Below are 56,391 nucleotides of genomic sequence, written 5' to 3' on the forward strand. Positions count from 1 at the left end.
ATCAAAGACCTGGACCGGGCCGCCGAGATCCAACAGGTTCACCTCGGGCAGCACCAGCACGACCACCCGTCCCGTACGCCCGCTCGTCACGTCACTCACACGGACACAGTAGGCAAGCTCCACCGGCACCCACGAGGGCAACCAGCGCCGCAGACCGGACGGATCAGGCACTGCGAGGTCCGGGACCCTTGATCAATTCTCGGTGACGCAGGAACCGACCGAGTGGGGTGCCTACCGAGTCCTGATCAATCTGTGGGATTCGCTCTCGGGGCGGGGCGGTGAGCCGGCCAGCTGTGAGGCGTCCTCGTACCGGACCTCGTAGACCCGCTCGGTGAACTTCCAGCCGTCGCAGGTGCGCTGGTAACGGTCGTGGTAAATGGCGTAGTTCATCCCTCCGCGGCCGTCGCGGCCACGCCCCACCTCCGAGATGTACGCGCGGCCGGACGCGGTGTCGCCGTCGAGCCGGATCACGCCCGGGTGCGTGTTCTGCACAAGAAATTCCACAACGTCCGGCACCCGCCTGCCCCAGGCACGGATCGCCTCCCGCCCTTCGAGTTCGACGGGGATGTTGGGCATCCGCAAGGCGCCGTCCGGTGTGAACAGCGAAGCGATGCGGTCGTAGTCGCGCATCATCACCCCGTCGGTGAACTCACCGCGCAGCGCCTCGATCTCGACGCGATCCGCGACAGCCTGAAAGTCACTCATCGTTCTCTTCCTCATCGCCTTGGAACCGGTGCACGAACGACACCCGCTGGATGGCGCGTTCGTCTCAGCGTTACGACGGCACGGCTCTCCGGAATGTGACACGGCCCGCCCGGAGCGCACCGCGAGGAGGATCCGCCCGGCAGGAACGAGGGCCGAGGCGGAACGGGCGACGACTGCGCGGATGCGGGCGTCCTGCCCGGTCGCGGACGGGGTTGACGGGGCTAGGCTGCGCAACGGTGTCGGAGACGGGCGCCGAAGGGCGGTCGGCGGAAAGCTGAACCGACCCCGGAATCAGTGGGAAACGACGGAGGACCGGGATGGGGGCCATGGCAGATCCGGGCAAGGGGAGCGACGAGCGGCGACGGAAGGCCGATCCGGCCGAGCTGGGGTCTGTCCTCGCGCGCTACCGGGAACGCCCGACGATGGGCAAACTCGGTCTGACCGTCGTCCCGGTGGTCGCCTTCCTGGCGTTCGGCGGCATACCCGACTCCATGCCGGGCACCGGGCACCTCATATTCGACGTCATCTGCCTCCTGCTGTTCGTCTGGGGTGTGTACGAGCTGACCCACTCCCTCGCCTCCTGGCTGATCCTGCACGAGGACGGCATCGTCTACCGGGGCCGCCGCAAGGTGCGGTGGGCGCACCGCTGGGAGGATTTCAAGGACGTCGTCCTCTCTCACGAGGTCACTTACCTGGGCGGGTCCTCGCGGCCCATCTCGGACAAGATCGTCGCGCGCCTGTGGACGGCCACCGGCCAGGGCGCCCGCCAACTGTCCGGCAACTACTTCCTGACCGACGTCGGCGCGGGCCTGCTGCGCACGTTCCTGCGCTCCCCGGGGAACCTGACACCGATGTTCGCAGGCATCATCGACCGCGTCGTCGAGGCACGCGTGCGGCACGACCTGCGCGAACTGGCCACCGAGGGCGGCAAGGTGCAGTACGGCCACATCGAGCTCGGCGGTACGTACCTGTACGTCAAGGGCGCCGCCGACGAGATCCCGTGGGACGAGGTCACCCGACTGACTGTGGACGACCATTACGTCGGCATCACCGTTCCCCACCTGCGGCGCCGCATGGAGGGCCTCAAGCTCAAGGCGGACGGCCGCCGGGAGAACTACCGGGTCGGCGGGGACAACACCCTGTACATCGAGGACAAGGATCTGAGCAACTGCCGCAAGGCGATCATCTGGTCCGTCATGTCCGACATCGCGGGGTCCATCGACGCGCAGCCGCAGTGACCGCGGCCACGGGCAGGACCCGCACGGGGCGCGCGGACCAGTCGACGACACGTCCGCCCGCGCGAACGGTGTAGGCGTACGGCTCACCGGCCCTGAGCCGTATGACCGCTTCCCACTGACCGTGGTCGAGCCACCGGAAGGTGCGGTCGCGGTCCTCCGCGTCGAACGCGGAGAGCAGGGTCCGTACGGAGACCCGCATCCAGATCAGCGCCTGCGTGGGGGTGGTGGCGTGCTCGGCCCGTGCGAGCAGCCCATCGGCGGTGACCTCGCACCGCCAGGCGGTCTGGACAGGCCGCCTCACGTCAACTCCGCTTGACTGATGGCCAGATGGATCCAGACGGTCTTGCCGGGGTCGCGCGGCCGTACGCCCCACTTCGCCGCGATCGCGTCCACGATGACCAGGCCCCGGCCGGAGAGGTCGTCGAGCGTGGGCGTACGGAGTTCGGGCATCCGCCACTGGTAGGAGTCGGACACCTCCAGGACGAGCGTGCCGTTGCGACGGCGTAAGCCGAGTTCGAAGTAGTCGCCGGTCCCCTTGGCGTGGTTGACCACATTGGTGCTCAACTCGCTTGCGATGAGGGTGGTTTCGTCGATGAGACCGCCGAGCCTCCACTCGGTCAGGATGCTCTCGACGTGGCGTCGGGCGGCGGGGACGGAGTCCCTGTGGGCCCGGAATCTCTTGATGTGCGTGCGCCCGGACATGGGTGCCCCAAGGTCGGTGGGTGGGCAGACGAAATCACGGTCACGGAGTGCGCCCGAGGGGACACTGTTCGTGACGCATCTCACGCTAGAGCGAAACTCTACTGTTGTGCAATCGAACTCCATCGAGAATTTGCATATTGCTCACGGTCTCAAGCGCCTGGCGCGTAGCCTCCGTTGACGTGCAGACTGGTCACACGGAGTAAGAGGAGGGGACATGCCCGCAGGCGGACGCCCTACTGTGCGCAGCAGGCGGCTCGGCGCGGCGCTCAGGAGGTATCGCGAGGCGGTGAAGCTCGACCAGCACCATGCTGCCGAGCACATCGTGGGATCGAAGGCCAAGATCAGTCGTATCGAGGCCGGTCAGGTCTCGGCGCGGCCCGGCGATGTCCGACTGCTCCTTGAGCTGTACGGGGTGGAGGACGCCGCCGTGTACCAGCAGTTGGAGCAGCTGGCGCGGGCTTCCAACAAGCGTGGATGGTGGCTCGACTACGAGTGGGCCGCCAAGCCGGAGTATGCGGACTTCATCACGCTCGAATCCGACGCGACGTACATCCGTACTTGGCAGCCGTTGTTCCTGCCGGGACTTCTGCAGACGGACGACTACCTGAGGGTTCTGCTCGGCGCCGGCCTGAAGGTCCATACGCCCGAGGCGGTTGACGAGATGGTTGCCATTCGGCAGAAGCGCAGGAAGGTGATCGAGGAGCATGGTGCCCGGTTCGCGGCAGTCATTTGGGAGCCGGCGCTCACGGCCCCGATGCCTTCCGCGAAAGCGCATCGCGACCAGCTCCTGCACATCCTGAATGTGGCACAACGGCAGAACGTCAGTGTTCAAGTGCTCCCTGCCGCGGAGTGGGAGGCTGCGCACATGGCGTCGCACTTCGTCATGTTCAACTTCGGTCCCGAACCTGCCCCGGAGGCGGTCGCCTTCGACAGCACGACGAGCACCGTCATCATCGAGGACCTTGAGGAGATGGCCACGCATGCGCAGATCTTCGAAGCCCTCAGATCGGCGGCGCTGACGCCCGCACAAACGCTCACCTTCCTGCGTGAGCACATCGCAACAATCCCTGAGAGCGAGAAAGAGCAGTAATGAGGAACCCTCAGATCGTCACCGAGTTCAAGAAGTCCAGCGCCTCGCAGGGAGGGCAGCAGGACTGCGTCGAGGTCGCCCACACCGCCGACGGCGGCCGGGCTGTCCGGGACAGCAAGAACCGGGACGGCGGGCTCCAGTTCTACGCCCCCGAGGAGTGGGCCGCGTTCCTCGACGGGGTGAAGGGCGGGGCCTTCGGAGGCTGAGCGCCCCGGGGAGAGCCGGACGGGCGGGCTGCGCTAGACCTGCGTGAGCAGCCGCTCCAGCGGCCGGGGCACGCGCGCGAGGTCCAGGTGTGCGATCAGCGCCTGCGCGTACAGCGCCTTGCGCCCGCTGTGCGTGCCCATGAACCGTCGCAGCTGGTGCTCCACGGGGCGTTCCCGCTGCGCCGGCTGGCCCTGGAACGTACGGAAGGGGCGCATCTCGCCCTGGGCCTCGATCACCTGCTGTACGCCCTCGGCGCCGAGGGCGCGGATCAGCTCGTCCTCCAGGTCGGCCACGCACACCTGGAACCCGAGGGTCTCCAGTCCGGCACGGGTGAGGCCGGAGCCGAGCCCGACCCGCTCCAGATGGCGCCGGAAGTGCCGCTCCTCGCCGATGTCGCAGAGCCCCGCCAGCGGGAGGCCGAGCCCCGGCGGGCCGCACACGTCGAGGAAGCGCCCGATGCTCATCGCGCCTCCGAGCGGCACCACCGCGACGCCCTCCGCGCCGAGGTCGCGGCCGTGGCGCGTGGCCAGCGCTTCGATCGCGACCCGGTCGCTGCTCCCCTCGACGAGCACGACCGTACGCACACCACCGGCCAGCTCCCGCGCCTGCGCGGCTGCCGCGTCCGACTCCGCTCCGCCGGCCGCCCATGTGACCGCCGCTCGGTTGAATCGCCCCAACTCGTCCACGAGACCTCGCTTCCCGGCACCATCCTGCACGGCCGTGATCCCGCACGCACTCACGTTTTCCCGGCCCGCGTCGTCCGGTCGGCCGCGGAGCGTCTCGTCGAACTGCCGTCGGCCGCACGGTGGGTGTGGTGGCGGACAGGTTCGAAGCTGCTGCCTGCCGCCAGTGCCTGAGCGAAGAAATAACCTCCCCGGCGTTGTCGGTGACCTCTGTTAGCTTCATGCGGCTCGTGCGTTTCACGAGTTCAAACGTTCACAGGGGAGGGCCAGTTGATCAGATCCAGGAGAACGGGCAGACGCAGACGGATGGTGGTGGCCGGCTGCGCGGCGGCGTTGCTGGCCACGGCTGTCGGTCCGGCGCACGCGATGGACAACCTGCCGCCGAAGCAGCCGCTGGTCCAGGACCTCCAATCGGAGGGCAAGGCCTGCGCGACCGGCGACGACACGCCATATGTCCCGGAGCCGCCCAGGCTCAGTGCCATGCTGTACGACCCGGAGGAGGACAACCAGCCCTCCGAATCGAGCCCGGTCAAGGGAGAGTTCGAAGTCTGGTGGACGGACTCGGCAGGGGTGGAGCAGCGCCGTACCTACACCACCATCACGTTGTCGTCGGGGTCGCGCTACTACTGGACGGTGCCGGACGACATCCCGGCGAACACGGTCGTCTCCTGGCACGTTCGCGCGAACGACGGCGAGGCGGCCTCCGCCTGGAGCGATGAGGGCGACGGCTCGGTCTGCTCGTTCGTGTACGACGACGTGAACCCTGAGAAGGCAACGCTCAGCTCCCCCGATTACCCCAAGCCCGAGGACGTGTTCTGGGTGGACGGGGTCGGTGTCTACGGACACTTCACCATGGACTCGCCGTCCGACGACGTTGTGTCGTACAAATACGGCTTCCTGGGTGGCCCCTACGGGACTGTCTCCGCCGAGCAGCCCGGCGCGGCTGTGACCATTCCGTACCTGCCGCTCACTTCAGGGCCCAAGTCGCTGACGGTCCGTGCGATCGACCGGTCGGGCCGGAGCAGCGGGGAGTCGCGGTACGACTTCAACGTGAAGTCCGGGCGTGCCCCTGTCGCCCGCTGGAAGCTGGACGACCCGGCGGGCTCCCGGCCGGCGTCGGCCGAGACGGGCACCGCCGCCCGTGCCGGTACCGGCGTGACTTTCGGCGGCCCGGCGCCCTCGGGCACCGGAACCACCGCCGCGGTCAGCCTCGACGGCAGCGGCCACGGCTTCCTCACCACGGACGCCCCGGCCACCGACATCCGCAAGACCTTCGCTGTCAGCGGCTGGGCGCGGCCTGCCGAAACCGGCCGGAACATGACTGTCGCCAGCCAGGACGCGGACGGGCGACCCGGCTTCACCCTTGGGTTGCGCAACCAGGAAACCGGCCCTGCCTGGTCGTTCGCGATCGGGGACGCGACGGTGTCCGGTGGCGCGCCGGAGGCCGGCGAGTGGGCTCATCTGCTGGGGCTGTACGACGCGGAGACAGGCCGCGCCCAGCTGTACATCAATGGCCATGAGGTCGGCACTGCGGCAGAGGCGACTCCCGCCGAGGCGGCCGGCGCGTTCCAGATCGGCCGCGCCCGTGGTGCTGCCGGCTACCGTGACCGGTGGCACGGTGATGTCGGTGACGTGCGGGTCCACGACCGGGTCGTGGTACCGGATGAGGTAGCCGAACTGGCACTGCGCAAGCCGAAGCCGCTCGGCCGCTGGTCCGTGGAGAACGCGGCGGACGGCACGAGCCCCGAGCAGGCGGGCGGCGCACCGCTGCGGCTCGGCACGGGAGCTTCGATCTACCGGGGCTCCGACGGTTCCTGTCTCCCGGAAGTGGACCCCGACTGCCCCTACGTGCCGCAGGCACTCGTCGGCGACGGGCATCTCCGCCTGGACGGTGAGACCGGGTACGCCGCTGTCGACGGGCCCGTCGTGGACACCAGGGACAGTTTCACCCTCGGCGTCGTGGTACGCCTCGCGGACTCCGAGCCGGCCCACCCGATGACCGTGCTCTCGCAGGCCGGCGAGCACACCGACGTGTTCAAGGTGCGCTACGAGCCGTCCACGTACACCTGGCAACTGGTGATGCCGGAGAAGGACGAGGCCGGAGCCCCCGAGAAGGTGGTGGCCCAGATCAAGAGCATGGCAGGCGGCCAGGTGCGTCGTCTCGCCGTGATCTACGACGACGGGACCGACACGGTCACGCTCTATCTCGACAGCTCCATCAAGGCGACCGCGAGTCTCCCGCACGGTCGGCACAGCACCGGTGGTCTCCAGATCGGCCGGGCCAAAGCCGGTGACGGCTGGGGCGAGTACCTCCACGGCGATGTGGACGAGGTGCAGGCCTACTCCGGTGCACTGCGGGACAAGTACGTGCCCTTCCTGGGCAAGGGGACGGATTTCTGCCCGTGCTGATCCGTCCGTACTGAGACAAGAGGTCCGACCTCCCGGCGGCCGGCAGAACCGAGGATTCTGCGGGCCGTCGGGCTCCGGTCAGCCGCCGGGTATCACCACCAGAACCCGACGAAGCACTACTGGCAGCAGCCCGGCCATCGCCGGGGCGGTGAAGGCCGGGGCCGTCACGCGCCGAGCCACTCCGCGACCCCGACCACGTCCCCGACGCGCACCGTGCCCTCGCTGACCACCGCGTTCTTCGCGCCGAAGCTGACCTTGTTCCCGTACTCCGGCTCGCGCCGGTACGTCGACAGCGTGCGGATCGGTTCCGGGCCCGCGCGGCGGCCGGTGGTCTGGTCGACCATGGGGACGGCGCAGCGCATCGCCCGTACGGAGTGGGCGAGTTCGACGGACCCGATGGTCATCCGGCGCACCCGGTCCTCGAAATGGGGTTCGTCGTTGCCGGTCAGGACGATGTTGGGGCGGAAGCGGTTCATCGGGACAGGATTCGCGTCGCCCCGGGCGGTGATGCGGGCGTTGAGGTCGTCCAGGGAGGCCGTCGAGGCGACCAGCACCGCGTGCGCGTCCGCGAAGTTGACCTTGCCGGGGGTCTCGCCCCAGCCGTCCCGGTCGAAGCCCGGAACCACGCGTACCAGGCGGGACTTCACGCCGAGCGCGTCGGAGAACCACTCCGCGACCGCGTCCCCCTGGTCGACGGCCGCGCCGAGCGGGCGGTCGAACATGCTGACGTCGATGCGCGGGCCGTGTGGGTCGATGTCGAGGTGGAGCGGTTCGACGTCGGCGGTGGTCAGGGCCAACGCCGCGCCCGCGTCCCGGACTTCGACTCCGATCGCGGCCATCGCGGGGTGGGTGCGCTGACTGCGGAAGGCGCCGTCCGTGGCGTCCACCACCATGAACGTACGGTCGTGTTCGAGGCCGGTGCCGAAGACCTGCGCGGAGTCGACCGTGGTCCCGGCGCAGCCCTTGACCGGGTAGTAGGCCAGTTCGCGGACGGTGATCGTCATGGTGTCCCCTCCGGGGCGGCCGCTTCGAGGGCGTCGACGCTGCCGGACATGATGGTGCGGATGTGACGGGTGAGGTGCTCGGTGGGCCAGTCCCACCAGGCGGCGGCGAGGAGCCGGACGATGGTCTCCTCGTCGTACCGGGTGCGGATCAGCCGGGCCGGGTTGCCGCCGACGATGCCGTAGTCGGGTACGTCGGAGGTGACGACGGAGCCGGCGCCGATGATCGCGCCGTGCCCGATCCGTACGCCCGGCATCACCATGGAGTTGTAGCCGAACCAGACGTCGTTGCCCACGACCGTGTCGCCCCGGCCGGGCAGCCCGGTCAGCAGGTCGAAATGGTCGGCCCAGGAACCGCCCATGGAGGGGAAGGGGAAGGTGGACGGGCCGTCCATCCGGTGGTTGGCGCCGTTCATGATGAACCGCACTCCGGTCCCGAGCGCGCAGAACTTCCCGATGACCAGCTTCTCCGGGCCGTAGTGGTACAGCACGTTGCGGGTCTCGAACGCGGTCGCGTCGTCCGGGTCGTCGTAGTAGGAGAACTCCCCGACCTCGATCAAATCGGACTTCACCAGGGGCTTCAGGAGCACGACGCGGGGCTGGCCGGGCATCGGGTGCAGGACGGTGGGATCGGCGGGCACTGGGCTCATGGCGCTCATCATCGCATCCACCTCGCATGATGTAAGTTCCTTTTGGGAACTTGCAGATCGAGACGGAGGGGCGCCGTGACGCTCGCACAATGGACCGCGGTCGACGACTACTTCGACGGCCTGCTGGTGGGCCCGGACGAAGCCCTGGACGCGGCCGTGGAGGCCAGTGAAGCGGCAGGGCTCCCGGCGATCCAGGTCGCCGCCAACCAGGGCAAGCTGCTGAATCTGCTGGCCAGGCTCCAGGGGGCGCGCACCGTGCTGGAGATCGGCACCCTGGGCGGCTACAGCACCATCTGGCTGGCCCGCGCGCTGCCGGAGGGCGGCAGGGTCGTGACGCTGGAGGCCGATCCGGCGTACGCGGAGGTCGCGCGGGCCAACATCGAGCGGGCCGGGCTCGCGGACGTCGTCGAGATCCGGGTCGGCCGCGCCCTCGACACATTGCCGGAACTGGCGGCGGAGGGGCACGGCCCGTTCGACGTCGTGTTCATCGACGCCGACAAGCCCAGCAACCCCGACTACCTGGCCTGGTCCCTGAAGCTGACCCGGCCCGGCAGCCTGATCGTCGCCGACAACGTCGTACGCGACGGAGAGGTGGTGGACGGCGGGAGCGGCGACCCGAAGGTGCAGGGCGTGCGCCGGTTCACCGAACTCGTCGCCGCCGAGCCGACGTTGACCGCGACCGCGTTGCAGACCGTCGGGAGCAAGGGGTACGACGGGCTGATGATGGCGCTGGTCACCGGGTAGGCCCCGGAGTCGCCCGCGTTGATACGATCGCGCGTTCGACGCGCGTCGGTGGTGCCTCGGCACCCGGCCATCACCTTGTGGAGAGACCATGCAGCGCCCTCTAGTCCCGTTTGTTGTCGCCGCGGTGCTGTTGTGCGCTGGATGCTCCGGGCGATCGGGATCGGGATCGGCGCGAGAGGCGGAGAAGACCGCGAAAGCCTCCCCGTCCCGCTCGGCGGCGGACCACGGGGCAGCGGTACGGGCCGCGGTGGCCGCGACGGAGAGGAGCAGCGCCCGGATCGACGAGCAGATCGAGATAGGGGACGGCGCCACCGAGTACGTCGTCTCGGTCAAGGGCGACTTCGACTGGGCGGGCGCCAAGGGGCGCCTCGCGGTTGCCCTCCGGAACGCGGCGGTTCCTGGGAAGACGTCGCCCCGCATGGACGAGATCTTCGACGGCGACACCGTCTACATGGGCGGCTTCGCCGAGATGGAAGGCTCCTGGGGATCGATTCGCCGGGACAAGGCCGAGGCTCATTACGTGCTGCGGGCACCGGTGAACGACCCCGAACACGTGTTGCGCCAGGTGGCGCAGATGCGCCGGATCTCGAAGGTCGGCGAGGAGACGGTGAACGGCACGCCCGCGGTCCACTACCGCGGGGTTCTCCCCGATGAGACGGTCACGCTGCGGATGGCGAAGGAGATGCGGGCCAAGATCGACTCCGCGCGGGAACAGGTCGGTGGGATCACCGTGTACGCGGATGCCTGGATCGACCGGAACGGGCGGATCGTGCGTACCCGGCTCGACTGGCCCATGGGGGCGGCGGGCGCCAAGGCGACGATGAACCTGACGGACCACGGGAAACCGGTGCGGGCGAAGGCCCCGGACCCCGGCAAGGTCGTCCCCATGCCGGACCTCGGCGGCCCGCTGCCCGGCTGACCTGCCCCTTGGCGCGCACCATGGCAGAAGGGCCCTCGCCTGTATCGCTCCCCCCAGTGGTCGTCGCAACACCCCAGTTCAAGGGCGCGATGGACCTCAAGGTCCGGTAGAACCGGGGAGAGCCTCAGGGCCGCAAAGCCCTGGTCCGTGGCTGACACCTGCATGGGATGCTTGCGGCGATCACGGCAAGCAGCCAAAGGGGTGGGGAGTGTCCAGGGTGGGGATCGGGAGAAGAACATCGGCGGCGCTGTTCGCCGTCGCGATGATGGGCGGGATGGCCGGATGCGACGGGAGCGGCGGCGAGGCCGGGGAAAAGGGGCCGTCCGCCCCGGCCCCCGTGAGCGATGCCCGGAGGATGAGTGAATCGCTCACCCTGCTCAAGGGCTACCGCTCCCTCGGGCTGAAGGGCGAATTCAGGGGCGCAGTGCCGACAGCGGTCGACCTGCACGCCGATCGGCACGGAAACTGCATCGGTACGTACGTGGAGTTGGGCACGACCAACGAGGTGGTCGTCATCGGTGACCGCGGCTGGGTGCGCTACGACGACAAAAAGCTGGAGAACATGCGCTCCTTTGCGAAGACCTACGTGCCGGACAAGCTCGCCGCCGTCGAGGAAGCGGTCGAGAAAGCCCGTGGAAAGTATGTCGAGTACCCGGCCCGCGAGGTGTTGCAGTACCCGGGCCTGATCCTGTGCGATCCCGACCGGGCGTTCGCGAAGGTGCCCAGATCAGTGAGCAACGCGGGGGAGAAGGGCAATCCGCGCACCAAGGGCGGTGAGCGAACCGTACAGCTCACGCATGGTTCCGGCGGCGATGAAGTGTCGGTGCACGTACCGGAGAGGGGAGGGTCCGTGCCCCGGGGTATCGACTTCACTCTCGGTGACGCACCGGTGCTGCTCGAACTCGGCGACTACGACGAGCCGGTGCGGGTGAAGCCGCCCAGCCGTGCGGACACCGTGAGTGCCGAAGAGGTGAAGGGCCTGGACGCGATCGTCGAGTGACCGAGGGACGACCACGGCGCTCCGGATGTGCTTGCCCGGCCTGGATCCTGGACGGCGTTCGGCTGCCGACGGGAAATACCTTGGACGCGGGCAATGGATCCGGCCATGATCGGGTGCATGGATTTGCATGTGAGCGACCCGGTTCGTCTCGGTACCGAACAGCTCCCGGGAGGGCGGTTGCTGGGCTGGGCCGAGTGGGGGCCGGGGGACGGGGTGCCGGTGCTGTTCTCGCCGGGTGCGGCCACCAGCAGGCACCTCGGGTTCGGTGTCGATGTGCTGGACGGGCTCGGGGTGCGGCTGATCTCCGTGGACCGTCCCGGTCTGGGGGTCTCCTCGCCCGCGCCGGGGCGTACGTTCGGTGACTTCGTCGACGACGTCCGCGCGTTCGCCGGTCTGCGCGGCCTGGGGCGGCCCCTGATGGTCGGCAATTCGCAGGGGGCGCCCTTCGCGCTGGCATGCGCCGCCGCCGGAGCGATCGGGGCGCTCGCGGTGGTCTCCGGTGCGGACGAGGTCGCGGAGCCGGGCTTCGCCGATGTGCTTCCGGAGGAGTTGCGGCGCCTGGTCGGCCTGGCCGTGGCCGATCCGGACGCCGCCGAGCAGGTCTTCGCCGGGTTCACCCCGCAGGGGATGTGGGACATGGTGATGTCCGGCAGCCCGGAGTGCGACCTCGCCGTGTACCAGCAGCCCGCGTTCGCCGCCGCCTACCGGCAGGCCCTCGACGAGGCCTTCGCTCAAGGGGCGGCCGGGTACGCCCGGGACACCGTCCTGGCCATGGGGCACTGGGGGATCGGGCTGTCGGACATCGTCGTACCCGTCGACCTCTGGTACGGGGAGAAGGACACCGGCCACTCGCCCGACCAGGGGGCCCGGCTGGCCTCGCGCATCCCGGGTGCGGTCCGGCACCTGGTGCCGGAGGAGGGCGGGGCGGTGCTCTGGACCCATGCCGAGCAGGTGCTGAGCACGCTGCTGGTGCGCGTCGCGGCCCCCTGAGTCCTCGGACATGACAGAAGGGCCCTCGCCTGTCACGTCCAGGCGAGGGCCCTCCCTTCATCCGCCTGCCCGGTGAAGGTTGAGAAGACGATCACGAGGCAGGGCGTATGTGCGCCTCCCGGTCAGGGGGCGAGCAGCAGCACGTCGGCGCGCTCCTTGGCGGCCGCGTAACGCTTCGCCACGTCCTGCCAGTTGACGACGGCCCACATCGCGTCGATGAAGTCGACCTTCTGGTTCTTGTACTGGAGGTAGAAGGCGTGCTCCCAGGCGTCGAAGACCAGGATCGGGACGGAGCCCTGGCCCACGTTGCCCTGGTGGTCGTAGACCTGCTCGACGATCAGCTTGCCGCTGACCGGCTCGTACGCCAGGACGCCCCAGCCGGAGCCCTGCGTGGTGGCCGCGGCCTTCGTCAGCTGGGCCTTGAAACCGGCGAAGGAGCCGAAAGAATCGGCGATCGCGTCCGCCAGGTCGCCGACACCGTCCGCCGCGAGCGGCTCGCCGCCGCCGTCACCGGTCATGTTGTGCCAGTAGATCGAGTGGAGGATGTGGCCGGAGAGGTGGAACGCGAGGCTCTTCTGGAGCCCGTTGATCGCTCCCCACGCTTCCTTGTCGCGTGCCTCCGCCAGCTGCTCCAGGGTGTCGTTCGCACCCTTCACATAGGCGGCGTGGTGCTTGTCGTGGTGGAGCTCGATGATCTGCGGATTGATGACCGGTTCGAGCGCCGCGTAGTCGTACGGGAGTTCCGGAAGCGTGTACGTGGCCATGTGGTCGAACCCTCCAGCTGCTTTCCTGTTGTTATTGCAATCAATGTGCAAAAGCAGGCTAACAGCAGGAAGGTGTCTGTAGTGATCAGCCCTTCGACCTAGGACGTGTCTTCGGGGCGGCGGCGTGCCTGCCGGGGCAGGGCCCCGTCGAGGGCCTCGGCGAGTTCGGGGACCGTGGGCCTGGCGGTCGGGTCGGGTCTTAGGCAGGCGTCCACGGCCGCGGCCAGACCGTGGGGGAGGCGTCGGCGCGACCCGATCGGCGGAGCGGTCTCCTCCAGCTGCGGGTACCGGTCCATCGTGTCGGCGGTGCCGTCCGTGCCGTCCATGGGCTCGTCGCCGGCGAACGGTGCGTCGCCGGTGGCGACTTCGTAGAGTGTGACGCCGATGCCCCACACATCGGCCGCGGCCGACAGCGGACCGCCCCGCGCCTGTTCGGGAGCCTGGTAGCAGAAGGTGCCGCCGCCCGCGGGGGCGATGCCGGGCGGCCGGGCCACACTCAGGTCGAGCACCTTGGCGTGCCGACAGTCGACCACCACATTGGACGGCTTGAGGTCCAGGTGCAGCAGGCCGCGACCGTGGAGGTAGTGGGCCGCGGAACACAACTGCACGCCGAGCAGGGCCACGTCCTGGGCGGACACCCGGCGGGGCAGCCGGCCGACGAGGTGCGACAGCGTCTCGCCGGTCAGCGTCTCCAGCACGACGACCGGCTCGGGCACGTCGAAGGTCTCGTACGCGCGGACCAGATGCGGATGGGTGAAGGCCAGCAGCCAGTGGCCCTCCCGCCGCAACCGCTCGCGCAGCCGCCGCTCGTCCCGGCGGTCGGGGCGCAGCACCTTCACCACGCACCGGCAGTCCCGCTCCTGGCTCCACGCGTCGTACAGGTCGAGCCATCCCGTCCGGGCCAGGTGCGCCAGGACCTCGTACCCCGGCGCGGGACTCGTTCCGGGGGCGAGCGGCGGAACCGCTCGTGGGGTGGGGCCGTGGGTCATGACAGGACCTCCCGCAGGTCAAGGGCTGTCCGCTCCCGGCCGGTCTTCGCGTTCAGGCGGTGCAGCCGGGCGTAGGTGCCGCCCCGCAGCAGCAGCTCCTCGTGCGTGCCGCGCTCGACGACCCGGCCGTGGTCCAGGACCACCGTGGACGTGGCGTCGCGGACGGTGAGCAGATTGTGCGAGATGACGACGGTGGTGCGCCCGGCCATCAGCCGGCGCAGCGGTGCCATGACCCGGCGGCCCGACCCGGCGTCCAGCCCGGTGGTCGGCTCGTCCAGGAGCAGCACGGGCGCGTCCCTGATCATCGCGCGGGCGATCGCGAGGCGCTGGGCCTGCCCGCCGGACAGCGTCCGGCCGCGCTGGCCCACCACGGTGTCGTAGCCCTCGGGGAGCAGCCGGATGAAGTCGTCGGCGTCGGCGGCGCGGGCCGCCGCGACGATGTCCGCCTCCGACGCGTCCGGGCGGCCGTAGGCGATGTTCTCCCGCACGGTGCCGTGCAGGACGAGCGTCTCCTGGAGCACCACCGCGACGTTCTCCCGCAACTCGGCCAGGAGCAGCTCCCTGAGGTCGGTGCCGTCGAGCAGGATCGCGCCCCGGTCCGGGTCGTAGAAGCGCAGTTGCAGCTTTCCGACCGTGGACTTGCCGGCGCCGCTCGCGCCGACCAGTGCCAGCGTCGTACCGGGTGCCACATGGAACGACACGTCCGACAGCGCCCACCGGGACGTACCCGGATAGCGGAAGGAGACGCCGCGGAACTCCACGTCGCCCCGGGCACGCCCGGTCCGCCGGGCCGTGGCGGCCTCGACGACCTGGGGGCGCTGGTCGAGCAACTCGATGATCCGCTCGGCGGAGGCGGAAGCCGCGTAGAACGTGGTGGTGAGACGGGACAGATCACGGATCGGGCCGTAGAGGTTGCCCAGCAGCGCGAGGAAGACCAGCAGCCCGCCCAGCGTGAGCTGCCCCTGCGCCAGCTTCCAGGTGCCCAGGCCCATGACGGTCAGCGCACCGGCCAGCTCGATGGCTTCGACGACTGGTCCGTACACGGCACGGACGCGTGCCGAGGCCATCGCCGCATGGAACTTGCCCACGCTCTCGCGCTCGAACCGGCGCTCCTCCGTCTCCTGCCGGTTGTACGCCTGCACCAGCGCGACATTGCCGAGCGACTCCTCGGCGATCGCGCTGATCGAGCCGCTGCGCCGCCGCCGCTCCCGCGACGCGGCCTTGACCAGCCGGGAGAAGCGCCGGGCCGCGTACCAGAAGAGCGGCACGATGACGAGCGCGAGGAGCGTCAGGTCCCATTGCAGGTAGAACAGCAGACCGAGGAAGACGCCCAGCCGGATGACGAAGTACAGGCCGTCCGCCACCCCCGAGAGGAGGAACGTCTCGACCGCGTCGACATCGCCCGTGATGCGCGACAGCAGGTCCCCCAGCCGGCGCCGCTCGAAGAAGCCGAGCGAGAGGCCCTGGACGTGCCGGAACACATCCGACCGGAGGGCCAGCAGGAAGCGCTCGCTCACCCAGGTGGACAGCACGTCGTCGGCGTACCCCAGGACGCCGGAGCAGACGATGAGCCCCGTGTACGCCGGCGCGATCCAGGCGAAGGGGCGCAGATCGCGCGGGACGAGGACATCGTCCACCACGATCTTGAAGAGCCAGATCTCGGCCGCGTCGACGACGGGGCCGATCATGCTGAGGGCGAGCACCGGAACGAGCCGGTGCCGGCCGCCGCGCGTATAGGGCCAGAAACGCCGGAACACCTCGCGCGGGGCGACCGCGGGCGCGGCGGCGACGACCGCGTCGGGATCGTCCGCCACCGACAGCAGCCGCCGTACGAGATGCCGCGAGACACGCCCCATCGACGTGTTCCTCATGAACCGCCGACCGAGCGGACCAGGAGCAGCGGCCCGCCCGGCCGTGCTGGGTGGTGGTCACCAGTGGTGACCGTGGTGGGTGTTGCGGCGGCTACGGCGACGGTCCCGTTCGGAGTGGTCGTCGTGCCCCGATGTCATGTCCCTCTTTCCGTCACGGTGTTCGGCGGGGATCAGATGCTTGAAGATCGCCATGGGCTTCCCTCCTGAGAGGCTTCTGGACGGAATACGTGTCAGGGCGCTTGTTGGATTGCCGTTCCCGGGAAATTCCCGTTCCTTCATCGGTGCCGTCCGCCCTCAGCCACGCCAGGAAGGCGAGCACGAAGACGACTTCCGCGATCAGGCACAGGACGCCGTACGGCGGTTCCCAGCTCGTTTCGCGGTAGTCCGGCAGACCGACGGTCCGCGACAGCAGAAATCCGGCGATCATGCCGATGCTGGTGACAGCCCCGATCAGCCAGGCGCCGAACGGCCGTTGATGCAGGAGGAGACCTGCGGCGACGGCGAGCAGCACCACGCTGCCGATCAGGAACAGGACGCCGATGTACGGCATCTCCGTCAGGTGCGAGGGGACCAGCATCAGATGGAGCACCGCGCTCGCCAGGGCGCAGACCGCTCCGGTCCCGCGCAATGCCATGTGTGTCGTGCGAGACGTCATCACGAATCCAAGGTTCCGAGGCGGTCCGGGCCGCCGTGTTCGGTGGGGCGCGCCTTCCATACCTACGGCGTCGCGCGGCTGAGGGTTCATGATCGGCCCGGTCGGGCGGGCCCGTCCGAACGAGAGGTCCCGGGGGCGCCCGCAGCAGGCAATCCCCGCGGGCGCGTGTTACGTAAGGAGTATGCGCAGGATTGGCATCCCCCTGGAGCGGGTGCCCGACGAAGCGCTGCTGGCCGGGCTCATGACCGGCGATCCCGAGATCGCCGTGGCCTTCGTACGGCGGTTCCAGCGTCGGGTCTTCGGCGTGGCCGTCGCCGTGGTCGGCGACGTCCAGCTCGCCGAGGACATCGCCCAGCAGACCTTCGAGCGCGCCTGCCGGCATGCCCAGGTCTACGACCCGCGCCGGGGATCGGTGCCCACCTGGCTGTCCGCCATCGCACACAACCTCGCGATCGACGCGGTACGCGCCCGTAGGGCCACCCCGGTCGACCCCGCGGACCTGGAGAACATGATGGAGACCGTCGCCGACACCCCGGAGCGGCACGCGCTCTCCGCCGATGCCGCGGCGGACCTGCGCCGCGCGGTCGGCGAGCTGCCGCGGGAACAGGCACGTGCCCTGGTGATGGCCGGGATCTACGGGATGACGGCCCAGCAGGTCGCCGACTTCGAGCAGATACCGCTCGGAACCGCCAAGACCCGGATCAGGGCGGCCATGGGCAAGGTCCGGGCGTACCTCGCGAGCAGGCAGGTGGACCATGACTGACAACGGCGGGCTGAGCTGCGAGCAGCTCCGGGAGATCGGTGCGGAGCTGGCGCTCGGCGTGCTGCCCGCCAGGGAGCGCGCCGGGGCGATGGACCACCTGGAGGGCTGCCCCGCCTGCCGCGAACACGTCCACGAGCTGGCCGCCGCCTCGGACGCGCTGCTGGACCTCGTCCCGGGCCGTGAACCGCCCGCCGGGTTCGAGGACCGGGTGATCGAGCGGCTCGGGCTCTCCCCGGCGCGGCGCCCGGCCGTCCGGCACACACGGTGGCGGCGGTTCGCCGTCGCCGCCGGATCGGCGGCAGCGGGCCTGGCTCTCGGCATCGGCGGCTGGGTGCTCGGCGCGTCCACCGGTGGTCCGGCCCCGGTCGCCCCCATCGCCTCCTCGGTGCAGCCCCATCTGCTCACCGCCCGGCTCACCCACGGGAACCAGTCGTTCGGGCAGGTCTACCTCTACGCCGGGGCCCCGCCCTGGCTGTACATGGTGGTGGACGCCGACGGGCACTCCGGTACCGTCCACTGCCTGGTCCAGCGGGCCGACGGCACCACCGCCGACGCCGGGTCCTTCACCCTCTCCGGCGGCTACGGCGCCTGGGGCGGGCCCTTCCCGCCCGGCACGGCACCGGTCACCGGCGTACGCCTGACCGACGCGCACGGCACCGTGCTCGCGACCGCCGACTTCGGCCGGCCCTACCCCTGAGGGCCCGGCCGGGGGCGCGATCACGCTCGGGCGTGTGCACGGGCCCGGGCGAGCCGGTCCAGATGGTCCTCGTACGCCTTCGCGTAGTACGCCGCCCGCGCCGGGTCCGGTTCGACGACCGCGGTCGGGGCGGTCCACGTGGCCGTGTCCAGTCCCGCGCCCAGCCGCTGCGCCGCCGCGAGCACCGCACCGCGCGCGCCCACCTCGCCCTCCACGATCCGGACCGGCCGCCCCAGAACGTCGGCGAACAGCCGCATCCAGGCCGGGGAGCGGGTGCCGCCGCCGCACAGGGCGAGGGTGCCGGTGAGGCCCGCGGCCTCCAGGCAGTGCCGGGCGGCGAAGCCGATGCCCTCGCAGACGGCGCGGATCAGATCGGCGGAGCTGGTCTCCAGGGACACGCCGGTCAGCTCTGCGCGCAGTCTCGGCTCGACGAACGGGGCGCGTTCGCCGGACGGGGCGAAGTAGGGGAGCACCCGGACGCCGTTCGCGCCGGGCGCAGTGGTGGCGAGCAGCGCGTCGACCTCGGTGTGACGTACGCCGGTGGTGCTCAGGACCCAGTCCAGGGCCGCGGTGCCGACCATCGCGGGCATGGCGCGCAGCCAGTGGCCGGGACGGTCGGTGGAGATGTGCAGCCCGGCCGGTTCGCCGTCCAGGTCGAGCCGTTCGGTGGCCACCAGCGCGGCCAGACAGGTGCCGACGATCAGTAACCCGTCGCCGGGACGGGTGACGCCCGCGCCGAGCGCGCAGGCCGGCAGGTCGTACGGGCCGTTGGACAGCCGTACCCCGGAAGGGAGTTCGGCAATGGCCACCGGGTCGCTGACCGGGGCGAGGAGCGGGGCCCGGTGGGCGAGGCCGAGCGCGGCCACGACATCGGGGGCGTACGCCCGGGTCAGCGGGTCCAGGAACGGCATCGAGGCGTCCGAGACATCCGTGGCCCGGACCCCCGTCAGCCGCTGGAACACCATGTCCTTGCAGTACAGGGCGGTCGTCGCGGCGTCGAGGGACGCGGGTTCGTGCCGGTCGAGCCAGGCCAGCACCGGGCCCGGACAGCCCGGGAACATCGCGCTGCCGGTGCGCCGGTAGACGGTCTCGAAGACGCCGGACGCAAGCCAGGCGTCGACCAGTTCATGGGCCCGGCCGTCCATCCAGGAGATCGCCTTGCGGACCGGCCGCCCCGCCGCGTCGACCAGCCAGACGCCGTCGCCCTGACCGGTGAGTCCGGCGAACGCGACCCCGTCGGAGCCGAGCGCGTCCAGCACCTCGCGGACCGCCCCGTACACCTCGTCCATGTCCTGCTCCACGGAGCCGTCGTGGATCGCCAGCCCGACCGGGCGGGACTCGACGGCCAGGGTGCGGCCGAGCGGGTCGAAGGCGGCGGCCTTCACCACGGACGTGCCGACGTCGATGCCGATGTATCTCGTCGTGCTTCCGGTCATGGTCACGGCTCCCCTCACAGCGCGTGGGCGAGCGGCTCGCCCCGTACGTAGCGCGCCACTTCGGCCGCCGCGATCCGGGCCGCCTTCTCCGCGACGGCCCGGCTGGCCCCCGCCACATGCGGGGTCATCAGCAGATGCGGGGTACGGAAGAGCCGCGAGGCGGGCGGGGGCGGCTCCTGCTCGTACGTGTCGAGCGCCGCCGCCCGCAACTGCCCCGAGTCCAGGGCGTCGCACAGCGCGTCGGTGTCCAGCAGCCCGCCCCGGGCCGCGTTCACCAGCACCGCACCGTGCGGCAGCAGCGCCAGCTCACGGGCGCCGATGAGGTGCCGGGTCTCCGGGGTGAGCCGGGCGTGCAGGGTGAGGACGCGCGAGCGGGCCAGCAGCGCCTCCAGCGAGCCGGCCCGCATGCCGTGGACGTCGCCGCGCACATACGGGTCGTACACCTCGACCTCGGCACCGAACGCGGAAAGCACCCGGGCCACCCGGCTGCCCACCGCTCCGTAGCCGATCAGCCCGACCGGGGTGTCCTCCAGCTCCAGGCCGCAGTTCTCGTACGTGTAGTGGGAGGCGTCCCAGCGGCCGTCGGCGGCGAGGGAGTGGTGCGCGTCGGGGATGCGGCGCAGGGCACAGAGGATCAGCCCGACGGTGAACTCGGCGGTCGCCGCCGCGTTGCGTCCCGGCGCGAAACACACGCGCACGCCCCGGGCGCGTGCCGCGGCCGCGTTCACATTGACCGGGCCGCCCCGGCAGACCACGATCAGCCGCAGGTCGGGCGCGGCGGCCAGCACCCGCTCGGTGAACGGGCCCATCTGCGTCACGCACACCTCCACCCCGTCCAGGGCGGCGATCAGCGCGTCCTCGACATCGCTCGCCTCGTCGACCTCGGCCACCTTGCCGAAGGGCTCCAGCGGCCAGGGCAGGGCGATCTCGCCGAGCTGCGGCTGAGTGCCGAGCGGGCCGAGCGCCCGGTGCAGGGCATCGGAGAGCAGGGAGTTGCGGACGAAGTGGTCACCGGCGAGCAGAATCCTCGTCGCGGGGCGGACCGTCTCGGGGCGGTTCATCGCAGAGCGTCTCCTGTCTGGGCGTCGAAGACATGGATGTGCTGTGGATCGGCGGTGATGCGTACGGTGTCGCCCCGGTCGAGCCGTACCTCCGGACCGGTCACGACGACCAGTGGCTTCGCCACCCCGTCGAGCGACAGCGTGGCGATGCCGGATTCCAGCAGGGGTTCGTGGGCGGTGACCCGGGCCCGTGCACCAGTGTCGTCCAGGCAGAGGTCCTCCGGGCGGATGCCGAGCACCACCGCGCGTCCCGCCGGGATCCGGTGCGGTACGGGGACGCGCACGGAGTCCGAGAGGCGCACCCCGCCCGGTCCGTCGGCCGTGCCCGGCAGCAGATTGATGGCCGGCTCCCCGACGAAGTCGGCGACGAACAGGTTCGCCGGGGAGTCGTAGATCTCCTCGGGTGCGCCGAGCTGCTGGATCTCGCCGTCCCGCATCACCGCGATCCGGTCGGCGAGCGACAGCGCCTCCTCCTGGTCGTGCGTGACAAGGATGGCGGTGTGGCCGCTGTCGCGCTGGATGCGCTTCAACTCCCGGCGGGTGGTGTCCCGCTGGGCGGCGTCGAGATGGGAGAGCGGTTCGTCCAGAAGGAGGACGTCGGGGACCCGGATCAGCGCGCGGGCCAGCGCGACCCGCTGCTTCTGCCCGCTGGAGAGCCCGGCCGGGCGGGCGTCCAGGAGGCCGGTGATCCCGATGCGTTCGGCCATTTCGGCGACCCGGCGGCGGATCTCGGCCCGCCCGCAGCCGCCCCGGGCGGCAAGCCCGAAGCCGAGGTTCTCCGCGACGGTCAGCGGCGGGTAGAGCGCGTAGTTCTCGAAGGCCACCCCGATGTTGCGCTGCCGGGCCGGGAGGGCGACCACCGACGAGCCGCCGATGAGGATGTCGCCCCCGGTGACGGTCTCCAGGCCCGCGATCATCCGCAGGGTCGTGGACTTGCCGCAGCCGGACGGGCCGAGCAGCCCCAGCAGCTCGCCGGAGCTCAGCTCGACGTCGATGGACCGGACGGCCTCGACGGCGGCCCGGCCCCGCCCGGTGTAGGTCTTGCGCAGGGCGCGCAGGGCCAGTTCAGTCATCCGTCACCGCCACCTCGTGCTCACCCGTCATCGCGGTCCCCCGCTCCGCAGTCCCGTCCGGTGGCGCAGACCTCGTAGGGAACCTTGTGCTCGTCCAGCTCGCGCAGTGCCTGCGGGGACGCCCCGTCGTCGACCAGCAGCAGATCGAAGCGGGACAGCGGGGCGAGCCGGTGCAGGGCGACCCGGCCGAGCTTCGAGTGGTCGAGCAGCAGCACATTGCGGCTTGCCGAGTCGAGCATCGCCCGCTTCACGGAGACGATGTGCTGCTCCTGGTGGTAGGCGAAGCCGCCGGAGACGGCGGAGGTGGAGGTGAAGCAGATGTCGACCTGGAGCGACTGCACCGCCTCCACGCACGAGACACCGAGGAACGAGGAGTGCAGCGGGTCGAAGTCCCCGCCGAGGCCCATCAGATGGATGCCGCGCTCCTGGGACAGCAGATTGATCGCCTCCAGGAAGTTGGTGACGACGGTCAGCGGGGTGATGGAACGCAGCCTGCGTGCTATCTCCAGCGTGGACGTCGAGTCGTCGAGCATCACCGCCATGCCGGGTTCTATGAGTTTCAGGGCCCGTTCGGCGACGGCGGCCTTCTCGGCCCGCATCGTCTTCAGCCGGTAGGAGACGTTCGACTCGAAGACACCGGACGGCTGGGCGGTGACGCCGCCGCGGAACTTGCGCACGATGCCCTGCCGTTCCAGCTCGTCCAGATCGCGGTGGATGGTCATCAGGCTGACGTCGAAGCGCTCCGCCAGCTCGGCGGCGCTCACCTCGCCCTGGGCGAGGACGTACTCGGCTATGGATGCCTGACGCGGGGCGGGACCCCGCTGCGGAACGTTGCTCACGTGCTGATCCTTCGTCCTGGACGTGCCGGCCGGTCGGCCTCGAACAGCAGCAGACTCTCAGGCGCCACGGAGAGCCGGACCGGGCGGTCGGGGCTCAGGCCGGCCGCCTCGGCGCGCGGCACGACGAGGGACAGCCGCTGCCCGCCGATCCGGACGGTGACCTCGGTGGCCCGGCCCAGCAGCTCGGTGACATGGACGGCGCCGGTCAGCTCCAGGGCCGGGCCCCCGCCGGTCCCCGCAGGCGCGCCCAGCCCGATGTCCCGTGGCCGTACGCCCAGTTGGACGGCGGTGCCGGGCGGTGCGGGCACCGCCAGCGGCAGCTCGTACGCCCCGTCGGACGACCGGAAGTGCCCCTCGGGCGTCACCGTGCCGGGCAGCAGATTGATCCGCGGCCGGCCGAAGGACCGGGCGACGAAGGTGTCGCAGGGGCGGTGCCACAGCTCCTCGCGGGTCCCGGTCTGCACCATGCGGCCGTCCCTGATCACCCCGATCCGGTCGCCGAGCGCCAGCGCCTCCACCGAGTCGTGCGTGACGTACAGCGTGGTGGTGCGCCGCACCGCGCCGATCGCGCGCAGCTCCGCGCGCATCGCCTGCCGCAGCTTCGCGTCCAGGTGCGAGAGCGGCTCGTCGAGCAGGAACGCCCTGGCCGGCCGCACCAGCACCCGGCCGAGCGCCACCCGCTGCCGCTGGCCGTTGGAGAGCCGGCCCACCTGGCGGTCCAACAGGGCGCCGATGCCGAGGAGTTCGGCGATCTCCCCGATCCGCTCGCGCGCCTCGTGTGCGGGGAGGCGGTGGCGCGGTGAGCGGAGCGGGGAAGCGAGGTTGTCGTACGCGGTGCGGTGCGGGTAGAGCGCGTACGACTCGAAGCACATGGCCACGCCCCGGTCGTAGGGCTCCACGCCCGCCATGTCCGCCCCGCCCAGCTCGACCGTCCCGGCCTGCGGCTGCTCCAGGCCCGCGATCGTCTTGAGCGTGGTCGTCTTCCCGGCGCCGGACGGGCCGAGCAGACAGAAGAACTCGCCCTCGGCCACCTCCAGGTCCAGGCCGTCGAGCGCGGTGTTCTTCCCGTACCGCTTGCCGACCCCGCGCAGCGTGATCGCCGCAGGGCCGGTCATGACTTCACCGCCCCGAACGACAGACCGCGCACCAGATACCGCTGGATGGTGAGCGCCAGCAGCAGCGGCGGGACCACCGAGACCAGGGCCGCCGCGGCCGTCAGGTTGTACTTGGGCCGGTCTCCGCCGAGGAAGGACAGCGCGCCGACCGTCACCGTCTGCGCGTTCGACGAGGTGAGGATCAGCGGGAAGACGAAGTTGTTCCACGCGAAGATGAACGCCAGCAGCGAGACGGCCGCGATCCCCGGCTTCACCAGCGGCAGCGCGACCCTGAAGAAGGCCTGCTTGCGGGTGTAGCCGTCCAGCAGCGCCGCCTGCTCCAGCTCGGGGGAGAGATCGGAGAAGTACGACCGCATGATCCAGACGATCAGCGGGAGTGTCACCAGTTGCAGCACCCACACCATGCCGACGTAGCTGTCGAAGAGCCCGAGCTGCTGGTAGAGCACGAACAGCGGGATGATCACGGTGAGTTCGGGCGCGAAGCGGAACGAGAGCAGGGTGAACATCAGGTTCTCCGAGCCGCGGAACCGCCACCGTGCGGCGGCGTACGCGGCGGGCAGCCCGATCACCAGCGACAGCGCGACGGCGCCCAGCGAGACGACGAGGCTGTTCACGAAGAACCGGAGGAACGGCACGCCCTGGTCGTCCCCGGCGCCCAGCACCGTGCGGTACGAGTCGAGGGTCGGGGTGAACGAGAAGTACGTGCTGAACAGCTCGTTCGTCGGCTTCAGCGACAGGACCACCATCCAGGCGACCGGGAACAGCGCGAAGACGAAGTAGGCGATCAGCGCCAGGTCGGCGGCTGCACAGAGCAGTCTGCGCCTCATCGCTCCACCTCCGCGGCCCGGTTCTGGATCCGGCCCAGATAGCGCACCAGCACCATCGTGACCAGATAGACCACGGCCCACAGCACGATCATGTAGCTGATCCCGAAGGAGTAGCGCTGGAAGCGGATCGCCTCCAGATAGGCCCGGATCTGGAGCACCATCGTCGAGTCGCCGGGGCCGCCCTCGGTCAGCGCGTAGATGATGTCGAAGACCTTCAGCGAGTCCATGAACCGGAAGATCACGGCGACCAGGACGTACGGCCAGAGCATCGGCAGGGTCAGGCGCCGGAAGGTGAACCACCAGCCCGCCCCGTCGACCGCCGCCGCCTCGAACGGCGAGGCGGGCAGCGAGCGCAGACCGGCCAGCGCGAGGATCGCGACGAACGGGGTGTAGACCCACACGTCCACCGCGATCGACGAGAGCAGCGCGCCCGTCGGGGTGTCCGTCCACTGCACACCGCCGAGGCCGAACGGCTCCAGGAGATGGTTGACCACCCCGACCGAGGGCTGGAGCATCAGCTTCCACATGATCGCGGCGATCACCGGCGCGATCATCAGCGGCAGGATCAGGATCTTCTCCAGCACCCGCCCGACCGGGCTGGACCGGTGCAGCAGCAGCGCCACGGCCACCCCGAGCACCGTCTCGACCGCCGCCGCGCCGACCGCGTACGCCACCGTCACCCGTGCCGAGTCCCAGAACGCCGGCTGGGTGAGGATCCGCCGGTAGTTCCCGACGCCCACCAGGTCCGGCTGCGGCTTGCTCGCCGCGAAGTCGAACAGGGTGTAGTAGAGGCCGAGGCCGAACGGATAGAGGATGCCGCCGGTCAGCAGCAGGGCGGGCACGATCAGCAGATACGGCCGCAGCGAGCGGCGCCACGCGGGCACCGCCCGTTTCCCGGCGCCCGCCCCGTGACCGGCCGTCGGCACGGAGGCCGTGCGTCCCGGCACCGGTCAGCCGACCTTCGACGCCAGATCGCCCGCCAGGCCGTTCAGTACCGACGAGGCGTTCTTCCCGCCGTAGATCTCCTGGAGCGCGGCGGCCCAGGAGGTCGTCGCGTCGAAGAACTGCTCCTGCGGGGTGAACTGGATCCTCGTCTGGTCGACGACCGTCTCGAAGGTCTCGATGAAACCGGGGATGGCCCCCATCTTGTCCTTGTACGCCGCCTCCTGGCCGACCGACTTCCGTACCGGGTCGATGTGGTTGTGCTCGATCGCGCCCTTGCGCAGATGCTCCTTGCCGGTCGCCCACTGGAGGAACAGCCAGGCGGCGGACTTGTTGCGGCTCCTGGCGTTCATGCCGAGCGACCAGATCCACATGTTCGTGGCGAGCGAGCCGCCGGGGCCCTTCGGCCCGGGGTGGAAGGCGATCTTCCCGGAGGCGGGGGAGGCCCCCTTCACCGCCTGGAAGTAGGCGGCGGTGTCCGCGTCGAAGAGCATCCCCGCCTTCTTCGCCCCGAGGTCGCTGGAGCACTGGTACCAGGTGTACGAGGTCCAGGACGGCGGCCCGCCCTTCTGGACCATCTCCGCCCAGTCCCGGGTGAACGCGACCGCCTCCGGGGAGTTCATCGCGGGCTTCACCTTCCCGCCCTCGACGGTGAAGTCCTTCAGGCCGTTGCGGGCGTACATCGTCATGAAGCCGGGGTGGATCGTCGCCCAGCTGCGCGAGCCGCGCACCGCGACCCCGTACATCCCGTCGAAGCCCGCCCCCGGCGCCCGGCGGGTGATCGCACCGGCGATCTCGCGCAGCTCGTCGAAGGTCTCGGCGGGCTTCAGGCCGAGCTTCCCGAACACCTCGGTGTTGTACGCGACGACATTGGTCTCCCAGCCCCACGGCAGCGCGTACTGCCCGCCCCGCCCGAGCGGCGCGCCGGCCTCCAGCGACCACTGGTCGGCCGAGAGGAGACCGGGGAAGAAGTCCTCCTGGTCCCATTCGGCCCCGGTGGCCGAGGAATTGCGCATCCACGGGCCGAGGTCCTCCAGCCAGCCCGGCGGTCCGTACTGCCACACCATGTACGCGCCGAGCATGAACACGTCGTAGGAGGCGCGTCCGCTGGAGAGGTCGACGGTGAGCTTGTCGAAGTAGTTGTCCTCGGGGAAGACGTCGTACTCGACCCTGATCCCGGTCTTCTCGGTGAACGCCTTCAGGTCGGCGATCAGCGCGTCGGTGTACGGGTGCTTGTTGAGCAGCGCCTTGACCGTCCTGCCCTTGGCCCGCTTCCAGTCGAAGGGGCCGGTGACGTCGTCGGCCGCGGAGCCGTCACCTGCGGCCCTGCCGCCGCCGAAGCCCGCACCGCAGGCGGTGAGCAGCGGGGTGGCGGACGCGGCCGTGGCCGCGCCGATGGCGAGGAACCGTCGCCGGTCGTGCGCGTGCATGTCCATCCGTGACCTCCACGGTCCGGTCGGAGATGGGTGGGGGCCCGTTCACACGTCGAATCGACTGGTTAACAGAGCTTGGAACAACAGAAGTTGGCCGTCAATCCCTCGCGCAACGGAAATTCTCGGTGCAGAGTGAGAACTTCACAGAGGGGACCGATATGTGGATGGGCATCGATCTCGGCACGCAGAGCGTCCGGGCGGTGGTGGCAGGCGACAGCGGTGAGATCCTCGGCAGCGGCTCGGCCCCGCTCACGGGCAGACGGGACGGCGTACGGCACGAACAGCGGCCCCTCGACTGGTGGACGGCGGTGTGCGCGGCGGCCCGGCAGGCGCTGCGCGACTGCCCCGCCCCGCGGGCGCTCGCCGTCTGCGCCACCTCGGGCACCGTGCTGCTCGGCGACCGGGAGGGCCGGCCGCTGACCCCGGGGGTGATGTACGACGACGGGCGGGCCGTCGCGGAGGCGGCCAGGGCCGGGGCCCCGCCGAGCTGGGCCCTGCCCAAGGTGATGTGGCTGCTGCGGGAGTACGGGGGAGGGGCGGGCGGTGCCGTACGGGTGATGCACCAGGCCGATCTGGTGCTGGCGCGGCTCGCCGGGACGCCGCTGCCCACCGATTCCAGCCACGCCCTGAAGACCGGCTACGACCTGGAGCGGGACGAGTGGCCGCGACGGAGGTTCGGGAAGCTGGGCCTGCCCGACGGGCTGTTCCCGGACGTGGTGCGGCCGGGGACGCGGATCGGCGAGGTGGGGCGGGCGGCGGCCGAGGAGACCGGGATCCCGGCGGGCACGCCCGTCGTGGCCGGGATGACGGACGGGTGCGCGGCGCAGCTCGCCTCCGGTTCGCTCACCGTCGGCTCCTGGAACTCGGTGCTCGGCACGACCCTGGTCCTCAAGGGGGTCACCTCGTCACCGGTCGAGGACCCGGCCGGGGTCGTCTACAACCACCGCGCACCCGACGGGAGCTGGCTGCCGGGCGGGGCCTCGGGCGCCGGCGGCGGGGCGCTGACCGCAGCCTTCCGCGACGCGGACCCGGCCCGGCTGGACGCGCTGGCCCGTGACCGGGAACCGGCGCGGGTGGTGGCGTACCCCCTGGTGGCGACGGGGGAGCGCTTCCCGTTCGTGGCGCCGGAGGCCACCGGCTTCCTGCTCGGCGAGCCCGCCTCCGACGCGGAGCACTGGCTGGCCCTGCTCACCGGCGTGGGCCTGGTCGAACGGCTCTGCCTCGACTACCTCGACCTGCTCGGTGCCCAGTCGTACGGCCGGCTCACCTTCACCGGCGGCGCGGTCCGCAGCGGATACTGGAGCCGGCTGCGCGCCGACATCCTGGGCCGGCCCGTGTACATCCCGCAGTACAGCGAACCCGCCCTCGGCATGGCCGTCCTCGCCGCGTACGGGGCGGGGGAGGAGCGGAGCCTGCAACGGGCCGCGGGCCGGATGGTGCGGCTGCGGCACGTGCTGCGCCCGCACCCGGCGCGTACGGCGTGGTACACCGAGCCGTACCTCGCGCTGGTGGACGAACTGGAGCGCCGCGGCTGGCTCCCCGGCCCGGTCGCCGCGCACGCCCGCACCCGGACGGAGCAGCCGTGACCACCCTCGACCACCCGAACCCCGACGGAGGAGCCATGACCACGAGCCCGGCCACCCTGCTGCTCGCCCGCCACGGCCAGACCGTCTGGCACGCGGAGAACCGCTATGCCGGGGTCAGCGACATCGCCCTCACCGACGAGGGCCGCCGCCAGGCCCGGCAGCTGGGCGAGTGGGCCGCCCTCAACCGGGTCGACGCGGTCTGGACCTCCACCGTCAGCCGCGCGATCGAGACCGCGCGGCCCGCGTGCGAGGCGCTGGGGCTCACCCCCCGGCGCGAACACGAGCTGCGCGAATGCGACTTCGGCGAGGTGGAGGGGCGCACCCTGGCGGAGTTCGCGGCCGAGCAGCCGGAGTGGGCCCGGGAGTACCGCGCCGACCCGGTGGCCCATCCCTTTCCCGGGGCCGAGGACCCCCGGGTCGCGGCGGCCAGGGGGACGGCGGCGCTGCGCCGGATCGCGGGCGGGCACCCGGGGCAGCGGGTGCTCGTCGTCGCGCACAACACCCTGCTGCGGCTGGTGCTGTGCGAACTGCTGTCGATCCCGCTGGGCGCCTACCGCCGGGTCTTCCCGCAGCTGCGGAACGCGGCGGTGAGCGAGGTGCGGATCGGGGAGCAGTGCGGCGCGCTGCTCTCCCTCAACGTGCCCTGCGCACCGGATGCCCCCGGTGCGCAGGGCACGTCGGGCGTCATGCGTTGACGGCCGCCGCCCGCCGCTGCCGTACGAGACCGATGACGCCCAGTACGAGGGTCAGGGCGCCGGAGGCCACCAGCTGGTCGCGAGTGTCCGGCTGGCGCAGCATCAGGAAGAAGATGCCGGCCATCGCCAGGAGCGCCACCACCGTCAGGACCGGGAAGAGCCACATCCGTACGACCAGTCTCTCCGGGGCCTCGCGCTCCATCCGGTCGCGCAGGATCAGCTGGGAGACGGCGATGAAGATCCAGACGACCAGGATCACCGCGCCGATCATGTTGAGCAGCCACGGGAAGACATCGTCGGGACGCCAGTAGCTGAGCAGCACGCACAGGAAGCCGAAGACGGACGAGATCAGGACCGCGGTGCGAGGGACGCCCGAGGAGACCTTGCCGAGCCGCTTCGGGCCCTGGCCGCGGGCGACCAGCGAGCAGGCCATGCGCGAGGCGCCGTAGATGTTGGCGTTCATCGCGGAGAGCAGGGCGACCAGGATGACCACGTTCATGATCTCGGCCGCGCCGCTGATCCCGAGGTGGTCCAGGGCCGCGTAGAACGGGCCGACCTCCACGACCTTCGGGTCGTCCCACGGGACGAGAGTGACGACGACCGCCATCGAGCCGACGTAGAACAGCGCGATCCGCCACATCGCCGTCCGCACGGCCTTGGCGACACCGCCCACGGGGTCCTCGGACTCGGCCGCGGCGATGGTGACGGTCTCCAGGCCGCCGTACGCGAAGACGGAGGCGAGCAGCCCGATCACCAGGCCCTCGGTGCCGTTCGGCAGGAAGCCGCCCGCACCGCTGAGGTTGGCGGTGCCGGGCGCTTCCGTGCCGGGCAGCACCCCCAGGATCGCCAGCACGCCCAGGGCCAGGAAGAGCGTGATCGCCACGACCTTGAGGGTGGCGAACCAGAACTCGAACTCGCCGAACTTCTTCACCGAGGCCAGGTTGGTGCCCAGGAACACCACCATGAACAGCGCCACCCAGGCCCACTCCGGGGTGCCGGGCAGCCAGCCGGTGACGATCTTCGCGGCACCGATGCCCTCCAGGCCGACGGCGACACAGAGCAGTACCCAGAACCCCCAGCCCACGGTGAAGCCCGCCCACGGCCCGATCGCCCGCTCCGCGTGCACGGAGAAGGAACCGGAGGCCGGGTTCGCGGCCGACATCTCGCCGAGCATGCGCATCACGAGCATGACGAGCAGCCCGGAGACGGCGTACGCGACGATGATCGACGGCCCCGCGGCGGCGATGCCCGCGCCCGAGCCGACGAAGAGTCCGGCGCCGATGACACCGCCGAGGGCGATCATCGACAGATGGCGCTGCTTGAGCCCGTGGGTGAGAGCGGAATCGGCCCCGGCGTCGGAGACGGCGGCCGGGGATCCGGTGGGGGGAGACGCGGAATTCCGAGACATGGACAAGCTCTGTTCGGTAGGGGAGACATGAGACATGGGGGGACGTTCGCGCACAGTCTGGGCATGCACGCCGCCGACGGGGAACCACTGTCCGCTATACGGGCACGATGCTCACACAAGGTGCACACCCGGACACAGGGAGGCGGACCGTCCTGCTCGCAGCCGGACCGGCGTCCGGTCGGCGGCCGGTCGACCCGGGCCGGAGGCGGCCTGGAATTGGCGGGAACCTACAGTCCCTCGCGGGAGCGGCTTCCCGCCGGATCCGAACCGATCCGCCTCCACCTCAGTGACAAGCATCACGCCGCCGCATGATTGCGCAAGGACCTTTGTGCGAACCCCACCAAGGCCTCGGTCAACGCTTTGTGGGCCACTGATGGTGATCGGTCGTTAACCCGTGGGCTAACGTCGGGCACAGTCTGTCCCCACCTGCCCTCACCCCGCGGAGTCCCGATGAGCACTGCTGCCGCCGCCCCTGCCCGCACCGGAGCGGTCCTCGCCGACCTGCTGCCCGCCGCCAGGCACCGTTACGCCGTCGACACGGCCCTGGTCCTCGGTGGCGCCGCGCTCACCGGCATCGCCGCCCAGATCGCCGTGCCGGTCCCCGGCTCCCCGGTCCCGGTCACCGGCCAGACCTTCGCCGCGCTCCTCGTCGGCACCGCGCTCGGTGCCCGCCGCGGCTTCCTCTCCCTCGCGGTGTACGCCCTGGCGGGCATGGCGGGCATGCCGTGGTTCTCCGAGGGCACCTCCGGAATGGGCTTCCCCTCCTTCGGCTACGTTCTCGGCATGCTGCTCGCCGCCTCCGTGGTCGGCGCCCTCGCCCGCCGCGGCGGCGACCGCTCCGTGCTGCGCACGGCAGGCACGATGGTGCTGGGCTCCGCGATCATCTACGCGGTCGGCGTCCCGTACCTGGCGCTGGCCACCGGCATGTCGGCGAGCGCCGCGATCGCGGCCGGCCTGGTGCCCTTCCTGCTCGGCGACGCGCTGAAGGCGGCGCTGGCCATGGGCGCGCTGCCCGCGGCCTGGAAGCTCATCGGCCGCCGGGGCTGATGCCGTAACTTCCCCGAAGAGGCTCGCCGGGTCGTGACGCGACACCAGACCGGCGAGCCTCTGCTGTGTCCGCGCGTCGTGGAAGCCCTCGGTCCGGTCCCCGCCGCCGAAGGAGAAGTTCAGCGACCGGCCCGGGGTGACCGGTGCGAGCACCTCGGCCACCTCCGCGTACAGGGCCCGTACCGACGCCACGTCCGTACCGTCGAGCGGTGAGAGCAGCCGCACCAGGAACCCGGCCTCGCGGTACGGCACCGCGAGCGCGGGCCCGATCGCCCGCAGCGGCGCGACCGGTTGCCCGCCCTCGACCGCGCTGCCGGTGTACGCGACCCGCACCGAGACCACGTACCGACCCGGTGGTCATGGGAAAGGCTCTCCGATCGCTCGCTATGTGGGTTGCGGGGGAGAGCCTTTCCGGTAAACCTGACAGCGGCCGTCAGGTATGGGCGGGGGTTTCCGCGGCCGTGCGGTCCTTGCGGTTCCTGACCTCGCGGACCAGCGAGATGCCCACCACCAGCGCCGCGACCAGCAGCGAGAGCAGCACCTGCTCACGTCCGCCGTCGTCGGTCAGCATGTAGACCAGGACGAACGAGATCATCGCGATGGTCGCCCAGGTCAGATACGGGAAGAGCCACATCCGTACGACCAGCTTCTCCGGCGACTCGCGCAGGATCATGCCGCGCATCCGCAGCTGGGTGAAGCAGATGACCAGCCAGACGAACAGGGCGACCGCGCCGGAGGAGTTCAGCAGGAACTGGAAGACGGTGTCGGGCCACTGGTAGTTGAAGAACACCGCGACGAAGCCGAAGACGACCGAGGACAGGATCGCGGCCTGCGGCACGCCCCGCTTGTTCGTCCGGGCGAACGCCTTCGGCGCGTCCCCGCGGCCGCCGAGCGAGAAGGCCATCCGCGAGGCGGTGTAGAGGCCGGAGTTCAGACACGAGAGCACAGCGGTGAGGACGATGACGTTCATCACCTGTCCGGCGTGCGGAATGCCGATGGAGTTGAGGGCGGCGACATAGCTGCCGTCCTTCACGATCGACGGGTCGTTCCACGGCAGCAGGGTGAGCACGACGAAGATCGAGCCCAGGTAGAAGACGGCGATCCGCCAGATCACGCTGTTGGTGGCCTTCTGGACGGCGCGTTGCGGGTTCTCGGACTCACCGGCGGCGAGGGTGACGATCTCGCTGCCCATGAAGGAGAAGACGACCATCAGCACACCGGTGAGGATCGCGCCCGGCCCGTTGGGGAAGAACCCGCCGGTGTCGGTGAGATGCGCAAGACCCGCACCGGGGTTGTCCGAGCCCGGCAGCAGCCCGAAGACGGCGAGCAGCCCGACGACCACGAAGGCGCCGATCGCCACGACCTTGATCCCGGCGAACCAGAACTCGAACTCGCCGTAGGACCCGACCGAGACCAGGTTCGTCGCGGTCAGCACCACCATCACGATCAGCGCCCACGCCCACTGCGGGACACCCGGCACCCAGCCCTCCAGGATCTTGGCACCCGCCGTGGCCTCGACGGCGAGCACCACGACCCAGAAGAACCAGTAGAGCCAGCCGATCGAGAAACCGGCCCAGCGGCCCAGCGCCTGGTCGGCGTAGGCGGAGAAGGAACCCGAGCTGGGGCGGGCCGCGGACATCTCGCCGAGCATCCGCATCACGAAGACGACCATCAGGCCGACCAGGGCGTACGACAGCAGGATGGCCGGTCCCGCGGCGGCGATGCCCGCGCCGGAGCCCACGAAGAGGCCCGCGCCGATCACACCGCCGATGGCGATCATCGAGAGATGGCGGTTCTTGAGTCCCGCCTGGAGTCCGTCCGAGGAGTGGGGGGTGTCCGGGGTGTCCGGCCCGTTCGACTGGTCCGGCTTGCGAGGCTGGTGGCCCGGACCGGCCGTGGTCGTCTGCGACGTCATGGAGCGAATCCTTACGTTCTCGGGTCACGCGATACGTGCCCGGCCGCCGCAGTGGGGTGCGACAGCGGTGATGCATTGAAGCCCGGCGAACCGCAAAAACGGAACCCTTTCTTCCGAATCATTTGCCGGATCGTTGCCCAAGTGGCCTCGCTCACACCGGACCCGCGCATCGCGATCGCACGAGGTCCGCCGCGTGCACCGGGCCGGCCGGCCATGGCGTTCCGACCCCGATGGCGGCTACCCCGCGTCGCACGTGCCACACTCGTCAACATGCGCGTGTACCTCGGCTCGGACCATGCCGGCTATGAACTCAAGAACCACCTCGTCGAGTGGCTCACGGCCCAGGGCCACGAGGCCGTCGACTGCGGCCCCCACATCTACGACGCCCAGGACGACTACCCGCCGTTCTGCCTGCGTGCCGCCGAGCGGACGGCCGCGGACCCGGACAGCCTCGGCATCGTGATCGGCGGCTCCGGCAACGGTGAGCAGATCGCCGCCAACAAGGTCAAGGGCGTCCGCGCCGCACTGGCCTGGAGCGAGCAGACCGCCGCCCTGGGCCGCGAGCACAACAACGCCAACGTGGTCGCCATCGGAGGCCGGATGCACTCGGTGGAGGAGTCCACCAGGTTCGTCGAGATCTTCCTCGCCACCCCGTACTCCGACGAGGAGCGCCACACCCGCCGCATCGAGATGCTGACGGCGTACGAGACGACCGGCGAGCTCCCCCCGATCCCGGCCCACCACCCGCAGCAGGGCTGACCGCCCCTCCCTGTGCCGCCGGTGCTCCCGGCGGCACAGCCGTGTCCGCCCCCGTATCCCCCCGAGGAGAGCCGTCGCCGTGCCCGAGGGACACACCATCCACCGCCTCGCGGCGGACCACCGGGACAGGTTCGCCGGGCGGCCGGTGCGGGTGAGCAGCCCGCAGGGCAGGTTCTCCGCAGGCGCCGCGCTGCTCGACGGCCGACCCCTCACCGGGGTCGACGCCCACGGCAAGCACCTCTTCCTCGGCTTCGAGGGCGCCGGCTGGGTCCATATCCACCTGGGCCTGTTCGGCAAGCTCGGATTCGGTACGGTCCCGGCCCCGCCGCCCGCCGACACGGTCCGGCTGCGCCTGCTCAACGACGAGCACCACGCGGATCTGCGCGGCCCGACGGCCTGCGCGCTGATCACCGATCCGGAGAAGCGCGCGATACACGACCGGCTCGGACCGGACCCGCTGCGGACCGACGAGGACGGCGAGCGGGCCTGGCTGCGGATCTCGCGCAGCCGGATCACCGTCGCGGCCCTCCTGATGGACCAGAAGGTCATCGCGGGGGTCGGCAACGTCTACCGCGCGGAGGTGCTGTTCCGGCACGGGATCGACCCGTACCGCCTCGGCAGGGACCTCACGCGCGCGGAGTGGGACGCCGTCTGGGCGGACCTGGTGGTGCTGATGCGCGAGGGCGTGCGGAACAACCGGATCGACACCGTCCGCCCCGAGCACCTGCCGGAGGCGATGGGGCGCCCGCCGCGCGTCGACGACCACGGCGGCGAGGTGTACGTGTACCGCCGGGCCCGCCAGGCCTGCCACATCTGCGGCGGCGAGATCCGCACCGCCGATCTCGCCGCCCGCAATCTCTTCTGGTGCCCGGGATGCCAGAAGGCCTGAGGACAGCCCTCAGGAATTTCCTAGAACCCCCGGGGCAGCCACGGCGCCGTGTCCGACAGGAACGCCGACGACGCCTCCGCCAGCGCGCCCGCCCGCAGCTCCCGCACCCGCCCGGCCAGACCCAGCGAGCTCAGCGACTCGCCGCCCAGATACGCCGAGCCCAACTCCCGTACCGAGAGCGCCAGATCGGCCGGGTCATCGGTGCGCCGGCATGTCGCGACGCCCTTCGCGTCGGCCGTGAGCCGCCAACGCCCCTCGTTCCAGGGGCAGAACGCGTCCTCCACCTCGAACACCACGTCCAGCGGCCCGCGGTACGTCCGTGCCTCCAGCGCCGCCCCCAGCTCCACCAGACGGACATGGAGCGAATCGCGGATCCGGATGTTGCACCGCCGCACGTCCGACACCAGGTGCAGCACCGCGTCGTCGACCGGCCGGTTCCGGGCCACGATCGTCGTCATCAGGTCGATGTCGAAGACGAACCGCCACAGCGCCGCGTACGCCGCCGGGTCCAGGGCGGCCAGGTCGTTGACCACGACGGTGCCCTTGGGGCCGGCCGGCTCCCACTCCGGCTTCATGTGGAACGTCACATTGCCGACGATCTCCCCGTCCCGCTCCGCCAGCACGCACTGCTGCGCCGAGGAGCCCTGCCGGTTGGAGACCGGGTCGACCATGGGCTTGCGCTCCCAGCCGGGCGCGTGGACCGGGACGCCGGGACGGCCGGAGACCAGTTGCTCGTACACGCTCTCGCACGCCGCCATCGCCTCGTCCGGCTTCGCGTGGCGCAGCCGCACCTCGTCCGTGCCCGGCGGCACGTCCAGCCGGATCCGGTCCTTCTCGATCGTCAGCGACATCTGCCGCGAGGCGGCGCCGTAGCCGAACCGGCCGTAGATCACCGGCTCCGAGGCCGTCAGTACGGCGATCGGCTCGCCCAGCGCGCGGATGTCGTCCAGCTGCCGACGCATCATCGAGGTCAGCAGCCCGCGACGGCGGTGCGTGGCGGCGACGCTCACCATCGTGATCGCGGCGGCGGGCACCAGCGCCCCGCCCGGCACCGCCACCCGGAAGCTGAACGCCCCCGCCGTGCCGACCACGTCGTCACCGTCCCAGATGCCGAGCGACCGCTCGTGCTCCGTCAGCTGCTCGAACAGCTCGCGCTCCTCGGGAGCCTCCGCCTCCCCGCCGAACGCCAGCTCCAGGCACTCGAACCATCGGTTCCATTCGGACGGACGCAGTACGCGAAGCTCAGTAGTCATGGGCCATGCCTACCAGGAGGCAGGGTGGCGGGGCGACCCGATTTCGAACGCATTGTCACGGGGTCCCCCTGCACCTCGGGCGGCCGGGTAGATAGGGTCCCGGCAATGGCCCGTCGCGCAGGAGCAGACACGTACCCGGCCCGATTGCGGAAATCGGTGCACCGGGCACGCGTCGCGCTGCGCAAATCCGGTGTCGACTACTTCCGCGGCGACGGCTCGGACTGGATCGCCCTGGCCGGCCTGCTGCTGACCATTCCCGCCATCACCTGCGCCACGCTGCTCGATCCGATGTGGTGCTCACCCGCCGCGCTCGTCCTGCCGATCGTCGCGGGCGGCCTGCTGCTGCGCCCGGCCAGCCTCCTGGGCCTGTACGCGACCGCCGCCGCGGCCCTGATCGTGGAGTCGGTCGGGCTGGGGCCCTACGACGACGGTCCGGCCCGGGTGACCCCCGGAATCGTCCTGGTGGTCGCGGCCTGCGGCTTCTTCGGGCTGGTCCTCGCCCAGTTCCGGGCCAGGGTCGGCGTGCCGTGGCGGCGCGGCGGCACCATGCTCTTCGACCTGCGCGAACGCATCCGGGTGCAGAGCGCCCTGCCCAGGCTGCCGCAGGGCTGGCACCGCGAGATGGCGCTGCGCCCGGCCGGCGGGCAGTCCTTCTCCGGGGACTTCGTGGTCGCCGCCCGCACCAACGGCGGACGGACCCTGGAGGCCGTGCTCACCGATGTCTCCGGCAAGGGCATGGACGCGGGCTCCCGCGCCCTCCTGCTGTCCGGGGCCTTCGGCGGCCTCCTCGGCTCGCTGCCCCCGCACGGCTTCCTGCCCGCGGCCAATGGCTATCTGCTGCGCCAGGACTGGGACGAGGGATTCGCCACCTCGATCCATCTGGTCCTGGACCTCGAATCCGGTGATTATGAACTCCTGTCGGCCGGGCACCCGCCCGCCCTCCAGTTCCACTCGGGCAGCGGTCAGTGGGAGGAGAAGGCGGCCGAGGGGCCGCTGCTCGGGGTGTACGACGGGGCGCAGTTCGACGCGGTGAAGGGCTCGCTGGCCCCCGGCGACGTGCTGATGCTGTTCACGGACGGCCTCGTCGAGGCATCGGACCGCGAGATCGCGGAGGGCATCGACCGGCTGACCGGCGAGGCCGACCGCTACGTCACCACCGGTTTCGAGGGTGCGGCCTGGCACCTGATCGAGGCATGCGCCAAGGACGTCAACGACGACCGGGCGCTGCTGCTGCTCTCGCGTAAATCCTGAACCGTACGAAAACTTCTCGAACCGGGCATGCGTCAACGGCTGTCGGCCCGTCACCGGAACGTGGACACCGGACTGTCCGGGTACGGGGAGGCCCTGGGCCCTGTCGTCGGACCGGCCCCGGGGCCGGTCCCGTACCAGGGACGCCGCGGGTGCCGGTTCAGGCCGGGACCGCGAGTTTCCCGGCCCCGGCGTCGCTGTCACCGTCCCCGCCCCGTCCCCGCCCGCCCGGCAGCACGCGGGCCAGCCAGTGCGAGCGCCCGGCCGCCAGCGGAGAGAGGACCGCGAGGACGAGCACATAGCCGGCGATGAACGGCGGCAGCCGCTCGTCCAGCCCCGCGCCGGCGGCCATCGTGGCGAGGATCAGTGCGAACTCGCCGCGGGCCGTCAGGGTGGTGGAGATGTTTGCCGCGGCCTGCGGGCCGAAGCCGTAGACCCGTGCGGAGACCATGCCGGAGGCGATGTTCATGGCCGCGGTCAGTACGACGGCGGCCAGCACCGGCCACATCACGCCCGGTAGGTCGCCGGGGTTGATGGAGAGTCCGAAGGCGAAGAAGAAGATCGCACCGAAGGCGTCGCGCAGCGGATGCACCAGCTTGCGGATGCGCTCGCCCGAGGTCGTGCTTCCGAGCATCAGGCCCACCATGAAGGCGCCGATCGCGTCCGCTACCCCGAACCACTCGGAGACACCCGCCACGAACACGGCGGCGCCGAGGAAGGAGATGACGAGCAGTTCGTCGTCCGAGGTGTGGATCAGCTTGCTGATGAGCTTCGTGCCGAACCGGGCGGTGAGCGCGAGCAGCAGCAGGAAGCCGAACGCCTTGCCCCCGTCGAGCACCGCGCCGGCGAGGCTGTCCGAGCGCGACAGGATCGGTTGCAGGGCTGCGAGGTAGAGGGCGAGGAAGACGTCGTCGACGACGACGATGCCGAGGATCGTCTTGGTCTCCGGGCTCGCCAGGCGCTTTGTGTCGACCAGGATCTTGGTCACGATGGCCGACGACGAGATGCCGATGACCCCGGCCAGGACGAGGGCCTCCGAGGTGCCCCAGCCCAGAACGAAGCCGAAGGCGAGCCCGGCGCCGACGTTCAGCGCCAGATAGGCGGAGCCCGCGACGGCCATCTTGCGGCCGCCGGCCTTGAGGTCGTCGAGGTGGAATTCGAGGCCCAGGTAGAAGAGCAGCAGCACCAGGCCGAGCGCGGAGAGCATCTCCAGCTCGTGCGGGTCGGCGACGAGCACGATGCCGGGCGTGTGCGGGCCGAGCAGGATTCCGGCCAGGATGAACAAGGGGATGGTCGGCAGTCCGATGCGGCTGCCGACACGGGCGAGAACGGCGGCGGCGAGGAAGGCGCCGCCCATGGCGATGAGCGTGTCTGCGTGTCCGATGAGCCCGATCCTTCGGTAGGTCAAGAGAACGTCAAGGATGCGTCAGTAATTAGTTTACCGAACGATTGATGTTGCAACTGTTGCTCCCGCGAATCACCTGGGGAGGCACCGGTGATCCGTCCGCCGCTGCCGTCTGCCCCCGATCGGATCTGGGGTTTTCCCCACCCCCGATCCGCCAGCAGCCGCCATGTTCCGCACCCGCCCCCGCTCCGTAGGTTCGAGCCATGGTCGAAGAAGCGGCCGACGAGCAACGGAAGGCGGACATCATGGGGCTGCGACGCACCAGGCAGCGCGCGCAGGACAGGCAGTACGCGACGGACATCCGCCACGGGTCCGGGCCCTCGGACCTCGCCGTCGAGCTGCGCGGCGTCCGCAGGCAGTACGGCCGGGGCGGCTCCGCCGTCCACGCGCTGCGGGGCATCGATCTCGCCCTCCCGCGCTCCACCTTCACCGCCGTCATGGGACCGTCGGGCTCCGGGAAGTCGACCTTCCTGCAGTGCGCGGCCGGACTCGACCGCCCCACCGAGGGCTCCGTACGCCTCGGCGGCACCGAGATCACCGGCATGAGCGAGAACCGGCTCACCGAACTGCGACGCACCCGCCTCGGCTTCGTCTTCCAGGCCTTCAACCTGCTGCCGTCCCTGACGGTCGAACAGAACGTCGTCCTGCCCATGCGCCTGGCCGGACAGCGCACCGGCTCCGCCCGCAGCCGCCGCGAAGCCGCCGAGATGCTCACCCGGGTCGGCCTCGGCGACAAAGGAGACCGCCGCCCCGGCCAGCTCTCCGGCGGCCAGCAGCAGCGCGTCGCCGTCGCCCGCGCCCTGGTCACCCGGCCCGACGTGATCTTCGCCGACGAGCCGACCGGCGCCCTCGACACCACCACCGCCGCCGAGATCCTCACCCTGCTCCGGAGCGCGGTGGACAACCTCGGCGCCACCGTCGTCATGGTCACCCACGACCCGGCCGCCGCCGCCTACGCCGACCAGGTGCTCTTCCTCGCCGACGGCGCGATCGCGGACAGCCTGCAGCGCGCCGGCGCCGCACAGATCGCCGCCCGGATGACCGCGCTGACCGTGCGCACCGCCCCCGCCCACGTCGGAGCAGCAGCCTGATGTTCACCCCGCACGTCCCGAACGGCCTCGCCCGCGCGGCCGTCCGCTTCAAACCCTCGTCGTTCATCGGGACCTTCGTCGCGCTCCTGCTGGCCGCGGCCATCGTCTGCGCCTGCGGCATCCTGCTGGAGACCGGCCTGCGCGCCTCCGCCCCCGCGGACCGCTACGCGAAGGCCCCCGTGGTGGTCGCCGCCGACCAGCGGGTGCACATGACGGTCGGCAGCGGCGAGGGCGAGTACGACGCCGCCCAACCCGTACCGGACACCGCGCGGCTCCCCGGATCCCTGGTGGCCAAGGCCGCCTCGGCGCCCGGCGCGGCGGCCGCGATCGGGGACGTGAGCTACTCCGTGAAACAGGGCGGCACCCCCCTCACCGCTCACGGCTGGGGCTCCACCGCCTTCACCGGTACGCGGCTGCTCACGGGCGAGCCGCCCGGCACCGGCGAAGTCGTCGTCCCCACCGGCACCGGGACCCGGGTCGGCGAGCGGATCACCCTCGACACCCCCGCGGGCACACGCGAGTTCCGCGTCGCGGGCACCACCGCCACCGACGCCACCGTCTGGTTCGCCGACCGGCAGGCCGTCCAGCTCTCCGGCCACCCCGGCCGGGTCGACGCCATCGCCGTACTCGCCGCCCCGGGCACCACCACCGACACCCTCGCGGACCAGGTGCGCAAGGCCGTCGGCCACACCGACCATGCCGAGGTCCACACCGGTGACGGCCGGGGCGCCGTCGAGGACGCGGCACTCACGGGCGCCACAGAACTCCTCGTCGGCCTCGGCGGATCCTTCGGCGGCGTCGCCACCATGGTCGCCGTCTTCACCGCCGCCGGTACGGTCGCCCTCTCCGTCGGCCAGCGCAGCCGTGAGTTCGCACTGCTGCGCGCCATCGGCGCCACCCCGCGCCAGCTGCGCCGCTCCATCGCCACCGAATCCCTGCTCATCGCCCCGCTCGCCGGAGCGCTCGGCTGCCTGCCCGGAATCGCTCTGGCCCGCTGGTGGTTCGGGCAGCTCCAGGACCGGGGAGCCATCCCCGAGCCCGTCGAACTGCACGTGTCCTGGCTGCCGCTGACCATCGCCACGGCCGCCACGATGCTCACCGCGCTGAGCGCCGGATACTTCGCCGCCCGCAAGCCGTCGAAGAGCAAGCCGGGACAGGCCCTCGCGCAGTCCGCCGTGGAAGGCCCCCCGTTCGGCTGGATCCGCACCCCGCTCGGCATCGCCGCCCTCGTCGGCGGCGGTCTCTTCGCGGGCGTCGCCGCTTCCACGAGCGGCGAGGACGCGGCGAACGCCGCACTGGGCGTCGTCATGTTCTTCATGCTCGCGGTCGGCCTGCTCGGCCCGCTGATCGCCCGGATCTGCGCCGCCGTCATCGGCCTCCCGCTGCGCGCGGCAGGCGTGTCGGGCTCGCTGGCCGCCGCCAACTCCCGGACGAACTCGCGCCGCCTGGCCTCCGCGATCACCCCGATCGTGCTCGCCATGGCCTTTTCCTCCACGCTCGTCTTCATGCAGACCAGCGAGGAGCGTGTGGTCGCTCACCAGCAGCGCGACGCCGTCACCGCCGACCACATCGTCTCCGCCCCGGGCGGACTCGCCTCCGACGCGACCGAACGGGCCGCTGCCACACCCGGTGTCACGACCGCCGTCGGGCTGCTCCGCAGCTCCGTCCTGGTGCCCACCGGATCCGGCGGGGACCGACGGCTCCAAAGCACCTCCGCCCAGGGGATCACCGGTTCCGGCAGCGACCTCGCCGAGGTCCAGGACCTCGACGTCCGGAGCGGATCGCTCACCGGCCTGCGGCCCGGCACCGTCGCCATCGACACCACCCTCGCCGGCTCCACGAAGGCCGGGACCGGCGACCGGCTGGCCCTGCGCCTCCCGGACGGCACCAAGGCGAACCCCAAGGTCGTCGCGGTCTACGGACGCGGCCTCGGCACCAGCCTCCTCACATTCCCCGCGGCCGACCTGAAGGCCCATATGACCTCGCCGTACGCCACCGACATCCTGGTACGGGCCACCCCCGCCGCCGCACAGAAGCTCACCGCGCTCGGTACCGTCACCGACTCCTCCGCCTACGCCGCGGCACAGGACGAGAACCGCGAGCTCAACGCCTGGGCCAACACCGTCATGGCCGCGGTGCTCGGCGGATTCGCCGCGATCGCCGCCGTCAACACCCTGGTGATGACCGTCCTGGACCGCCGCCGCGAACTGACCATGCTGCGCCTGGTCGGCTCCACCCGCAGTCAGGTCATGGGCATGATCCGCTGGGAGGCCCTGCTGGTCACGGTGGCCGGCGCCGCGATCGGCACCGGCATCGCATTCGCCACGCTCTACCCGATGATGAGGGGCCTGACGGGCGAGTCGCCGTACATCCCGCCGGTCCTGTACGGCAGTTTCGTCGCCGCGACCGTCGGCCTCGGCCTCCTCGCCATGGTGGTCCCGGCCCGCGCCGCTCTGCGCAGGGCGGCCGACCGTCCGTAGAGTCGGGCCATGACCGATCCGCACACGCATCTGACCCTCGCCGAAGTCGAGGCGATCGCCCGCGAGGCCCACGCCGATCAGCGGGACAAGGCGGGACGCCCGTACACCGAACACCTCGCCGCCGTCGCCGAGGGGGTACGGACCAGGGGCGGCAGCGAGGACCAGATAGCCGCGGCCTGGCTGCACGACGCGGTCGAGGACGACGCGCTGTCGGCGCGGTGGCTGGCCGGGGCCGCGCTGCCGCAGCAGGTGAAGGACATGGTCCTCGCCGTCACCAGACGTGACGGCGAGGACCTTCGTTCGTACACCCGGCGCATCCTGGACACCCCGGGCGCGCTGCTGATCAAGGAGTCGGACCTGGCACACAACGCGGACCCGGCCCGCCTCGCGGTGCTGGAGCCCGCGACCCGTACCCGGCTGACCGAGAAGTATGCGCTGGTACGGGGGCTGCTGGGGCTCACCCCGGGCGAATCGCCCGTCGAGCAATCGGATCAAGCCAACACGGCGAAGGACTGACCCGTCCGGCCGCCCGCGGGTCCGGCCGCCCGGCTCAGAGCCTGGCCGAATCCCGCCGGAACGCCCAGTCCATGTCCGGCTCCGTCACCGGGCGCAGCACCCTGCGCACCGGTGGCGTGCACATCAGCGTCACGGCGGCGGCCGCGACCAGGGAGACCAGGACCAGGCCGGCGGGCGCCGCGAGCCAGTCGCAGACGTCGAACACCCCGGCGTATCCGGCACCCTTGATCAGGAAGCCGTGCAGCAGATAGCCGCAGATCGTCCCGGCGCCGAGCACCGTGAACCACATGCGGCGGCGCGGCACCCAGGCCAGGAACCCGATGGTGAGCAGCAGCGCGCAGCCGAACAGCGCCAGCGTCATCACGGCACCGGACCACCACGGCGCACCCATCTCCTGCGCGCTGTTGCTGCGGTAGAACCAGCCCAGCTGCATCCGTGGCGCCGCCCAGTAAGCGAACGCCAGGGCGCCGGCGAACAGCGGGAGCGCGAGCATCCGGACCTCGCGCCGGCGGACCAGCTCGAAGTGCTCGGGCCTCAGCCGGAGCCCCAGCACGAAGAACGGCAGGAACTGCAGAACGCGCTGGAGATCGAGATCGTCGCCGATCGTCGGGGAGAAGGAGGCGAGCATGGCGATGACGAGCGCGACCGGCAGCGGATGGCGCAGCGACTGCCACAGCGGCGTGGTGAGCCGCCAGACGAACAGCGCGATCAGGAACCAGGTCAGGTACCAGGGGTCGAGCAGGCTGATCGACGGGTCGGCCGAGTCGTCCGCGTACCGCTTGAAGAGCGAGTACGCCGTTTCGAACACCACATAGGGCACGGCGACGCCGGTGATCAGGCGCTTCACCTTGGCGGCGGACATGTCGAACGAGCGGGAGAAGTAGCCGGAGACGATGATGAACGCCGGCATGTGAAAGGTGTACGCCACCATGTACAGCGCACGGGCCGTCCGGCTGCCGTCCATCACCGGTTCCCACGAGTGCGCCACCGCGACGAGCACGATGGCCAGGTATTTGACGTTGTCGAAGTAGGCGTCGCGCCGCTTCGCCGGTGCGGTCGCCGGCGGCTTGTTCGGCACCGGTGCGGGAGGCGCAGCGGTGGCGGTCGCCCCTCGGGATCTGGGCTCCGACTCCCGGGTCGCCGATGGGAGCGGGGCCCTCTGAAATGCGTTCGGAGCGTGGAACATCTCATGCACCTTAGACGCCTCGATCGGAATTCGTAAAACCGCTCGGGGGATATCACGTGCGCCCGGTCCAATCGAAAGCGAAACCGCCGCCAACCGACCGTTATGCACCGATTCATCCCTCTTAAATAGGGCATATCGGCAGGCTGTTGTGGCGCGTGAATTTCATCGCACTTAAACCTTGGAATTGCATGTGAATGAAGTGTGCGGATATGGAAACCGTCACATTCGCACGTCATTGCGAATGGTTGGTTCACGGTTCACTCACGGGTGTGCGGGGCGTGGGTGGGGGCCTGTGCGACCCTCCCGTGCAGGCGTGCGCCCCAAGCGCACGCGGGGCGCAAGGATGGCGCGATCCCGTCACATCGATCCGTCACCTGGCAGCGACCACAGGGGAGTTGGTGGCACGATGGACGGGACGGAGGAGTGCTCGGCCGCACCTCTCCGGGCCGGCAAGGCGGACCGACCAAGGGTGTGATCAGTCATGGCCATTTCACTGTCTGTGGTGTTGATGTTGGCGATCATCCTGGTGGTCCTGATCCGGGGTGGCTCGATCAAGCCCGGGCCGGCGATCGTCGCGGTGCTCTTCGGCTTCTTCCTGGCGTCGACCGGCATGGCGCCGTCGATCCAGAGATTCATGAACTCGATAGCGGAGACCATCAACCAGATCTCCTTCTGAGCCGGAGCCGATCCGGCTCCGGGCAGGCAGGGCCGCCGCCCGCGCTCCGGCGCGGCCGGCGGAACACATGCAGAACGCAAAAGGCCCGGTCCGGCGAGGAATTCGCCGGACCGGGCCCAAGCATGGAGCGGGCGACGGGAATCGAACCCGCGTAGCTAGTTTGGAAGACTAGGGCTCTACCATTGAGCTACGCCCGCACAGCAGCACCGCAGGCCCTGGGGCCGACGGCACGTGAAGCATCGTAGCGGGTCATGGACGCCGCCCGCACACCCGATTGCGGCCACCCGGTGTCGCGTTCGGTGCCGCCCGCGCAAAGCGGCCGATGCACTGCCTGACGGCATGTACCCTACGTGTCGCACCGACGGGGTGTGGCGCAGCTTGGTAGCGCGTCCGCTTTGGGAGCGGAAGGTCGTCGGTTCGAATCCGGCCACCCCGACCACCGGCAAGATCGCATTGTGGGAGTCCGACTCCTTGCCGTTACTATGCAAAATGCGTGCCCGTGTGTCTGATGTACCGGGCTCGGTCCGCGAAGCCGCCTCCCGTGCGGCGGAGCAGAACCCCAAGAAGTCAGCCACAAGGAGACCGAACCGTGAAGAGCGCCGTGGAGACCCTGAACCCGACCCGGGTTCGGCTCACTGTCGAGGTGCCCTTCGAGGAGCTCAAGGACAGCCTCGACGCGGCGTACAAGAAGATCAACCAGCAGGTCACGGTGAAGGGCTTCCGCAAGGGCAAGATCCCTGCCCGGGTCATCGACCAGCGCTTCGGCCGCGGTGCGGTGCTGGAGGAGGCCGTCAACGACGCCCTCCCGAAGTTCTACACCGAGGCCGTCAACGAGGGTGAGCTCAATGTCCTCGGCCAGCCCGAGGTCGACATCACCGAGCTGAAGGACGGCGAGCTGCTGGCCTTCACCGCCGAGGTTGACGTACGCCCCGAGATCGAGATTCCGGACTACTCCGGCATCGAGGTCACCGTCGACGCCCTCGAGGTCAGCGACGAGGACGTCGAGAAGGCCGTGGAGCAGCTCCGCGAGCGCTTCGCCTCCACCAACCCGGTCGAGCGCGCCGCTGCCGAGGGCGACGTCGTGACGATCGACCTGCAGGCCAAGGTCGACGGCGAGGTCCTGGAGGACGGCGTCGCCGAGGGTGTCTCGTACACCATCGGTTCCGGTGAGCTCCTCGACGGCATCGACGCCGCCGTCACCGGCCTGGAGGCGGGTGGCGAGGCCACCTTCACCTCCGAGCTGAAGGGCGGCTCCGCCGAGGGCAAGGAGGCCGAGGTCACCGTCAAGGTCTCCGCGGTCGCCGCCCGTGAGCTCCCCGAGCTGGACGACGAGTTCGCCCAGATGGCCAGCGAGTTCGACACCCTCGACGAGCTGAAGACGGACAGCCGCAAGCGCCTGGAGAACACCAAGCAGTACGACCAGGCCACCCAGGCCCAGGAGCGCGTCCTGGACGAGCTGCTGAAGCTCGCCGAGGTCCCGATCCCGGAGAAGCTGCTCGCGGACGAGGTCCAGACCCGCAAGCACAACCTGGAGCACCACCAGCTCGGTCAGATGGGTCTGACCCTCGACAAGTACCTGGAGATCCAGGGCAAGACGGTCGAGGAGTTCGACGCCGAGACCTCCGAGCAGGCGATCAAGGGCATCAAGACCCAGTTCATCCTGGACGAGATCGTCAACAAGGAGAAGCTGAACGTCAACCAGGAGGAGCTCACCGAGCACCTCATGCGGCGCGCTGCTTCCTCCGGCATGAGCCCCGACCAGTTCGCCCAGGCCGTCGTCGAGGGCGGCCAGGTGCCGATGCTCGTCGGCGAGGTCGCCCGTGGCAAGGCGCTGGCCGTGGTCGTCGAGGCCGCCAAGGTCGTCGACACCAACGGTGAGGTCGTCGACCTGGAGGACGACGAAGAGGCAGCGGAGGAGGCCGTCGAGGCCGCCGAGGGCACCACCGACGCCGCCGCCGAGGCCGCCGAGGAGAAGAACGAGGCCTGAGCCTCGCGCTGAACCCGAACGACGGGCTCCGGACGCCGCTTGCGTCCGGAGCCCGTCGTCGTAGGGCGCACAGTGCCCCACAACCCTTGTGCGGACTGCGGAGCTTGCGCTCCGAGCGAACAGTTGCGGAAGCGGGATGGCGTTGTCCCACCTGCGCGTTAGGGTCCATGAATAGGAAGGGCAGGGGAGTCCCCGCCCACCCGGTACGAAGACGCTGAGACGGCCGGAGCCGTCAGAGACGAGCAGGTGGATACGTGACGAATCTGATGCCCTACGCCGCCGGAGAGCCGACCCCCGGTGGAGGCCTCGGTGACCAGGTCTACAGCCGGCTGCTCGGCGAGCGCATCATCTTCCTCGGTCAGCAGGTCGACGATGAGATCGCCAACAAGATCACCGCGCAGCTGCTCCTTCTCGCCGCGGAGCCCGAGAAGGACATCTACCTCTACATCAACAGCCCCGGCGGTTCGGTGACGGCCGGCATGGCGGTCTACGACACCATGCAGTACATCCCGAACGACGTGGTCACCATCGGTATGGGCATGGCGGCCTCGATGGGCCAGTTCCTGCTCACCGGCGGCACCGCGGGCAAGCGCTTCGCACTCCCGAACACCGACATCCTCATGCACCAGGGTTCGGCAGGCATCGGCGGTACGGCCTCGGACATCAAGATCCAGGCCCAGTACCTGCTGCGCACCAAGCAGCGGATGGCGGAGATCACCGCCCGCCACTCCGGCCAGACCGTCGAGACGATCATCCGCGACGGCGACCGCGACCGCTGGTACACCGCGGAGGAGGCCAAGGAGTACGGCCTCATCGACGAGATCATCACGATCGCATCGGGCGTTCCGGGCGGCGGCGGCACCGGCGCCTGATCCGGCACCACCGGATCCGGCACCGGCGCCCCGCGCACCTCTCGTACGCCGAGACACCCAGCCACAGAACGCCACCAGGATGGTGAACACCCACATGAACAACTTCCCCGGCGCCTCCGCGAGCGGCCTCTACACCGGCCCGCAGGTGGACAACCGCTACATCGTGCCGCGCTTCGTGGAGCGCACCTCGCAGGGCGTGCGCGAGTACGACCCGTACGCGAAGCTCTTCGAAGAGCGAGTGATCTTCCTCGGCGTGCAGATCGACGACGCCTCCGCCAACGACGTCATGGCGCAGCTGCTGTGCCTCGAGTCGATGGACCCGGACCGGGACATCTCGATCTACATCAACAGCCCCGGCGGCTCGTTCACCGCGCTCACGGCGATCTACGACACGATGCAGTTCGTGAAGCCGGACATCCAGACGGTCTGCATGGGCCAGGCGGCCTCCGCCGCGGCCGTGCTGCTCGCCGCGGGCACGCCCGGCAAGCGCATGGCGCTGCCCAACGCCCGTGTGCTGATCCACCAGCCGTCCTCGCAGACCGGCCGTGAGCAGCTCTCCGACCTGGAGATCGCGGCCAACGAGATCCTGCGGATGCGCACCCAGCTGGAGGAGATGCTGGCCAAGCACTCCACCACGCCGCTGGAGAAGATCCGCGACGACATCGAGCGCGACAAGATCCTGACCGCCGAGGACGCCCTCGCCTACGGTCTCGTCGACCAGATCGTGTCGACCCGCAAGCAGGCGGCCGCGGCCGTCTGACGTCGGCCTTCACCCCTTGGCACGCCACGTTCGCCCGGTCCTGACCGTGTGAACCGTGCCAAGGGGGGCCCGAACGGGGGCCAAGGCAAGGTACCGTCGGATAGAGGCACCAGGAGCCGCTGAACCAAGCTGCTCCCAGGCGAAGGGGAAGCACCTCGTGGCACGCATCGGTGATGGCGGCGACCTGCTCAAGTGCTCGTTCTGCGGAAAGAGCCAGAAGCAGGTGAAGAAGCTCATCGCGGGACCCGGTGTGTACATCTGCGACGAGTGCATCGATCTCTGCAACGAGATCATCGAGGAGGAGCTCGCCGAGACCTCCGAGGTGCGGTGGGAGGAACTCCCCAAGCCGCGCGAGATCTACGAGTTCCTCGAGGGGTACGTCGTCGGGCAGGAGCCCGCGAAGAAGGCCCTCTCGGTCGCTGTGTACAACCACTACAAGCGGGTCCAGGCGGGTGAGAACGGCGGCGCGCAGGGCCGGGACGACGCCATCGAGCTGGCCAAGTCCAACATCCTGCTGCTGGGCCCCACGGGCTCCGGCAAGACACTGCTCGCGCAGACGCTGGCCCGCATGCTCAACGTCCCGTTCGCCATCGCCGACGCGACGGCGCTGACGGAGGCCGGCTATGTCGGCGAGGACGTCGAGAACATCCTGCTGAAGCTGATCCAGGCCGCGGACTACGACGTCAAGAAGGCCGAGACCGGGATCATCTACATCGACGAGATCGACAAGGTCGCGCGCAAGAGCGAGAACCCGTCGATCACCCGCGATGTCTCCGGCGAGGGCGTCCAGCAGGCCCTGTTGAAGATCCTGGAGGGCACCACCGCGTCCGTACCGCCGCAGGGCGGCCGGAAGCACCCGCACCAGGAGTTCATCCAGATCGACACGACGAACGTGCTGTTCATCGTGGGCGGCGCCTTCTCCGGCCTGGAGCGGATCATCGAGTCCCGTGCGGGTGCCAAGGGCATCGGCTTCGGCGCGACGATCCGTTCGAAGCGGGAGATCGAGGCGAGCGACCAGTTCCAGGAGGTCATGCCGGAGGACCTGGTGAAGTTCGGGATGATCCCGGAGTTCATCGGCAGGCTGCCCGTCCTCACCTCGGTCCACAACCTGGACCGCGAGGCGCTGCTGCAGATCCTCGTCGAGCCGCGCAACGCGCTGGTGAAGCAGTACCAGCGGCTCTTCGAACTCGACGGTGTCGAGCTGGACTTCGACCGCCCGGCCCTGGAGGCCATCGCCGACCAGGCGATCCTCCGCGGCACCGGCGCGCGGGGCCTGCGGGCCATCATGGAGGAGGTCCTCCAGTCCGTGATGTACGAGGTGCCGTCCCGCAAGGACGTCGCCCGTGTCGTCATCACGGCCGACGTCGTCCGCGACAACGTGAACCCGACCCTCGTCCCGCGCGAGCCGCGGACGATCGGCAAGGGCGACGGCGGACGGCACGAGAAGTCCGCGTAGCCGCAGACGTACGGAAAAGGGGCGCCCGGCCGGGCGCCCCTTTTCCGTTGCCGCAGTCGGATCAGATCTTGGTGCGGGACGTGTTGTAGAGCTTGGCGGTCAGGGCGGCCACGTCGTCCTGGGACATGCCCTTGCCGGCCATGGAGAGGGCCACATCGACTCCGTTGACGACGCCGACGGTGCTGTAATCCGCCCAGACGCAGACGGGAATCAGGAACTCCTTCGGGCCCTTCTCCGGCGTGCCGTCGCCTTCCTTGTTGATCACCTTCAGGTCCTGGCACTTCATCAGCGCACCCTTGAACCCGGGTGGTGTGACGGCCTTGGCGCTGCCGACGAGCTGGACGTCCATGCCCTTCTCGCCCTTCTCCAAGTCCGCCTCGGCGTTGGTGAAGGAGCTGTCGATGACCTTCGCCGGGTCGGTGACGTCTCCCCAGATCCCCGCAAGTGTCACGGCCTTGCTGGCGAGTGGGTTGTCTTCGGAACCCGACGAGTACTGGGCCCTCACCTTCTGGGGGTCCTTGATCCCCATGGCTTCGGCTTCCTTCTTGTCGTCGCCCGTCACCGGCGTCGACGTCGACGGCATGCCGGCTTCCTTCTTGTAGCCGTCCAGCGTCGCCGCCGGCGTCAGCTTGTACCCCTTGGTGGAGTCCGCCACGTCGCTGTTGCTGGCGCCGCCCGACGTCAGGAAGTACACCCCGCCCCCGATGACCGCCAGCGCCACGACGACGCCGCCGACGATCAGGCCGGTCTTCTTCTTCGGCTCGGCCGGCGGCATCGGCATCGTGCCGTAGGGCTGCTGGCCGCCGTACGGGGGAGTGGGGGGCTGCTGGCCGTAGGGGCCGGGCTGCTGGGCCTGCGGGTAGCCGTAGCCCGGCTGGGGCTGCTGGGGCGGGACACCCTGCTGGGGGTAGCCGTAACCGGGCTGGCCCTGCGGGGGCTGCTGGCCGTACGGGTTCGGCTGCTGGCCGTACGGGCCGGGCTGGCCCTGCGGCTGCTGACCGTACGGTCCGGGCTGGCCCTGGGGCGGCTGGCCGCCGTACGGACCCGGCTGGCCCTGGGGCGGCTGGCCGCCGTACGGGCCCGGCTGGTTGTAGCTCATCTGCGGTGTCCCCTGTTCGTCATGCTTATGCGTTCCGAACATCCTGACGGAACGGCTCCCCGTATGGAGCACCGGGCGTCACACCGTTACTCAACAAACCGGTTTCAATGCACGACTGTGACGGCCCTAAACTGTCCCCCGTGACCGAGAACACTCAGCAGACGCCAGCCAGCAACCCCGAACTGCCGACCCAGTACGCACCGGCCGAGGTAGAGGGGAAGCTGTATGAGCGCTGGGTAGAACGGGGTTACTTCGAAGCCGACGAGCACAGCGAGAAGCCGCCGTACTCCATCGTCATCCCGCCGCCGAACGTCACGGGCAGCCTGCACCTCGGGCACGCCTTCGAGCACACGTTGATCGACGCCCTCGTCCGCCGCAAGCGCATGCAGGGCTTCGAGGCGCTCTACCAGCCCGGCATGGACCACGCCGGCATCGCCACCCAGAACGTCGTCGAGCGCGAGCTCGGCAAGGAGGGCAAGTCCCGCCACGACCTGGGCCGCGAGGCCTTCGTCGAGCGCGTCTGGAAGTGGAAGAACGAGTCCGGCGGCCAGATCTCCGGCCAGATGCGCCGACTCGGCGAGGGCGTCGCCTGGTCCCGTGAGCGCTTCACCATGGACGAGGGCCTGTCCACCGCCGTCCAGACCATCTTCAAGCGGATGTACGACGAGGAGCTGATCTATCGCCGTGAACGCATCGTCAACTGGTGCCCGCGCTGTCTGACCGCGATCTCGGACATCGAGGTCGAGTACCAGGACGACGACGGCGAGCTGGTCTCGATGACGTACGGGGAGGGGGACGACACCATCGTCGTCGCCACGACCCGCGCCGAGACGATGCTCGGTGACACCGCCGTCGCCGTCCACCCCGACGACGAGCGCTACAAGCACCTCGTCGGCAAGCAGATCAGGCTGCCGCTGACCGACCGCACGATCCCCGTCGTCGCCGACCACCACGTCGACCCGGAGTTCGGCACCGGCGCCGTGAAGGTCACCCCCGCGCACGACCCGAACGACTTCGAGATCGGTACGCGCCACGACCTGCCGTTCCTCACGGTCATGGACGAGCGCGCGGTCATCACCGTCCCCGGCCCGTTCGAGGGCCTGGACCGGCTGGAGGCCCGCTCCGCGATCGTCGGCGCGCTGCGCGCCGAGGGCCGGATCGTCGCCGAGAAGCGGCCGTACATCCACTCCGTCGGCCACTGCTCGCGCTGCAAGACCACCGTCGAGCCCCGGCTGTCCATGCAGTGGTGGGTCAGGGTCGCCCCGCTCGCCGAGGCGGCCGGTGACGCCGTCCGCCAGGGCAAGGTCAAGATCCACCCGCAGGAGATGGAGAAGCGGTACTTCGACTGGGTCGACAACCTCCACGACTGGTGCATCTCGCGCCAGCTGTGGTGGGGGCACCGCATTCCCGTCTGGCACGGACCCGACGGAGAGATGGTCTGCGTCGGACCGGACGACGAGCCCCCCACCGGCGAGGGCTGGACGCAGGACAGCGACGTCCTGGACACCTGGTTCTCCTCCGGCCTGTGGCCGTTCTCCACGCTCGGCTGGCCCGAACGGACCGACAGTCTCGCGAAGTTCTACCCGAACTCCGTCCTGGTCACCGGCTACGACATCCTCTTCTTCTGGGTCGCCCGGATGATGATGTTCGGCCTGTACGTCAACGACGGCGTCCCGCCGTTCGAGACGATCGTCCTGCACGGCATGGTCCGCGACGAGTACGGCAAGAAGATGTCGAAGTCCTTCGGCAATGTCGTCAACCCGCTGGACTGGATGGACAAGTACGGCTCCGACGCGCTGCGCTTCACGCTGGCGCGCGGCGCCAACCCCGGCGTCGACGTCCCGATCGGCGAGGAGTGGGTCCAGGGTTCCGCCAAGTTCGCCAACAAGATCTGGAACGCCACCCGCTTCGCGCTGATGAACGGCGCGACGATCGAGGGCGAACTGCCGTCCGCCGACGAGATGTCGGTGACCGACCGCTGGATCCTCTCCCGCCTGGGCAAGACCGTCGCCGAAGTCGACGCGTACTACGACGACTTCCAGTTCTCCAAGCTCAGTGAGGCGCTGCGGCACTTCGCCTGGGACGAGGTCTTCGACTGGTACGTCGAGCTGTCCAAGACCACGTTCTTCGCGGGCGGCCGGCCGGCCGAGGTCTCGGGCCGGGTCCTCGGTGAGGTCCTCGACGTGATGCTGCGACTGCTGCACCCGGTCGTGCCGTTCGTCACGGAGACGCTCTGGACGGCCCTCACCGGCCGGGAGTCCGTCGTCATCGCGGACTGGCCGAAGGACTCCGGCTTCCGCGACGACGCGGCCGAGCAGGAGATCGCACTCGTCCAGCAGGTGGTCACCGAGGTCCGCCGGTTCCGCTCCGACCAGGGCCTGCAGCCCGGCCAGAAGGTCCCGGCCGAGCTCACCCTGACCGGTACGCCGCTCGCCCCGCACGAGGCGGCCATCCGCCAGCTGCTGCGGCTCCAGCCGGCCGAGGAGGGCTTCCACGCCACCGCCTCGCTGCCCGTCGCGGGGGCCACGGTCGCCCTCGACCTCTCCGGCACCATCGATGTCGAGGCCGAGCGCAAGCGCCTGACGAAGGACCTGGGCGCCGCCGAGAAGGAGAAGGCCCAGGCGGTCGGAAAGCTCTCCAACGAGGCGTTCCTCGGCAAGGCCCCGGACAACGTGGTCGACAAGATCCGTGGCCGGCTCGCCAAGGCCGAGGCCGACATCGAGCGGATCTCCGGCCAGCTGGCGAACCTGCCGCAGAGCTGACCACCCGCTGAAGACGAAGCCCCCGTACTCCCGCTGCCGGGAGTACGGGGGCTTCGCCCGTCCCCGCGCACGGTCGGGACTCCGGCGACACCGGGCGCTGCGTGCGATGTCCGTGCCCATCCGTAGACTGGCCCCGTGAGTGAGCCCCGCCCTTCCGACCGGCACGACAACTCCGAGTCCGACGACACCTTCGCGGAGATCGTCGACGAGGAGACCCAGCGCGACCCCGACCTGGCGGTGATCGAGGCCGGGAGCCGTACGCTGCGTACCCGCTCCGGGCCGCCGCAGGGCGAAGAGGTTCCGGCCCGCCCCGCCGATCCCGAGGTGGACAAGGCGCTGCGCGCCGTGGAGCAGGAGCTCGCCGGACGCTGGGGCGAGACCAAGCTGGAGCCCTCCGTCACGCGCATCGCCGCGCTGATGGACGTGCTCGGCGAGCCGCAGCGCGCGTACCCCTCGATCCACATCACCGGGACCAACGGCAAGACGAGCACGGCCCGCATGATCGAGGCGCTGCTCGGCGCTTTCGACCTGCGTACCGGCCGCTACACCTCGCCGCACGTCCAGTCGATCACCGAGCGGATCAGCCTGGACGGCTCCCCGATCGACCCCGAGCGGTTCATCGAGGCGTACCAGGACATCAAGCCGTACGTGGAGATGGTCGACACCCAGCAGCCGTACCGGCTCTCCTTCTTCGAGGTGCTGACGGGCATGGCCTACGCGGCCTTCGCGGACGCGCCGGTCGACGTCGCCGTCGTCGAGGTCGGCATGGGCGGCAGCTGGGACGCGACGAACGTCATCGACGCCTCGGTCGCCGTCGTCACCCCCATCTCGCTGGACCACACCGACCGGCTGGGTGCCACGCCCGCCGAGATCGCCGGCGAGAAGGCCGGGATCATCAAGCAGGGCGCCACGGTCATCCTCGCCCAGCAGCCGGTGGACGCCGCGCAGGTGATGCTGAAGAAGGCCGTCGAGGCCGATGCCACGGTGGCCCGCGAGGGCATGGAGTTCGGCGTCGTCTCGCGCGAGATCGCCGTCGGCGGCCAGCTGCTGACGCTGCGCGGCCTCGGTGGCGAGTACGAGGAGATCTTCCTCCCGCTCTACGGCGCCCACCAGGCGCACAACGCCGCGGTGGCGCTCTCCGCGGTGGAGGCCTTCTTCGGGATCGGCGCCGAGCAGCCGGGCTCGCTCGATGCCGACACGGTCCGCCAGGCCTTCGCCTCGGTGATCTCCCCGGGCCGTCTCGAAGTCGTCCGCTCCAGCCCCACCGTCGTCCTGGACGCGGCGCACAACCCGGCGGGCGCCCGCGCCACCGCCGACGGGCTCTCCGAGGCCTTCGGCTTCTCCCGGCTGATCGGCGTGGTCGGCACCAGCTCCGACAAGGACGTCAAGGGGCTCCTCGAAGCCTTCGAGCCGATTTTCGCCGAGGTCGTCGTCACCCAGAACTCCAGCGGCCGCGCGATGGACGTCGACGAGCTCGCCGCCCTCGCGGTCGAGGTCTTCGGCGAGGACCGCGTCCAGGTGGAGCCGCGCCTGGACGACGCCCTGGAGGCGGCGATCACCCTCGCCGAGGAGGAGGACGAATACGCGGGCGCCGGTGTTCTGGTGACCGGTTCCGTGATCACGGTCGGCGAGGCCCGGCTGCTTCTGGGAAGGCGCTGACCTCATGCGTACGCTCTGTGCATCCACACTGATCGGCGAATTCTTCGTGATCGGCTTCGCCGGGCTCGTCGCGATGAAATCCGACGACCTGACCGATGCCATGGTCTGGACGGTCTGCGGCACAGGGATGGCGCTCTCCGTGCTGCTCTGCGGGATGATCACCCGACCGGGCGGTGTACAGCTCGGCTGGGTGCTCCAGGTCGCCCTGGTGCTGAGCGGCTTCGTCGTCCCGATGATGTTCATCCTCGGCGTGGTCTTCGCCGGCCTGTGGTGGGCCTCGGTGCACTACGGCCGGAAGATCGACGAGGCGAAGGCCCGCTGGGCGGCGGCGCAGGAAGCGGCATAGCGCGGGCCGGGCGGGACCCCGCGGACACGCTCCGGGCCCGGCCGGTGGCTGACCCGGCACCTCTCGGCCAAACCCGGCCGCCGGCCCGGCTCCGTACCCCTGTAGCCTCGGTTCACCGCACCCGCCTGCCTGCAAGGAGCAGCACACCATGACCCAGCGAACCCTCGTTCTCCTCAAGCCCGACGCTGTCCGGCGCGGACTGGTCGGCGAGATCGTCGGGCGGATCGAGCGCAAGGCCGGCTGGCGGATCACCGCACTGGAGCTGCGCACCCTGGACCGCGCCACGCTGGAGCAGCACTACGCCGAGCACGTCGGCCGCCCGTTCTACGAGCCGCTCGTCGAGTTCATGCAGTCGGGCCCGATCGTCGCGCTGGTCGCCGAGGGCGAGCGGGTCATCGAGGGCATCCGTACGCTGGCCGGCCCCACCGACCCGATCGCCGCCGCGCCCGGCTCCATCCGTGGTGACTTCGGCACGATCACCCGGGAGAACCTC

The 56,391-nt window shown here is 70.3% G+C and carries 52 protein-coding genes, 2 tRNA genes and 1 pseudogene (1 of these 55 only partly in view); 29 read left to right on the forward strand and 26 right to left on the reverse strand.

Annotated features, from left to right (window positions below; translation table 11 throughout):
* Positions 1-231 precede the first annotated feature (231 nt).
* Entirely contained in the window at positions 232-705 is a 474-nt protein-coding gene (locus IE107_RS04835) for a nuclear transport factor 2 family protein (RefSeq protein ID WP_189541408.1), read from the reverse strand.
* Between the two features lie 317 nt (positions 706-1,022).
* Between IE107_RS04835 and IE107_RS04840 the strand changes: the two genes are divergently transcribed.
* The gene (locus IE107_RS04840) at positions 1,023-1,943 is read left to right on the forward strand and encodes a hypothetical protein (protein ID WP_189541409.1); all 921 of its coding nucleotides are present in this window, start codon (positions 1,023-1,025) and stop codon (positions 1,941-1,943) included.
* On the opposite strand, the gene IE107_RS04845 is transcribed toward IE107_RS04840, so the two are convergent.
* Together IE107_RS04845 and IE107_RS04850 are read right to left on the reverse strand one after the other, a co-directional pair.
* Entirely contained in the window at positions 1,900-2,244 is a 345-nt protein-coding gene (locus IE107_RS04845; protein ID WP_189541411.1) for a hypothetical protein, read from the reverse strand. The genes IE107_RS04840 and IE107_RS04845 overlap by 44 nt on opposite strands.
* A complete protein-coding gene (locus IE107_RS04850) occupies positions 2,241-2,645 on the reverse strand; it encodes an ATP-binding protein (protein ID WP_189541413.1) in 405 nt (134 codons plus the stop codon). The genes IE107_RS04845 and IE107_RS04850 overlap by 4 nt, the downstream gene beginning before the upstream one ends.
* Before the next feature lie 214 nt (positions 2,646-2,859).
* On the opposite strand from IE107_RS04850, the gene IE107_RS04855 reads away from it, so the two are divergent.
* Together IE107_RS04855 and IE107_RS04860 are read left to right on the forward strand one after the other, a co-directional pair.
* On the forward strand, positions 2,860-3,735 hold the full coding sequence (locus IE107_RS04855; protein WP_189541415.1) for a helix-turn-helix domain-containing protein: 876 nt from the start codon (positions 2,860-2,862) through the stop codon (positions 3,733-3,735).
* Positions 3,735-3,941: a DUF397 domain-containing protein gene (locus IE107_RS04860; RefSeq protein ID WP_189541418.1), complete on the forward strand. Its 207-nt coding sequence runs from the start codon at positions 3,735-3,737 to the stop codon at positions 3,939-3,941. Before IE107_RS04855 ends, IE107_RS04860 begins: the two co-directional genes overlap by 1 nt.
* Positions 3,942-3,974: 33 nt before the next feature.
* Here IE107_RS04860 and IE107_RS04865 read toward each other — a convergent pair whose 3' ends face one another.
* Positions 3,975-4,628 carry an ATP-dependent endonuclease gene (locus IE107_RS04865; RefSeq protein WP_189542075.1) on the reverse strand — a complete coding sequence of 218 codons (654 nt, stop codon included), beginning with the start codon at positions 4,626-4,628 and terminating at the stop codon, positions 3,975-3,977.
* Positions 4,629-4,931: 303 nt separating this feature from the next.
* On the opposite strand from IE107_RS04865, the gene IE107_RS04870 reads away from it, so the two are divergent.
* On the forward strand, positions 4,932-7,034 hold the full coding sequence (locus IE107_RS04870) for a LamG-like jellyroll fold domain-containing protein (RefSeq protein ID WP_189542076.1): 2,103 nt from the start codon (positions 4,932-4,934) through the stop codon (positions 7,032-7,034).
* A gap of 164 nt (positions 7,035-7,198) precedes the next feature.
* On the opposite strand, the gene IE107_RS04875 is transcribed toward IE107_RS04870, so the two are convergent.
* Both IE107_RS04875 and IE107_RS04880 read right to left on the reverse strand, forming a co-directional pair.
* A complete protein-coding gene (locus tag IE107_RS04875) occupies positions 7,199-8,038 on the reverse strand; it encodes an MOSC domain-containing protein (RefSeq protein WP_189541420.1) in 840 nt (279 codons plus the stop codon).
* Entirely contained in the window at positions 8,035-8,685 is a 651-nt protein-coding gene (locus tag IE107_RS04880) for a CatB-related O-acetyltransferase (protein ID WP_229866702.1), read from the reverse strand. Before IE107_RS04880 ends, IE107_RS04875 begins: the two co-directional genes overlap by 4 nt.
* A gap of 75 nt (positions 8,686-8,760) precedes the next feature.
* Here IE107_RS04880 and IE107_RS04885 point away from each other — a divergent pair, with 75 nt between their 5' ends.
* From IE107_RS04885 to IE107_RS04900, 4 genes are all read left to right on the forward strand, one after another.
* Positions 8,761-9,429 carry an O-methyltransferase gene (locus tag IE107_RS04885; protein ID WP_189541423.1) on the forward strand — a complete coding sequence of 223 codons (669 nt, stop codon included), beginning with the start codon at positions 8,761-8,763 and terminating at the stop codon, positions 9,427-9,429.
* An 88-nt stretch (positions 9,430-9,517) separates the two neighbouring features.
* Positions 9,518-10,348, forward strand: a complete 831-nt coding sequence (locus IE107_RS04890) for a LolA-like protein (RefSeq protein ID WP_506004909.1) — start codon at positions 9,518-9,520, stop codon at positions 10,346-10,348.
* A 208-nt stretch (positions 10,349-10,556) separates the two neighbouring features.
* Positions 10,557-11,348 (forward strand): hypothetical protein, encoded by a 792-nt coding sequence (locus IE107_RS04895; RefSeq protein ID WP_189541427.1) that lies wholly within the window; start codon positions 10,557-10,559, stop codon positions 11,346-11,348.
* 117 nt (positions 11,349-11,465) lie between these two features.
* Positions 11,466-12,338 (forward strand): alpha/beta fold hydrolase, encoded by an 873-nt coding sequence (locus IE107_RS04900; protein WP_229866704.1) that lies wholly within the window; start codon positions 11,466-11,468, stop codon positions 12,336-12,338.
* A gap of 122 nt (positions 12,339-12,460) precedes the next feature.
* Here the strand turns inward: IE107_RS04900 and IE107_RS04905 are convergent, their stop codons facing one another.
* From IE107_RS04905 to IE107_RS04920, 4 genes are all read right to left on the reverse strand, one after another.
* A complete protein-coding gene (locus IE107_RS04905; protein WP_189541428.1) occupies positions 12,461-13,102 on the reverse strand; it encodes a superoxide dismutase in 642 nt (213 codons plus the stop codon).
* Positions 13,103-13,200: 98 nt separating this feature from the next.
* Entirely contained in the window at positions 13,201-14,091 is an 891-nt protein-coding gene (locus IE107_RS04910) for a serine/threonine-protein kinase (RefSeq protein WP_189541430.1), read from the reverse strand.
* A complete protein-coding gene (locus IE107_RS04915; protein WP_189541433.1) occupies positions 14,088-15,947 on the reverse strand; it encodes an ABC transporter ATP-binding protein in 1,860 nt (619 codons plus the stop codon). The genes IE107_RS04910 and IE107_RS04915 overlap by 4 nt, the downstream gene beginning before the upstream one ends.
* A gap of 166 nt (positions 15,948-16,113) precedes the next feature.
* A complete protein-coding gene (locus tag IE107_RS04920) occupies positions 16,114-16,551 on the reverse strand; it encodes a hypothetical protein (protein WP_189541435.1) in 438 nt (145 codons plus the stop codon).
* Positions 16,552-16,798: 247 nt separating this feature from the next.
* Between IE107_RS04920 and IE107_RS04925 the strand changes: the two genes are divergently transcribed.
* Both IE107_RS04925 and IE107_RS04930 read left to right on the forward strand, forming a co-directional pair.
* The gene (locus IE107_RS04925) at positions 16,799-17,380 is read left to right on the forward strand and encodes an RNA polymerase sigma factor (protein ID WP_189541436.1); all 582 of its coding nucleotides are present in this window, start codon (positions 16,799-16,801) and stop codon (positions 17,378-17,380) included.
* A complete protein-coding gene (locus IE107_RS04930) occupies positions 17,373-18,077 on the forward strand; it encodes a hypothetical protein (protein WP_189541438.1) in 705 nt (234 codons plus the stop codon). The genes IE107_RS04925 and IE107_RS04930 overlap by 8 nt, the downstream gene beginning before the upstream one ends.
* Before the next feature lie 20 nt (positions 18,078-18,097).
* Here the strand turns inward: IE107_RS04930 and IE107_RS04935 are convergent, their stop codons facing one another.
* Genes IE107_RS04935 through IE107_RS04970 form a run of 8 tightly spaced genes read right to left on the reverse strand, consistent with a single transcriptional unit; the run spans position 18,098 to position 26,806 of the window.
* Positions 18,098-19,513: an FGGY-family carbohydrate kinase gene (locus IE107_RS04935; RefSeq protein WP_189541440.1), complete on the reverse strand. Its 1,416-nt coding sequence runs from the start codon at positions 19,511-19,513 to the stop codon at positions 18,098-18,100.
* A 14-nt stretch (positions 19,514-19,527) separates the two neighbouring features.
* Positions 19,528-20,574: an NAD(P)-dependent oxidoreductase gene (locus IE107_RS04940; protein ID WP_189541442.1), complete on the reverse strand. Its 1,047-nt coding sequence runs from the start codon at positions 20,572-20,574 to the stop codon at positions 19,528-19,530.
* Complete coding sequence (locus tag IE107_RS04945; RefSeq protein ID WP_189541444.1) at positions 20,571-21,647, reverse strand: ABC transporter ATP-binding protein; 1,077 nt, start codon at positions 21,645-21,647, stop codon at positions 20,571-20,573. The genes IE107_RS04940 and IE107_RS04945 overlap by 4 nt, the downstream gene beginning before the upstream one ends.
* A gap of 20 nt (positions 21,648-21,667) precedes the next feature.
* Positions 21,668-22,486, reverse strand: a complete 819-nt coding sequence (locus IE107_RS04950) for a DeoR/GlpR family DNA-binding transcription regulator (RefSeq protein WP_229866706.1) — start codon at positions 22,484-22,486, stop codon at positions 21,668-21,670.
* The gene (locus IE107_RS04955) at positions 22,483-23,601 is read right to left on the reverse strand and encodes an ABC transporter ATP-binding protein (RefSeq protein WP_189541447.1); all 1,119 of its coding nucleotides are present in this window, start codon (positions 23,599-23,601) and stop codon (positions 22,483-22,485) included. The genes IE107_RS04950 and IE107_RS04955 overlap by 4 nt, the downstream gene beginning before the upstream one ends.
* The gene (locus tag IE107_RS04960; RefSeq protein ID WP_189541449.1) at positions 23,598-24,428 is read right to left on the reverse strand and encodes a carbohydrate ABC transporter permease; all 831 of its coding nucleotides are present in this window, start codon (positions 24,426-24,428) and stop codon (positions 23,598-23,600) included. Before IE107_RS04960 ends, IE107_RS04955 begins: the two co-directional genes overlap by 4 nt.
* Positions 24,425-25,375 (reverse strand): carbohydrate ABC transporter permease, encoded by a 951-nt coding sequence (locus IE107_RS04965; protein ID WP_229866707.1) that lies wholly within the window; start codon positions 25,373-25,375, stop codon positions 24,425-24,427. The genes IE107_RS04960 and IE107_RS04965 overlap by 4 nt, the downstream gene beginning before the upstream one ends.
* A 3-nt stretch (positions 25,376-25,378) precedes the next feature.
* Positions 25,379-26,806 (reverse strand): ABC transporter substrate-binding protein, encoded by a 1,428-nt coding sequence (locus tag IE107_RS04970; RefSeq protein ID WP_189541451.1) that lies wholly within the window; start codon positions 26,804-26,806, stop codon positions 25,379-25,381.
* A 155-nt stretch (positions 26,807-26,961) separates the two neighbouring features.
* Between IE107_RS04970 and IE107_RS04975 the strand changes: the two genes are divergently transcribed.
* A complete protein-coding gene (locus IE107_RS04975; protein ID WP_189541453.1) occupies positions 26,962-28,389 on the forward strand; it encodes an FGGY-family carbohydrate kinase in 1,428 nt (475 codons plus the stop codon).
* 35 nt (positions 28,390-28,424) lie between these two features.
* The gene (locus tag IE107_RS04980) at positions 28,425-29,084 is read left to right on the forward strand and encodes a histidine phosphatase family protein (RefSeq protein WP_189542084.1); all 660 of its coding nucleotides are present in this window, start codon (positions 28,425-28,427) and stop codon (positions 29,082-29,084) included.
* On the opposite strand, the gene IE107_RS04985 is transcribed toward IE107_RS04980, so the two are convergent.
* Positions 29,074-30,492 (reverse strand): amino acid permease, encoded by a 1,419-nt coding sequence (locus IE107_RS04985; protein ID WP_189541456.1) that lies wholly within the window; start codon positions 30,490-30,492, stop codon positions 29,074-29,076. The two genes, IE107_RS04980 and IE107_RS04985, sit on opposite strands and share 11 nt — an antisense overlap.
* A gap of 450 nt (positions 30,493-30,942) precedes the next feature.
* On the opposite strand from IE107_RS04985, the gene IE107_RS04990 reads away from it, so the two are divergent.
* Entirely contained in the window at positions 30,943-31,539 is a 597-nt protein-coding gene (locus tag IE107_RS04990; protein ID WP_189541458.1) for a biotin transporter BioY, read from the forward strand.
* A gap of 12 nt (positions 31,540-31,551) precedes the next feature.
* On the opposite strand, the pseudogene IE107_RS34725 reads toward IE107_RS04990, so the two are convergent.
* A pseudogene (locus tag IE107_RS34725) lies at positions 31,552-31,890 on the reverse strand (hypothetical protein); the annotation flags it as partial.
* Between the two features lie 82 nt (positions 31,891-31,972).
* Complete coding sequence (locus IE107_RS04995) at positions 31,973-33,454, reverse strand: amino acid permease (protein WP_189541460.1); 1,482 nt, start codon at positions 33,452-33,454, stop codon at positions 31,973-31,975.
* A gap of 270 nt (positions 33,455-33,724) precedes the next feature.
* Between IE107_RS04995 and IE107_RS05000 the strand changes: the two genes are divergently transcribed.
* Positions 33,725-34,213, forward strand: a complete 489-nt coding sequence (locus IE107_RS05000; RefSeq protein ID WP_189541462.1) for a ribose-5-phosphate isomerase — start codon at positions 33,725-33,727, stop codon at positions 34,211-34,213.
* Between the two features lie 79 nt (positions 34,214-34,292).
* Positions 34,293-35,102, forward strand: a complete 810-nt coding sequence (locus IE107_RS05005; RefSeq protein WP_189541464.1) for an Fpg/Nei family DNA glycosylase — start codon at positions 34,293-34,295, stop codon at positions 35,100-35,102.
* 20 nt (positions 35,103-35,122) lie between these two features.
* On the opposite strand, the gene IE107_RS05010 is transcribed toward IE107_RS05005, so the two are convergent.
* Positions 35,123-36,355, reverse strand: a complete 1,233-nt coding sequence (locus IE107_RS05010) for a GNAT family N-acetyltransferase (protein WP_189541466.1) — start codon at positions 36,353-36,355, stop codon at positions 35,123-35,125.
* 105 nt (positions 36,356-36,460) lie between these two features.
* Here IE107_RS05010 and IE107_RS05015 point away from each other — a divergent pair, with 105 nt between their 5' ends.
* Complete coding sequence (locus IE107_RS05015) at positions 36,461-37,606, forward strand: PP2C family protein-serine/threonine phosphatase (protein ID WP_189541467.1); 1,146 nt, start codon at positions 36,461-36,463, stop codon at positions 37,604-37,606.
* Between the two features lie 157 nt (positions 37,607-37,763).
* Here IE107_RS05015 and IE107_RS05020 read toward each other — a convergent pair whose 3' ends face one another.
* Positions 37,764-38,960 (reverse strand): cation:proton antiporter, encoded by a 1,197-nt coding sequence (locus IE107_RS05020; RefSeq protein ID WP_189542086.1) that lies wholly within the window; start codon positions 38,958-38,960, stop codon positions 37,764-37,766.
* Positions 38,961-39,253: 293 nt separating this feature from the next.
* On the opposite strand from IE107_RS05020, the gene IE107_RS05025 reads away from it, so the two are divergent.
* Genes IE107_RS05025 through IE107_RS05035 form a run of 3 tightly spaced genes read left to right on the forward strand, consistent with a single transcriptional unit; the run spans position 39,254 to position 43,095 of the window.
* Complete coding sequence (locus IE107_RS05025) at positions 39,254-40,099, forward strand: ABC transporter ATP-binding protein (RefSeq protein WP_189542088.1); 846 nt, start codon at positions 39,254-39,256, stop codon at positions 40,097-40,099.
* Positions 40,099-42,579: an FtsX-like permease family protein gene (locus IE107_RS05030; protein ID WP_189541469.1), complete on the forward strand. Its 2,481-nt coding sequence runs from the start codon at positions 40,099-40,101 to the stop codon at positions 42,577-42,579. Before IE107_RS05025 ends, IE107_RS05030 begins: the two co-directional genes overlap by 1 nt.
* Positions 42,580-42,588: 9 nt before the next feature.
* Positions 42,589-43,095 (forward strand): HD domain-containing protein, encoded by a 507-nt coding sequence (locus tag IE107_RS05035; protein WP_189541471.1) that lies wholly within the window; start codon positions 42,589-42,591, stop codon positions 43,093-43,095.
* A 34-nt stretch (positions 43,096-43,129) separates the two neighbouring features.
* On the opposite strand, the gene IE107_RS05040 is transcribed toward IE107_RS05035, so the two are convergent.
* On the reverse strand, positions 43,130-44,281 hold the full coding sequence (locus tag IE107_RS05040) for an acyltransferase family protein (RefSeq protein WP_189541473.1): 1,152 nt from the start codon (positions 44,279-44,281) through the stop codon (positions 43,130-43,132).
* Positions 44,282-44,762: 481 nt separating this feature from the next.
* Here IE107_RS05040 and IE107_RS05045 point away from each other — a divergent pair, with 481 nt between their 5' ends.
* Complete coding sequence (locus tag IE107_RS05045; protein ID WP_189541475.1) at positions 44,763-44,957, forward strand: hypothetical protein; 195 nt, start codon at positions 44,763-44,765, stop codon at positions 44,955-44,957.
* Between the two features lie 123 nt (positions 44,958-45,080).
* On the opposite strand, the gene IE107_RS05050 is transcribed toward IE107_RS05045, so the two are convergent.
* Positions 45,081-45,154: transfer RNA gene (locus IE107_RS05050), tRNA-Gly, on the reverse strand.
* 165 nt (positions 45,155-45,319) lie between these two features.
* On the opposite strand from IE107_RS05050, the gene IE107_RS05055 reads away from it, so the two are divergent.
* The 5 genes from IE107_RS05055 to clpX all read left to right on the forward strand — a co-directional run bounded on the left by IE107_RS05055 (position 45,320) and on the right by clpX (position 50,032).
* Positions 45,320-45,396 (forward strand) — tRNA-Pro (locus IE107_RS05055).
* Between the two features lie 150 nt (positions 45,397-45,546).
* Positions 45,547-46,944: a trigger factor gene (gene tig / locus IE107_RS05060; protein ID WP_189541477.1), complete on the forward strand. Its 1,398-nt coding sequence runs from the start codon at positions 45,547-45,549 to the stop codon at positions 46,942-46,944.
* A gap of 266 nt (positions 46,945-47,210) precedes the next feature.
* Positions 47,211-47,816 carry an ATP-dependent Clp protease proteolytic subunit gene (locus IE107_RS05065; protein WP_189542090.1) on the forward strand — a complete coding sequence of 202 codons (606 nt, stop codon included), beginning with the start codon at positions 47,211-47,213 and terminating at the stop codon, positions 47,814-47,816.
* Positions 47,817-47,895: 79 nt separating this feature from the next.
* Positions 47,896-48,576: an ATP-dependent Clp protease proteolytic subunit gene (locus tag IE107_RS05070; RefSeq protein ID WP_308434207.1), complete on the forward strand. Its 681-nt coding sequence runs from the start codon at positions 47,896-47,898 to the stop codon at positions 48,574-48,576.
* 157 nt (positions 48,577-48,733) lie between these two features.
* Entirely contained in the window at positions 48,734-50,032 is a 1,299-nt protein-coding gene (clpX, locus tag IE107_RS05075; protein WP_189541480.1) for an ATP-dependent Clp protease ATP-binding subunit ClpX, read from the forward strand.
* A gap of 61 nt (positions 50,033-50,093) precedes the next feature.
* Here the strand turns inward: clpX and IE107_RS05080 are convergent, their stop codons facing one another.
* Positions 50,094-51,131: a hypothetical protein gene (locus tag IE107_RS05080; RefSeq protein ID WP_189541482.1), complete on the reverse strand. Its 1,038-nt coding sequence runs from the start codon at positions 51,129-51,131 to the stop codon at positions 50,094-50,096.
* A gap of 140 nt (positions 51,132-51,271) precedes the next feature.
* Here IE107_RS05080 and IE107_RS05085 point away from each other — a divergent pair, with 140 nt between their 5' ends.
* The 4 genes from IE107_RS05085 to ndk all read left to right on the forward strand — a co-directional run.
* Complete coding sequence (locus tag IE107_RS05085) at positions 51,272-53,893, forward strand: valine--tRNA ligase (RefSeq protein ID WP_189541483.1); 2,622 nt, start codon at positions 51,272-51,274, stop codon at positions 53,891-53,893.
* A 135-nt stretch (positions 53,894-54,028) separates the two neighbouring features.
* Positions 54,029-55,552: a bifunctional tetrahydrofolate synthase/dihydrofolate synthase gene (gene folC, locus IE107_RS05090; RefSeq protein WP_189541485.1), complete on the forward strand. Its 1,524-nt coding sequence runs from the start codon at positions 54,029-54,031 to the stop codon at positions 55,550-55,552.
* Positions 55,553-55,556: 4 nt separating this feature from the next.
* Positions 55,557-55,898, forward strand: a complete 342-nt coding sequence (locus IE107_RS05095; protein ID WP_189541487.1) for a DUF4233 domain-containing protein — start codon at positions 55,557-55,559, stop codon at positions 55,896-55,898.
* A 148-nt stretch (positions 55,899-56,046) separates the two neighbouring features.
* On the forward strand, positions 56,047-56,391 hold the 5' portion of the coding sequence (gene ndk / locus IE107_RS05100; RefSeq protein WP_072483627.1) for a nucleoside-diphosphate kinase. Its footprint extends 69 nt past the window's final position; only the first 345 of its 414 coding nucleotides appear in the window; it begins with the start codon at positions 56,047-56,049; the stop codon falls past the right edge of the window.

It is taken from the genome of Streptomyces gelaticus, from assembly GCF_014649535.1.
GTDB classification, from domain to species: Bacteria; Actinomycetota; Actinomycetes; order Streptomycetales; family Streptomycetaceae; genus Streptomyces; species Streptomyces gelaticus.

Bases quoted from the DNA above. Each gene is read 5' to 3' on its own strand.
- IE107_RS04910 (WP_189541430.1), bottom strand. From the start codon at position 14,091: ATGACCCACGGCCCCACCCCACGAGCGGTTCCGCCGCTCGCCCCCGGA.
- IE107_RS04855 (WP_189541415.1), top strand. From the start codon at position 2,860: ATGCCCGCAGGCGGACGCCCTACTGTGCGCAGCAGGCGGCTCGGCGCG.
- IE107_RS04975 (WP_189541453.1), top strand. From the start codon at position 26,962: ATGTGGATGGGCATCGATCTCGGCACGCAGAGCGTCCGGGCGGTGGTG.
- IE107_RS05030 (WP_189541469.1), top strand. From the start codon at position 40,099: ATGTTCACCCCGCACGTCCCGAACGGCCTCGCCCGCGCGGCCGTCCGC.
- IE107_RS05045 (WP_189541475.1), top strand. From the start codon at position 44,763: ATGGCCATTTCACTGTCTGTGGTGTTGATGTTGGCGATCATCCTGGTG.
- IE107_RS05020 (WP_189542086.1), bottom strand. From the start codon at position 38,960: ATGGGCGGCGCCTTCCTCGCCGCCGCCGTTCTCGCCCGTGTCGGCAGC.
- IE107_RS05025 (WP_189542088.1), top strand. From the start codon at position 39,254: ATGGGGCTGCGACGCACCAGGCAGCGCGCGCAGGACAGGCAGTACGCG.
- IE107_RS04890 (WP_506004909.1), top strand. From the start codon at position 9,518: ATGCAGCGCCCTCTAGTCCCGTTTGTTGTCGCCGCGGTGCTGTTGTGC.
- IE107_RS04945 (WP_189541444.1), bottom strand. From the start codon at position 21,647: ATGACTGAACTGGCCCTGCGCGCCCTGCGCAAGACCTACACCGGGCGG.
- IE107_RS04970 (WP_189541451.1), bottom strand. From the start codon at position 26,806: ATGGACATGCACGCGCACGACCGGCGACGGTTCCTCGCCATCGGCGCG.
- IE107_RS04985 (WP_189541456.1), bottom strand. From the start codon at position 30,492: ATGTCTCGGAATTCCGCGTCTCCCCCCACCGGATCCCCGGCCGCCGTC.
- IE107_RS04960 (WP_189541449.1), bottom strand. From the start codon at position 24,428: ATGAGGCGCAGACTGCTCTGTGCAGCCGCCGACCTGGCGCTGATCGCC.
- IE107_RS04835 (WP_189541408.1), bottom strand. From the start codon at position 705: ATGAGTGACTTTCAGGCTGTCGCGGATCGCGTCGAGATCGAGGCGCTG.
- IE107_RS04980 (WP_189542084.1), top strand. From the start codon at position 28,425: ATGACCACGAGCCCGGCCACCCTGCTGCTCGCCCGCCACGGCCAGACC.
- IE107_RS05065 (WP_189542090.1), top strand. From the start codon at position 47,211: ATGCCCTACGCCGCCGGAGAGCCGACCCCCGGTGGAGGCCTCGGTGAC.
- IE107_RS04900 (WP_229866704.1), top strand. From the start codon at position 11,466: ATGGATTTGCATGTGAGCGACCCGGTTCGTCTCGGTACCGAACAGCTC.
- IE107_RS05015 (WP_189541467.1), top strand. From the start codon at position 36,461: ATGGCCCGTCGCGCAGGAGCAGACACGTACCCGGCCCGATTGCGGAAA.
- IE107_RS04860 (WP_189541418.1), top strand. From the start codon at position 3,735: ATGAGGAACCCTCAGATCGTCACCGAGTTCAAGAAGTCCAGCGCCTCG.
- IE107_RS04840 (WP_189541409.1), top strand. From the start codon at position 1,023: ATGGGGGCCATGGCAGATCCGGGCAAGGGGAGCGACGAGCGGCGACGG.
- IE107_RS04915 (WP_189541433.1), bottom strand. From the start codon at position 15,947: ATGGGGCGTGTCTCGCGGCATCTCGTACGGCGGCTGCTGTCGGTGGCG.
- IE107_RS04935 (WP_189541440.1), bottom strand. From the start codon at position 19,513: ATGACCGGAAGCACGACGAGATACATCGGCATCGACGTCGGCACGTCC.
- IE107_RS04875 (WP_189541420.1), bottom strand. From the start codon at position 8,038: ATGACGATCACCGTCCGCGAACTGGCCTACTACCCGGTCAAGGGCTGC.
- IE107_RS04880 (WP_229866702.1), bottom strand. From the start codon at position 8,685: ATGAGCCCAGTGCCCGCCGATCCCACCGTCCTGCACCCGATGCCCGGC.
- IE107_RS05070 (WP_308434207.1), top strand. From the start codon at position 47,896: ATGGTGAACACCCACATGAACAACTTCCCCGGCGCCTCCGCGAGCGGC.
- IE107_RS05095 (WP_189541487.1), top strand. From the start codon at position 55,557: ATGCGTACGCTCTGTGCATCCACACTGATCGGCGAATTCTTCGTGATC.
- IE107_RS04990 (WP_189541458.1), top strand. From the start codon at position 30,943: ATGAGCACTGCTGCCGCCGCCCCTGCCCGCACCGGAGCGGTCCTCGCC.
- IE107_RS04995 (WP_189541460.1), bottom strand. From the start codon at position 33,454: ATGACGTCGCAGACGACCACGGCCGGTCCGGGCCACCAGCCTCGCAAG.
- IE107_RS05010 (WP_189541466.1), bottom strand. From the start codon at position 36,355: ATGACTACTGAGCTTCGCGTACTGCGTCCGTCCGAATGGAACCGATGG.
- IE107_RS04870 (WP_189542076.1), top strand. From the start codon at position 4,932: ATGGTGGTGGCCGGCTGCGCGGCGGCGTTGCTGGCCACGGCTGTCGGT.
- IE107_RS05000 (WP_189541462.1), top strand. From the start codon at position 33,725: ATGCGCGTGTACCTCGGCTCGGACCATGCCGGCTATGAACTCAAGAAC.
- IE107_RS04850 (WP_189541413.1), bottom strand. From the start codon at position 2,645: ATGTCCGGGCGCACGCACATCAAGAGATTCCGGGCCCACAGGGACTCC.
- IE107_RS04905 (WP_189541428.1), bottom strand. From the start codon at position 13,102: ATGGCCACGTACACGCTTCCGGAACTCCCGTACGACTACGCGGCGCTC.
- IE107_RS04955 (WP_189541447.1), bottom strand. From the start codon at position 23,601: ATGACCGGCCCTGCGGCGATCACGCTGCGCGGGGTCGGCAAGCGGTAC.
- IE107_RS04940 (WP_189541442.1), bottom strand. From the start codon at position 20,574: ATGAACCGCCCCGAGACGGTCCGCCCCGCGACGAGGATTCTGCTCGCC.
- IE107_RS04930 (WP_189541438.1), top strand. From the start codon at position 17,373: ATGACTGACAACGGCGGGCTGAGCTGCGAGCAGCTCCGGGAGATCGGT.
- IE107_RS05035 (WP_189541471.1), top strand. From the start codon at position 42,589: ATGACCGATCCGCACACGCATCTGACCCTCGCCGAAGTCGAGGCGATC.
- IE107_RS05080 (WP_189541482.1), bottom strand. From the start codon at position 51,131: ATGAGCTACAACCAGCCGGGCCCGTACGGCGGCCAGCCGCCCCAGGGC.
- IE107_RS04925 (WP_189541436.1), top strand. From the start codon at position 16,799: ATGCGCAGGATTGGCATCCCCCTGGAGCGGGTGCCCGACGAAGCGCTG.
- IE107_RS05040 (WP_189541473.1), bottom strand. From the start codon at position 44,281: ATGTTCCACGCTCCGAACGCATTTCAGAGGGCCCCGCTCCCATCGGCG.